53 protein-coding genes (2 of these 53 running past the window's edge) are annotated in these 57,671 nt (G+C 68.5%); 37 read left to right on the forward strand and 16 right to left on the reverse strand.

Annotated features, from left to right (window positions below):
* The 12 genes from thpD to BST17_RS01370 form a co-directional block, all read left to right on the forward strand.
* On the forward strand, positions 1 to 736 hold the 3' portion of the coding sequence (thpD, locus tag BST17_RS01315) for an ectoine hydroxylase (RefSeq protein WP_083054790.1). The gene continues 170 nt to the left of window position 1, outside the view; only the last 736 of its 906 coding nucleotides appear in the window; the start codon falls outside the window, past its left edge; its stop codon occupies positions 734 to 736.
* Between the two features lie 43 nt (positions 737 to 779).
* A complete protein-coding gene (gene dop, locus BST17_RS01320) occupies positions 780 to 2,288 on the forward strand; it encodes a depupylase/deamidase Dop (RefSeq protein WP_083054792.1) in 1,509 nt (502 codons plus the stop codon).
* Between the two features lie 74 nt (positions 2,289 to 2,362).
* Positions 2,363 to 2,557 (forward strand): ubiquitin-like protein Pup, encoded by a 195-nt coding sequence (locus BST17_RS01325; RefSeq protein ID WP_083054794.1) that lies wholly within the window; start codon positions 2,363 to 2,365, stop codon positions 2,555 to 2,557.
* Entirely contained in the window at positions 2,554 to 3,399 is an 846-nt protein-coding gene (prcB, locus tag BST17_RS01330; protein ID WP_083054796.1) for a proteasome subunit beta, read from the forward strand. The genes BST17_RS01325 and prcB overlap by 4 nt, the downstream gene beginning before the upstream one ends.
* Positions 3,399 to 4,139: a proteasome subunit alpha gene (gene prcA, locus BST17_RS01335; protein WP_083054798.1), complete on the forward strand. Its 741-nt coding sequence runs from the start codon at positions 3,399 to 3,401 to the stop codon at positions 4,137 to 4,139. The genes prcB and prcA overlap by 1 nt, the downstream gene beginning before the upstream one ends.
* Positions 4,140 to 4,293: 154 nt before the next feature.
* The gene (pafA, locus tag BST17_RS01340; RefSeq protein ID WP_109749944.1) at positions 4,294 to 5,652 is read left to right on the forward strand and encodes a Pup--protein ligase; all 1,359 of its coding nucleotides are present in this window, start codon (positions 4,294 to 4,296) and stop codon (positions 5,650 to 5,652) included.
* Positions 5,653 to 5,703: 51 nt separating this feature from the next.
* Complete coding sequence (locus BST17_RS01345; RefSeq protein WP_083054799.1) at positions 5,704 to 6,717, forward strand: helix-turn-helix transcriptional regulator; 1,014 nt, start codon at positions 5,704 to 5,706, stop codon at positions 6,715 to 6,717.
* Positions 6,714 to 7,667, forward strand: coding sequence for a helix-turn-helix transcriptional regulator (locus BST17_RS01350; RefSeq protein WP_083054801.1), 954 nt, complete (start codon positions 6,714 to 6,716; stop codon positions 7,665 to 7,667). The genes BST17_RS01345 and BST17_RS01350 overlap by 4 nt, the downstream gene beginning before the upstream one ends.
* Before the next feature lie 30 nt (positions 7,668 to 7,697).
* Positions 7,698 to 7,952, forward strand: coding sequence for a Sec-independent protein translocase subunit TatA (gene tatA / locus BST17_RS01355; RefSeq protein WP_083054803.1), 255 nt, complete (start codon positions 7,698 to 7,700; stop codon positions 7,950 to 7,952).
* Between the two features lie 89 nt (positions 7,953 to 8,041).
* The gene (tatC, locus tag BST17_RS01360; RefSeq protein ID WP_083054806.1) at positions 8,042 to 8,977 is read left to right on the forward strand and encodes a twin-arginine translocase subunit TatC; all 936 of its coding nucleotides are present in this window, start codon (positions 8,042 to 8,044) and stop codon (positions 8,975 to 8,977) included.
* Positions 8,961 to 11,711 carry a DEAD/DEAH box helicase gene (locus BST17_RS01365; protein ID WP_083054808.1) on the forward strand — a complete coding sequence of 917 codons (2,751 nt, stop codon included), beginning with the start codon at positions 8,961 to 8,963 and terminating at the stop codon, positions 11,709 to 11,711. The genes tatC and BST17_RS01365 overlap by 17 nt, the downstream gene beginning before the upstream one ends.
* 66 nt (positions 11,712 to 11,777) lie before the next feature.
* Positions 11,778 to 12,521 (forward strand): DUF4333 domain-containing protein, encoded by a 744-nt coding sequence (locus tag BST17_RS01370; RefSeq protein ID WP_083054810.1) that lies wholly within the window; start codon positions 11,778 to 11,780, stop codon positions 12,519 to 12,521.
* A gap of 77 nt (positions 12,522 to 12,598) precedes the next feature.
* On the opposite strand, the gene BST17_RS01375 is transcribed toward BST17_RS01370, so the two are convergent.
* Positions 12,599 to 13,594, reverse strand: a complete 996-nt coding sequence (locus tag BST17_RS01375; protein WP_083054812.1) for a 5'-3' exonuclease — start codon at positions 13,592 to 13,594, stop codon at positions 12,599 to 12,601.
* An 11-nt stretch (positions 13,595 to 13,605) separates the two neighbouring features.
* On the opposite strand from BST17_RS01375, the gene BST17_RS01380 reads away from it, so the two are divergent.
* Positions 13,606 to 14,760: a M24 family metallopeptidase gene (locus tag BST17_RS01380; RefSeq protein WP_207573545.1), complete on the forward strand. Its 1,155-nt coding sequence runs from the start codon at positions 13,606 to 13,608 to the stop codon at positions 14,758 to 14,760.
* A gap of 3 nt (positions 14,761 to 14,763) precedes the next feature.
* Here the strand turns inward: BST17_RS01380 and BST17_RS01385 are convergent, their stop codons facing one another.
* Complete coding sequence (locus tag BST17_RS01385; RefSeq protein WP_083054814.1) at positions 14,764 to 15,177, reverse strand: F420-dependent biliverdin reductase; 414 nt, start codon at positions 15,175 to 15,177, stop codon at positions 14,764 to 14,766.
* 35 nt (positions 15,178 to 15,212) lie between these two features.
* Here BST17_RS01385 and BST17_RS01390 point away from each other — a divergent pair, with 35 nt between their 5' ends.
* From BST17_RS01390 to BST17_RS01405, 4 genes are all read left to right on the forward strand, one after another.
* Positions 15,213 to 15,956 (forward strand): SDR family NAD(P)-dependent oxidoreductase, encoded by a 744-nt coding sequence (locus BST17_RS01390; protein ID WP_083054816.1) that lies wholly within the window; start codon positions 15,213 to 15,215, stop codon positions 15,954 to 15,956.
* 61 nt (positions 15,957 to 16,017) lie between these two features.
* Positions 16,018 to 17,181, forward strand: coding sequence for a precorrin-6y C5,15-methyltransferase (decarboxylating) subunit CbiE (gene cbiE, locus BST17_RS01395; RefSeq protein WP_083054818.1), 1,164 nt, complete (start codon positions 16,018 to 16,020; stop codon positions 17,179 to 17,181).
* Complete coding sequence (gene cobM, locus BST17_RS01400) at positions 17,178 to 17,939, forward strand: precorrin-4 C(11)-methyltransferase (RefSeq protein ID WP_083054820.1); 762 nt, start codon at positions 17,178 to 17,180, stop codon at positions 17,937 to 17,939. Before cbiE ends, cobM begins: the two co-directional genes overlap by 4 nt.
* Positions 17,939 to 18,664: a cobalt-precorrin-6A reductase gene (locus BST17_RS01405; RefSeq protein ID WP_083054822.1), complete on the forward strand. Its 726-nt coding sequence runs from the start codon at positions 17,939 to 17,941 to the stop codon at positions 18,662 to 18,664. Before cobM ends, BST17_RS01405 begins: the two co-directional genes overlap by 1 nt.
* On the opposite strand, the gene BST17_RS01410 is transcribed toward BST17_RS01405, so the two are convergent.
* From BST17_RS01410 to BST17_RS01430, 5 genes are all read right to left on the reverse strand, one after another.
* On the reverse strand, positions 18,661 to 19,701 hold the full coding sequence (locus tag BST17_RS01410; RefSeq protein WP_234807491.1) for a phosphotransferase family protein: 1,041 nt from the start codon (positions 19,699 to 19,701) through the stop codon (positions 18,661 to 18,663). The genes BST17_RS01405 and BST17_RS01410 overlap by 4 nt on opposite strands.
* 51 nt (positions 19,702 to 19,752) lie before the next feature.
* Positions 19,753 to 21,237, reverse strand: coding sequence for a precorrin-2 C(20)-methyltransferase (locus BST17_RS01415; protein ID WP_234807492.1), 1,485 nt, complete (start codon positions 21,235 to 21,237; stop codon positions 19,753 to 19,755).
* A complete protein-coding gene (locus tag BST17_RS01420; RefSeq protein WP_083055269.1) occupies positions 21,234 to 21,860 on the reverse strand; it encodes a precorrin-8X methylmutase in 627 nt (208 codons plus the stop codon). Before BST17_RS01420 ends, BST17_RS01415 begins: the two co-directional genes overlap by 4 nt.
* Before the next feature lie 9 nt (positions 21,861 to 21,869).
* Positions 21,870 to 23,012 carry a precorrin-3B synthase gene (gene cobG / locus BST17_RS01425; RefSeq protein ID WP_083054826.1) on the reverse strand — a complete coding sequence of 381 codons (1,143 nt, stop codon included), beginning with the start codon at positions 23,010 to 23,012 and terminating at the stop codon, positions 21,870 to 21,872.
* Positions 23,013 to 23,209: 197 nt separating this feature from the next.
* Positions 23,210 to 24,151, reverse strand: coding sequence for a TauD/TfdA dioxygenase family protein (locus tag BST17_RS01430; protein ID WP_083054828.1), 942 nt, complete (start codon positions 24,149 to 24,151; stop codon positions 23,210 to 23,212).
* Positions 24,152 to 24,531: 380 nt separating this feature from the next.
* On the opposite strand from BST17_RS01430, the gene cobN reads away from it, so the two are divergent.
* The 3 genes from cobN to BST17_RS01445 all read left to right on the forward strand — a co-directional run bounded on the left by cobN (position 24,532) and on the right by BST17_RS01445 (position 28,983).
* On the forward strand, positions 24,532 to 28,125 hold the full coding sequence (gene cobN / locus BST17_RS01435; RefSeq protein WP_083054830.1) for a cobaltochelatase subunit CobN: 3,594 nt from the start codon (positions 24,532 to 24,534) through the stop codon (positions 28,123 to 28,125).
* Between the two features lie 16 nt (positions 28,126 to 28,141).
* Complete coding sequence (locus BST17_RS01440; RefSeq protein WP_083054832.1) at positions 28,142 to 28,525, forward strand: PPOX class F420-dependent oxidoreductase; 384 nt, start codon at positions 28,142 to 28,144, stop codon at positions 28,523 to 28,525.
* Positions 28,526 to 28,596: 71 nt separating this feature from the next.
* A complete protein-coding gene (locus BST17_RS01445) occupies positions 28,597 to 28,983 on the forward strand; it encodes a PPOX class F420-dependent oxidoreductase (protein WP_083054834.1) in 387 nt (128 codons plus the stop codon).
* 22 nt (positions 28,984 to 29,005) lie between these two features.
* Here the strand turns inward: BST17_RS01445 and BST17_RS01450 are convergent, their stop codons facing one another.
* The gene (locus BST17_RS01450) at positions 29,006 to 29,620 is read right to left on the reverse strand and encodes a TetR/AcrR family transcriptional regulator (RefSeq protein WP_083055272.1); all 615 of its coding nucleotides are present in this window, start codon (positions 29,618 to 29,620) and stop codon (positions 29,006 to 29,008) included.
* A gap of 89 nt (positions 29,621 to 29,709) precedes the next feature.
* Here BST17_RS01450 and BST17_RS01455 point away from each other — a divergent pair, with 89 nt between their 5' ends.
* Genes BST17_RS01455 through BST17_RS01475 form a run of 5 tightly spaced genes read left to right on the forward strand, consistent with a single transcriptional unit; the run spans position 29,710 to position 35,616 of the window.
* Positions 29,710 to 30,882: an aromatic ring-hydroxylating oxygenase subunit alpha gene (locus BST17_RS01455; RefSeq protein ID WP_083054836.1), complete on the forward strand. Its 1,173-nt coding sequence runs from the start codon at positions 29,710 to 29,712 to the stop codon at positions 30,880 to 30,882.
* Between the two features lie 57 nt (positions 30,883 to 30,939).
* Positions 30,940 to 31,458 (forward strand): FxsA family protein, encoded by a 519-nt coding sequence (locus BST17_RS01460; RefSeq protein ID WP_083054838.1) that lies wholly within the window; start codon positions 30,940 to 30,942, stop codon positions 31,456 to 31,458.
* Positions 31,459 to 31,470: 12 nt separating this feature from the next.
* Positions 31,471 to 33,069, forward strand: a complete 1,599-nt coding sequence (locus tag BST17_RS01465) for an amidohydrolase (RefSeq protein ID WP_083054840.1) — start codon at positions 31,471 to 31,473, stop codon at positions 33,067 to 33,069.
* Positions 33,062 to 34,816: an apolipoprotein N-acyltransferase gene (gene lnt / locus BST17_RS01470; protein ID WP_083055275.1), complete on the forward strand. Its 1,755-nt coding sequence runs from the start codon at positions 33,062 to 33,064 to the stop codon at positions 34,814 to 34,816. Before BST17_RS01465 ends, lnt begins: the two co-directional genes overlap by 8 nt.
* On the forward strand, positions 34,813 to 35,616 hold the full coding sequence (locus tag BST17_RS01475) for a polyprenol monophosphomannose synthase (protein WP_083054842.1): 804 nt from the start codon (positions 34,813 to 34,815) through the stop codon (positions 35,614 to 35,616). The genes lnt and BST17_RS01475 overlap by 4 nt, the downstream gene beginning before the upstream one ends.
* Before the next feature lie 27 nt (positions 35,617 to 35,643).
* Here the strand turns inward: BST17_RS01475 and rbpA are convergent, their stop codons facing one another.
* Positions 35,644 to 35,979 (reverse strand): RNA polymerase-binding protein RbpA, encoded by a 336-nt coding sequence (rbpA, locus tag BST17_RS01480; protein ID WP_019512961.1) that lies wholly within the window; start codon positions 35,977 to 35,979, stop codon positions 35,644 to 35,646.
* A 145-nt stretch (positions 35,980 to 36,124) separates the two neighbouring features.
* Here rbpA and BST17_RS01485 point away from each other — a divergent pair, with 145 nt between their 5' ends.
* The 5 genes from BST17_RS01485 (at position 36,125) to BST17_RS01505 (ending at position 42,862) form a co-directional block, all read left to right on the forward strand.
* Positions 36,125 to 36,484 carry a hypothetical protein gene (locus BST17_RS01485; RefSeq protein WP_083054844.1) on the forward strand — a complete coding sequence of 120 codons (360 nt, stop codon included), beginning with the start codon at positions 36,125 to 36,127 and terminating at the stop codon, positions 36,482 to 36,484.
* Between the two features lie 432 nt (positions 36,485 to 36,916).
* On the forward strand, positions 36,917 to 38,428 hold the full coding sequence (locus BST17_RS01490) for a carboxylesterase/lipase family protein (RefSeq protein WP_083054846.1): 1,512 nt from the start codon (positions 36,917 to 36,919) through the stop codon (positions 38,426 to 38,428).
* A gap of 52 nt (positions 38,429 to 38,480) precedes the next feature.
* On the forward strand, positions 38,481 to 40,394 hold the full coding sequence (locus BST17_RS01495; RefSeq protein WP_083054848.1) for a primary-amine oxidase: 1,914 nt from the start codon (positions 38,481 to 38,483) through the stop codon (positions 40,392 to 40,394).
* A gap of 42 nt (positions 40,395 to 40,436) precedes the next feature.
* Positions 40,437 to 42,428 carry a DUF7064 domain-containing protein gene (locus BST17_RS01500; RefSeq protein WP_083054850.1) on the forward strand — a complete coding sequence of 664 codons (1,992 nt, stop codon included), beginning with the start codon at positions 40,437 to 40,439 and terminating at the stop codon, positions 42,426 to 42,428.
* A 107-nt stretch (positions 42,429 to 42,535) separates the two neighbouring features.
* The gene (locus BST17_RS01505) at positions 42,536 to 42,862 is read left to right on the forward strand and encodes a YnfA family protein (protein ID WP_083055278.1); all 327 of its coding nucleotides are present in this window, start codon (positions 42,536 to 42,538) and stop codon (positions 42,860 to 42,862) included.
* A 1-nt stretch (position 42,863) separates the two neighbouring features.
* On the opposite strand, the gene BST17_RS01510 is transcribed toward BST17_RS01505, so the two are convergent.
* Positions 42,864 to 43,736, reverse strand: a complete 873-nt coding sequence (locus tag BST17_RS01510) for an SCO6745 family protein (protein WP_083054852.1) — start codon at positions 43,734 to 43,736, stop codon at positions 42,864 to 42,866.
* A gap of 8 nt (positions 43,737 to 43,744) precedes the next feature.
* Positions 43,745 to 44,458 carry a FadR/GntR family transcriptional regulator gene (locus BST17_RS01515; protein WP_083054854.1) on the reverse strand — a complete coding sequence of 238 codons (714 nt, stop codon included), beginning with the start codon at positions 44,456 to 44,458 and terminating at the stop codon, positions 43,745 to 43,747.
* Positions 44,459 to 44,581: 123 nt separating this feature from the next.
* Here BST17_RS01515 and BST17_RS01520 point away from each other — a divergent pair, with 123 nt between their 5' ends.
* On the forward strand, positions 44,582 to 45,085 hold the full coding sequence (locus BST17_RS01520) for a gluconokinase (protein WP_083054856.1): 504 nt from the start codon (positions 44,582 to 44,584) through the stop codon (positions 45,083 to 45,085).
* The gene (locus BST17_RS01525; protein WP_083054858.1) at positions 45,082 to 46,494 is read left to right on the forward strand and encodes a GntP family permease; all 1,413 of its coding nucleotides are present in this window, start codon (positions 45,082 to 45,084) and stop codon (positions 46,492 to 46,494) included. The genes BST17_RS01520 and BST17_RS01525 overlap by 4 nt, the downstream gene beginning before the upstream one ends.
* 56 nt (positions 46,495 to 46,550) lie before the next feature.
* Here the strand turns inward: BST17_RS01525 and BST17_RS01530 are convergent, their stop codons facing one another.
* The 5 genes from BST17_RS01530 to BST17_RS01550 form a co-directional block, all read right to left on the reverse strand.
* Positions 46,551 to 47,021, reverse strand: a complete 471-nt coding sequence (locus BST17_RS01530; RefSeq protein WP_083054860.1) for an RDD family protein — start codon at positions 47,019 to 47,021, stop codon at positions 46,551 to 46,553.
* A 55-nt stretch (positions 47,022 to 47,076) separates the two neighbouring features.
* On the reverse strand, positions 47,077 to 48,333 hold the full coding sequence (locus BST17_RS01535) for a TetR/AcrR family transcriptional regulator (RefSeq protein ID WP_083054862.1): 1,257 nt from the start codon (positions 48,331 to 48,333) through the stop codon (positions 47,077 to 47,079).
* 70 nt (positions 48,334 to 48,403) lie between these two features.
* The gene (locus BST17_RS01540) at positions 48,404 to 49,684 is read right to left on the reverse strand and encodes an amidohydrolase family protein (protein ID WP_083054864.1); all 1,281 of its coding nucleotides are present in this window, start codon (positions 49,682 to 49,684) and stop codon (positions 48,404 to 48,406) included.
* A 270-nt stretch (positions 49,685 to 49,954) separates the two neighbouring features.
* The gene (locus BST17_RS01545; RefSeq protein WP_407937721.1) at positions 49,955 to 51,016 is read right to left on the reverse strand and encodes an NAD(P)H-dependent amine dehydrogenase family protein; all 1,062 of its coding nucleotides are present in this window, start codon (positions 51,014 to 51,016) and stop codon (positions 49,955 to 49,957) included.
* A 23-nt stretch (positions 51,017 to 51,039) separates the two neighbouring features.
* Positions 51,040 to 51,999 (reverse strand): LLM class flavin-dependent oxidoreductase, encoded by a 960-nt coding sequence (locus BST17_RS01550; protein WP_234807493.1) that lies wholly within the window; start codon positions 51,997 to 51,999, stop codon positions 51,040 to 51,042.
* 264 nt (positions 52,000 to 52,263) lie between these two features.
* Here BST17_RS01550 and BST17_RS01555 point away from each other — a divergent pair, with 264 nt between their 5' ends.
* The 5 genes in view from BST17_RS01555 to BST17_RS01575 are tightly spaced (each overlapping or abutting the next) and all read left to right on the forward strand, a layout consistent with a single transcriptional unit that may run on beyond the window.
* Positions 52,264 to 53,475 carry an MCE family protein gene (locus BST17_RS01555; RefSeq protein WP_407937716.1) on the forward strand — a complete coding sequence of 404 codons (1,212 nt, stop codon included), beginning with the start codon at positions 52,264 to 52,266 and terminating at the stop codon, positions 53,473 to 53,475.
* Positions 53,472 to 54,488: an MCE family protein gene (locus BST17_RS01560; protein WP_083054872.1), complete on the forward strand. Its 1,017-nt coding sequence runs from the start codon at positions 53,472 to 53,474 to the stop codon at positions 54,486 to 54,488. Before BST17_RS01555 ends, BST17_RS01560 begins: the two co-directional genes overlap by 4 nt.
* Positions 54,488 to 55,570 (forward strand): MCE family protein, encoded by a 1,083-nt coding sequence (locus BST17_RS01565; RefSeq protein ID WP_083055281.1) that lies wholly within the window; start codon positions 54,488 to 54,490, stop codon positions 55,568 to 55,570. The genes BST17_RS01560 and BST17_RS01565 overlap by 1 nt, the downstream gene beginning before the upstream one ends.
* Positions 55,567 to 56,847: an MCE family protein gene (locus BST17_RS01570; RefSeq protein WP_083054874.1), complete on the forward strand. Its 1,281-nt coding sequence runs from the start codon at positions 55,567 to 55,569 to the stop codon at positions 56,845 to 56,847. Before BST17_RS01565 ends, BST17_RS01570 begins: the two co-directional genes overlap by 4 nt.
* Positions 56,844 to 57,671: the 5' portion of an MCE family protein gene (locus BST17_RS01575; protein ID WP_083054876.1), read on the forward strand. It continues 318 nt past the right edge of the window; only the first 828 of its 1,146 coding nucleotides appear in the window; the start codon lies at positions 56,844 to 56,846; its stop codon lies beyond the right edge, outside the window. The genes BST17_RS01570 and BST17_RS01575 overlap by 4 nt, the downstream gene beginning before the upstream one ends.

The following is a 57,671-nucleotide window of genomic DNA, read 5'->3' on the forward strand; positions in this document are numbered from 1 at the left end:
GCCCGGTACCGTCGGCGACGACACGCTGCCATCGCTGCGCACCGAGATCGACCGGCTCGCAGCCGAACTGGCTACCGATGACCCACGTGTCATCCGCGAGCCGCGCGGCACCATCCGGTCGATCTTCCAGCCGCACCTGCTCAGCGGATTGGTCGCCGATGTGGTGCGGATGGACACCGTGCTGCCGGTGGCCCAGCAGCTGCTCGGCGGTGACGTCTACATCCACCAGGCGCGGATTAATCTGATGCCGGGCTTCACCGGGTCCGGTTTCTACTGGCACTCCGATTTCGAGACCTGGCATGCCGAGGACGGCATGCCGCGGATGCGTGCGGTCTCCTGCTCGATCGCACTGACCCACAACTACCCCTACAACGGGTCGCTGATGGTCATCCCCGGATCGCACCGGACGTTCTATCCGTGCGTCGGCGCCACCCCCGATGATCACCACCGGGAATCACTGGTGGCCCAGCAGTTCGGGGTGCCCGACGAGGACACCCTCACCAAGGCCGTCGACCGGCACGGGATCGACCAGTTCACCGGCGCCGCCGGCAGCGCGCTGTGGTTCGACTGCAACCTGCTGCACGGCTCGGGGTCCAACATCACCCCACTGCCGCGCTCGAACATCTTCCTGGTATTCAACTCGGTGGACAACCAGCTCACCGCGCCGTACGCCGCCAAGGCCATCCGACCCGAGCACCTGGCGGCGCGCACGGCCACCGACCCGGTGCGGCGATAGACGTGCCGCCTCGGCGTCCCGGCACGTCGCCTAGGCTTCACTCATGCAACGGATCATCGGGACCGAGGTCGAGTACGGCATCTCCTCGCCGTCGGACCCCACGGCCAATCCGATCCTGACCTCCACGCAGGCCGTGCTGGCCTACGCGGCGGCCGCCGGACTGCAGCGGGCCAAGCGCACCCGGTGGGATTACGAGGTGGAGTCGCCACTGCGCGACGCGCGCGGATTCGACCTGTCCCGCGGGACCGGCCCGGCTCCCATCGTCGACGCCGACGAGGTCGGCGCGGCCAACATGATCCTGACCAACGGCGCCCGGCTCTATGTCGACCACGCCCACCCGGAGTACTCCGCTCCGGAGGTCACCGATCCGATGGACGCGGTTATCTGGGACAAGGCCGGCGAACGGGTCATGGAGGCCGCGGCGCGGCACGTGGCCAGCGTGCCCGGTGCGGTGAAACTGCAGCTCTACAAGAACAACGTCGACGGCAAGGGTGCGTCCTATGGCACCCACGAGAACTACCTGATGTCGCGGCAGACCCCGTTCTCGTCGGTGATCGCCGGGTTCACCCCGTTCCTGGTGTCCCGGCAGGTGGTCACCGGCTCGGGTCGCGTCGGTATCGGACCGTCCGGGGACGAGCCCGGTTTCCAGCTCTCGCAGCGCGCCGACTACATCGAGGTCGAGGTCGGCCTGGAGACCACCCTCAAGCGCGGCATCATCAACACCCGCGACGAGCCGCATGCCGATGCCGACAAGTACCGCAGGCTGCACGTCATCATCGGCGATGCCAATCTGGCCGAGACCTCGACCTATCTGAAGGTCGGTGCCAGCTCGCTGGTCCTCGACCTCATCGAGGAGGGGCCCGCGCACGGTATCGACCTCTCGGATCTGGCGCTGGCCCGCCCGGTACACGCGGTGCACGTCATCAGCCGGGATCCATCGCTGCGGGCCACCGTCGCACTGGCCGACGGCCGTGAGCTGACCGCGCTTGCGCTGCAACGGATCTACCTGGACCGGGTGGCCAAGCTCGTCGACGCCCGCGATCCGGACCCGCGGGCCGCCCACGTCATCGAGACCTGGGCGCACGTGCTGGACCTGCTGGAGCGCGATCCGATGGAGTGCGCCGAGATCCTGGACTGGCCGGCCAAGCTGCGGCTGCTGGAGGGTTTCCGCAACCGCGAGAATCTGTCCTGGTCGGCGCCGCGGCTGCACCTGGTGGATCTGCAGTACTCGGATGTGCGGCTGGACAAGGGCCTCTACAACCGGCTGGTCGCGCGCGGCTCGATGCAGCGCCTGGTCACCGAACAGCAGGTGCTCGACGCCGTCGACAACCCGCCGACCGACACCAGGGCGTACTTCCGCGGCGAGTGTCTGCGTCGGTTCGGCGCCGATATCGCCGCGGCGAGCTGGGACTCGGTGATCTTCGATCTGGGCGGGGATTCGCTCGTCCGGATTCCGACGTTGGAGCCACTGCGGGGTAGCAAGGCACACGTCGGTGCGCTGCTGGATTCGGTGGACAGTGCCGTCGAACTGGTCGAGCAGCTCACCACCTAAGTCTGGCTATGCCCAGCTTTACCGGCGTCGACCGGTAATGTGAAAGAACCGGACAGAGCAATCAGGAGGCAGCGATGGCTCAGGAGCAGACCAAGCGTGGCGGAGGCGGCGGTGAGGACGACGACGTCCCCGGCGCTTCGGCAGCCGGCCAGGAGCGCCGCGAGAAGCTGGCCGAGGAGACCGACGATCTGCTCGACGAGATTGACGATGTCCTGGAGGAGAACGCCGAGGACTTCGTGCGCGCCTACGTCCAAAAGGGTGGCCAGTGACGGCTTGGTCGAATAAGCCGGTCCCCACCAGTCTCGACATCACCTCACCGCACCTGAATCTGTCGTCCTTCTCGGATTTCCTGAGTCGGCAGGCGCCCCAGCTGCTTCCGAACGGCCGCGACGTGGCCGGCCCGGGCGCAGATCTGCCGCATGGCACGACGATCGTGGCCCTGAAATTCCCGGGCGGTGTGCTGATCGCCGGCGACCGACGGGCCACCCAGGGGCACATGATCGCCAGTCGCGATGTCCAGAAGGTGCACATCGCCGACGATTACGCAGCCACCGGCATCGCCGGGACGGCGGCGATCGCCGTCGAGTTCGCCCGCCTGTACGCCGTCGAGCTGGAGCACTACGAGAAGGTCGAGGGCGTACCGCTGACGTTCCGCGGCAAGGTGAACCGGCTGGCCACCATGGTGCGCGGCAATCTCGGTGCGGCACTGCAGGGTTTCGTGGCGTTGCCGCTGTTGGTCGCGTTCGACATCGATGACGCCGACCAGCGCAACGCCGGTCGCATCGTGTCCTTCGACGCCGCCGGCGGCTGGAACATCGAGGAGGAGGGCTACCAGGCGGTGGGCTCGGGCTCACTGTTCGCGAAGTCCTCGATCAAGAAGCTCTATCCCCAGGTCACCGACGCCGACACGGCGCTGAGCGCCGGTATCGAGGCGCTCTATGACGCCGCCGACGACGACTCGGCGACCGGTGGTCCGGATCTGGTGCGCGGTATCTACCCGACCGCGGTGCTGATCGGCCCGGAGGGAGCGGAGGAAGTGACCGAGGCCCGGATCGCCGATCTGGCCAGACAGGTCATCGAGAAACGGACGCGTGCGGACGGTAACGGCTGATGAGTTTTCCCTATTTCATCTCGCCCGAACAGGCGATGCGTGAGCGCTCCGAGCTTGCGCGTAAGGGTATTTCGCGCGGACGCAGCGTCGTCGTGCTGACCTATGACAGCGGCGTGTTGTTCGTCGCCGAGAATCCGTCGCGATCGCTGCAGAAGGTCAGCGAGCTCTACGACCGCGTGGGTTTCGCCGCGGTGGGCCGGTTCAACGAGTTCGACAAGCTGAGGGTGGCCGGCATCCAGTTCGCCGACACCCGGGGCTACGCCTATGACCGCCGGGATGTGACCGGCCGGCAGCTGGCCAACGTGTACGCCCAGGCGCTGGGCACCATCTTCACCGAGCAGGCCAAACCGTTCGAGGTGGAGCTCTGCGTGGCCGAGGTGGCGCATCACGGTGAGACGAAAGCCCCTGAGCTGTACCGCATCACCTATGACGGTTCGATCGCCGACGAGCCGCATTTCGTGGTGATGGGCGGCACCACCGAACCCATCGCCACGGCGCTGGGGGAGTCCTATACCGAGAACGCCACCCTGGCCGACGCGGTGAAGATCGCGGTGAACGCGCTGCGGGCCGGCGGCAACGGCAGCGAGCCGCGCGTGCTGGAACCGTCGACCATGGAGGTCGCGATCCTGGACGCCAACCGGCCACGCCGGGCGTTCCGCCGGATCACCGGCGCCGCACTGGAAGCGCTGGTCCCGGCGGCCGACGTGCAGACGGCCACCGAACAGCCCACCGCCGAGTAGGCGCCCCACCCGCCTGCGTCGGTGCGCGGGGCGCCTGTGCCGGCAAACCGACCCCGTGGGAAGCTGGGCGCCGGTCGGTGATCACCGACCCGAAAAGCGAACCGCTGGCGGGCTTGCCCACCGATACCGAGACCCACCCCGTAAGCTCGACTGTGTGCAGCGACGGATCATGGGAATCGAAACCGAATTCGGCGTGACCTGCACGTTCCATGGTCACCGCCGGCTCAGTCCCGACGAGGTTGCCCGCTATCTGTTCCGGCGGGTCGTGTCCTGGGGCCGCAGCTCCAACGTCTTCCTCCGCAACGGTGCCCGGTTGTACCTCGATGTGGGGTCGCACCCGGAGTACGCCACCGCCGAGTGCGACAACCTGCATCAGCTGGTCACCCACGACCGCGCCGGTGAGCGGGTCCTGGAGGATCTGCTGATCGACGCCGAGCAGCGACTGGCCGACGAGGGCATCGGCGGTGACATCTACCTGTTCAAGAACAACACCGACTCGGCCGGCAACTCCTACGGTTGCCACGAGAACTACCTCATCGTGCGGGCCGGCGAATTCTCCCGCATCTCCGATGTGCTGCTGCCCTTCCTGGTCACCCGGCAGTTGATCTGCGGTGCCGGCAAGGTGCTGCAGACCCCCAAGTCGGCGACGTTCTGCCTGTCCCAGCGCGCCGAGCACATCTGGGAGGGCGTCTCCAGCGCCACCACCCGATCACGTCCGATCATCAACACCCGCGACGAACCGCACGCCGATGCCGAGAAGTACCGCCGGCTGCACGTCATCGTCGGTGACTCGAACATGAGCGAAGCCACCACCATGCTCAAGGTCGGTACCGCGTCGCTGGTGCTGGAGATGATCGAGGCCGGCGTGGCGTTCCGGGACTTCTCCCTGGACAATCCGATCCGGGCCATCCGGGAGGTCAGCCACGACCTGACCGGACGCCGGCCGGTACGGCTGGCCGGCGGTCGCCAGGCCAGCGCGCTGGACATCCAGCGGGAGTACTACGGGCGCGCGGTGGAGTACCTGCAGACCCGCGAACCGAACACCCAGATCGAGCAGGTCGTCGATCTGTGGGGGCGCCAGCTCGACGCCGTGGAGAGTCAGGACTTCGCCAAGGTGGACACCGAGATCGACTGGGTGATCAAGCGCAAGCTGTTCCAGCGGTATCAGGACCGCTACGACATGGAGCTGTCCGATCCCAAGATCGCCCAGCTCGACCTGGCCTACCACGACATCAAGCGCGGCCGCGGCGTGTTCGACCTGCTGCAGCGCAAGGGTCTGGCGGCGCGCATCACCACCGACGAGGAGATCGAGGCGGCGGTCAACACCCCGCCGCAGACCACTCGGGCCAAGCTGCGCGGCGAATTCATCAGCGCCGCACAGGAAGCGGGCCGTGACTTCACGGTCGACTGGGTGCACCTCAAGCTCAACGACCAGGCGCAGCGCACCGTGCTGTGCAAAGACCCGTTCCGGTCGGTCGACGAGCGGGTCAAGCGGCTCATCGCCAGCATGTGATGGGCAGGTCGCGCACGGTCGGCGCGGCCCGCACCCCCTAAGCTGCTTCAGGTGGCGACGTCAAAGGTCGAAAGACTGATGAATCTGGTGATCGCGCTGCTGGCCACCAGTTCGTATCTGACGGCGGAGAAGATCCGCAAGAACGTGGCCGGGTACTCCGACAGCCCGTCCGACGAGGCGTTCTCCCGGATGTTCGAGCGCGACAAGAACGAACTCCGCGACCTGGGCATCCCGCTGGAGACCGGGAAGGTCTCCTCCTTCGACGCCACCGAGGGCTATCGGATCAACCGGGCCGCCTACGCTCTGCCGCCGGTCGAGCTGAACCCCGAGGAATCCGCGGCGGTGGCCGTGGCGACCCAGCTGTGGCAGTCACCCGAGCTGGTCACTGCCACCCAGAGCGCGCTGCTGAAGTTGCGCGCCGCCGGGGTGGACGTGGACTCCGAGGACGTCGGGGTGGCGATCAGTTCGACCGCGACGCTGCCCGGGCTGCGTGGCTCCGAGGAGGCGCTCGGAGTGCTGCTGGCGGCGACGAACTCGGGCCGGGTGGTGCAGTTCGAGCACCGCCAGACCCGCAACGACCCGTACCGGACCCGCACCCTGGAACCGTGGGGTGTGGTGACGCACCGCGGCCGCTGGTACGTCGTGGGCCACGACCGGGACCGCGACGACACCCGCACCTTCCGGTTGTCCCGGATCGGGCCCGGCGCCAAGGCGATCGGACCGGCCGGGGCGGTGACTGTCCCGGACGGGGTGAACCTGCGGGCGATCGTCGCGCAGGTGGTCGCCGACGTGCCGACCGGCGAGAAGGCCAGGGTGTGGATCGCCCAGGGCCGGGCGACCGCGCTGCGCAGGCAGGCCGCCTCGGCCCGGCCGCTGACCTGGCAGGGACGGGCAGGAGAGGAGATCACCGTCGACATCGGCATGTACGACCGACTGGCGCGCGAGGTCGCGAGCTACGGCCCCGATGCCGTGGCGCTGGACCCGCCGCAATTGCGCGAGGACGTGCTGGCCCGGTTGCGCGCCCACGCCGGTGCCGCCGAGCAGCCGAAGGCGGACCGCCGATGAGCACCACCCAGGTGTCGACCCGACTGGTGCGGTTGCTGAACATGGTCCCGTACTTCAAGGCCAACCCGCGGGTGACCCGTGACGAGGCCGCCGCCGCCCTCGGGGTGACCCGCAAGCAACTCGACGCCGATCTGGAGCAGCTCTGGCTGTGCGGTTTGCCCGGCTACGGCCCCGGCGACCTGATCGACTTCGACTTCACCGGTGACACGATCGAGGTCACCTTCGCAGCCGGCGTCGACCACCCATTGCGGCTGACCTCCCCGGAGGCGACCGGGGTGCTGGTGGCCTTGCGTGCCCTGCTCGACGTGCCGGGCATGGTCGACCCACAGGCCGCGCGCAGCGCCATCGCGAAGATCGAATCCGCGGCGGGCACGGCAGGCGCGCGGACCCCCATCGTCGTCGACGAACCCGAGAGCGCCACCGCATCGGCGGTTCGCGACGCCACCCGCACCGGTCGGGCATTGGCACTGGAGTACCACTCGGCCTCCCATGACACCGTGTCCAGCCGGGTGGTCGACCCGATCCGCGTGGTGCTCATCAGCGATCGCAGCTATCTAGAAGCCTGGTGCCGCAGCGCCGAGGGTGTGCGATTGTTCCGGTTCGACCGCATCGTCTCCGCGCAGGTACTCGACGAACCGTCGGCCCCGCCGGCGCCGGCGGTTCAGGCCGAGCCCGACACCGCGCTCTTCGACGCCGATCCCGCGCTGCCGTCGGCCACCCTGCTCATCGATCGGACCGCGAGCTGGATGTTCGACTATTACCCGCTGCGGGTGCTCACCGAGCTTCCCGACGGTGCGTGCGAAGCGGCCATGACCTACGCTTCTGACGAGTGGATGGCACGCTTCGTGCTGGGTTTCGGGTCGGCCGTGCGGGTGTTGGAACCGCAGCAGTTGGCCGACAAGGTGCGCCACACGGCCGCAGCGGCGGTCCGTGCTTATGAAGACGAGTAGACTCGGTGACAATCTCTGGAGGTGTTTGAATTGGGTGGTCTTCAACCCTGGCACTGGCTGATCGTCATCGCGGCGTTCATCCTGCTCTTCGGTGCCAAGAAGCTCCCGGACGCGGCGCGTTCGCTGGGCAAGTCGATGCGCATCTTCAAGTCCGAGATCAAGGAGATGCAGGCCGACGGCAACGACAAGCCGAGCACGCCGCTGACCGAGGGCACCGCACCGGCCACGCCGGTCAGCTCGGAGCGGGTCGATACGCCCGAACAGTCGGACAAGCGAACGGCCTAGACAGCCGCAAAGTCCGTCCCATCCTCGCGGCGTGACGCCGCGTCGGTGGGACGCATTCGCCATCGCCTGCAACGACGTTAAGGCTGCCCGTGCAGACCCCCGGAATCTTCAAGAAGCTGCGACGCCGCGCGCAGGCCAACCCCGACGGCACGATGTCGCTTGTCGACCATCTGGCCGAACTGCGCAACCGGTTGCTCATCGCGGTGGCCGCCGTGCTGCTGACCACCATCCTCGGGTTCATCTGGTACACCCACGGGATTCTGGGCTTCCACAGCCTGGGCGAATGGCTGCGCGGGCCGTACTGCTCGTTACCCGAGTCGGCGCGCGCCACCATCGCCCCGGACGGGCAGTGCCGGCTGCTCGCCACGGGTCCCTTCGACCAGTTCATGTTGCGGTTGAAGGTCGCGCTGACCGCCGGCATCGTGCTGGCCTGCCCGGTGTGGCTCTATCAGCTGTGGGCGTTCATCACCCCGGGCCTGTACGCCAAGGAACGCCGCTTCGGTATCGCTTTCGTGGCGGTCGGCGCGGTGCTGTTCATCGGTGGCGCAGTGCTGGCCTACGTGGTGCTCTCGACAGCGCTGAGCTTCCTGTTGACCGTGGGCAGCGACGTCCAGGTCACCGCGCTGTCCGGCGATCAGTACTTCGGCTTCCTGATCAACCTGCTGCTGGTGTTCGGGATCAGCTTCGAGTTCCCGCTGCTGATCATCATGCTCAACGTCATCGGCGTGCTGCCCTACGCGAAGCTCAAGGAGTGGCGGCGTGGGCTGATCTTCGCGCTGTTCGTGTTCGCCGCCTTCGCCACGCCCGGCTCGGACCCGTTCTCCATGCTGGCGCTGGCGTTGGCGCTCACCCTGCTGCTGGAGTTCGCCATCCAGATCGCCAGGATCCACGACAAGCGCAAGGCCAAGCGCGAAGCCCTGGCCGAGGTGCCGGAGGACCAGGCCGCGCCCATCCCGGCGGCCGAGCCCATCGCCCCGCCCACCCCGGTGACCTCGCAGACGTTGATCGATGACGACGCCACCTGACCTCGGACCGCAGCTGCGCGACTTCGCCGCCCAACTGCAGTTCGGTCTCGACGGTTTCCAGGTGCGGGCGTGCGCCGCGCTGGAGAACGGACACGGGGTGTTGGTGTGCGCCCCCACCGGCGCGGGCAAGACCGTCGTCGGCGAGTTCGCCGTCCACCTCGCCCTGGCCGCCGGTCGCAAGTGCTTCTACACCACCCCGATCAAGGCGCTGAGCAATCAGAAGCACACCGACCTGGTGCGCCGGTACGGCCCGGAGAAGATCGGTCTGCTCACCGGCGATCAGTCCGTCAACGGTGATGCGCCCGTCGTGGTGATGACCACCGAGGTGCTGCGCAACATGCTCTACGCCAACTCCGCTGCACTGCAGGGCCTTTCGCATGTGGTGATGGACGAGGTGCACTTCCTGGCCGACCGGATGCGCGGCGCGGTGTGGGAGGAGGTGATCCTGCACCTGCCAGAGGAGGTCCGGCTGGTCAGCCTGTCTGCGACCGTGAGCAACGCCGAGGAGTTCGGTGGCTGGATCCAGACCGTGCGCGGGGACACCACGGTGGTCGTCGACGAGCACCGACCGGTACCGCTGTCGCAGCACATGATGGTGGGCAAGCGGTTGTTCGACCTGTTCGGCGGCGGCGACCGAACGCTGGTCGATCAGGATCTGATCCGCCATATCGCCCATCGCCGCGAAGCCGACCGGCTCGTGGACTTCGCACCGCGCGGCCGCGGCCGCGGCCGCCAGCACGGCAGGCCGACGTTGAACCGGCCGCCGTCGCGACCCGATGTGATCGCGACCCTGGACGCCGAAGGGCTGCTACCGGCGATCACCTTCGTGTTCTCCCGGGCCGGTTGCGACGCCGCGGTCAAGCAGTGCCTGCGCTCACCGCTGCGGTTGACCACCGATGAGGACCGCATCCGGATCGCCGAGATCATCGACCGCCGGTGCGCCGATCTGCCCGATTCCGATCTGGCGGTGCTCGGCTACTACGAATGGCGGGAAGGCCTGCTGCGGGGGCTGGCCGCGCACCACGCGGGCATGCTGCCCGTGTTCCGGCACACCGTGGAGGAGTTGTTCACCGCCGGCCTGACCAAGGCGGTCTTCGCCACCGAGACACTGGCCCTGGGCATCAACATGCCGGCCCGCACCGTGGTGCTGGAACGCCTGGTCAAGTACAACGGCGAGCAGCACGCGCCACTGACGCCGGGGGAGTACACCCAGCTGACCGGCCGGGCCGGCCGGCGTGGGATCGACGTCGAGGGCCACGCCGTGGTGTTGTGGCACCCCGATGACGCCGCCGCCGAGCCCGCGGAGGTGGCCGGGTTGGCGTCCACCCGCACGTTCCCGTTGAAGAGTTCGTTCGCGCCGTCCTACAACATGACCATCAACCTGATCGGGCAGATGGGCCCGGAGCAGGCGCGCCGGCTGCTGGAACGCTCGTTCGCCCAATATCAGGCCAACCGTTCGGTGGTCGGGTTGGTCCGCGGGCTGTCCCGGGGCGAGAAGATGCTGACCGAACTGGCCGCCGAGATGGGGGCACAGCCGGGCCGCAAGACCGAACCTGCGGTGCTGGAGTACGCCCGCCTGCGTGCGGCGATCTCCGCTCGCGAACGCGCCCAGTCGCGGGCATCCCGGCTGCAGCGGCGTCGCGCCGCCGACGACGCGCTGACCGCGCTGCGCCGCGGCGACATCATCAACATCACCAACGGGCGGCGCGGCGGGCTGGCCGTCGTGCTGGAACCCGCGCGCGACAGCGAGGACCCGCGCCCGCTGGTGCTCACCGAACACCGCTGGGCGGGCCGCATCTCGTCGGCGGACTACCCCGGCGGGTCCGCGCCGCTGGGCTCGATGCACCTGCCCAAGCGCGTCGAACATCGTCAGCCGCGGGTGCGCCGTGACCTGGCGTCAGCACTGCTGTCGGCGGCGGCCGGGCTGGATGTGCCGAGCCGGCACCGGGCCGGTCGCGGCGAACCCGATGTCGATCCCGAGTTGGTGACGCTGCGCGACCAACTGCGCCGGCACCCCGTGCACGCGGCGAGCGACCGTGAGGACAAGGTCCGGCTGGCCGAGCGCTATCTACGCATCGAGCGCGACAACGAGCAGATCCGGCAGAAGGTCGCCGCCGCCACCAACTCACTGGCCCGCACCTTCGACCGAATTCTGGTGCTGCTGTGCGAACGTGGTTTCGTCGACCGCTCGGGCGACACGCCCAAGGTGACCGAGGACGGTCGGCTGCTGGCCCGGATCTACAGCGAGAGCGACCTTTTGGTCGCCGAATGCCTGCGCCGCGGGGTGTGGGACGGTCTCGGGCCCGCCGAACTGGCCGGTGTGCTGTCGGCGGTGCAGTTCGAATCCCGCGGTGACAGTTCGGCCCCGCAGGGCCTGCACATCCCCACCGGCAACGTGCGCAAGGCGCTCGCGGCGACCCGCCGGTTGTGGGCCGACATCCGTAGTGACGAACAGCGCCAGCGCATCACGCACAGCCGCGAACCCGACGACGGTTTCGTCGCCGCCATCCACCAGTGGGCCACCACCGGGGATCTGGCGTCCTCGCTGGCCGCCTCCGATGTGAACGGGAACGGATCCCCGCTGTCCGCGGGCGATTTCGTGCGGTGGTGCCGTCAGGTGCTCGATCTGGCCGACCAGGTTCGCAATGCGGCCCCGGCACCGGCGTTGCGGACGACGGCGAAACGCACCATCAACGACATTCGACGGGGCGTCGTTGCAGTTGATGCAGGGTAGTGTGGCGGCGTAGATCCGCGGCGGCGGGTCTAGTTGACCAGTACGAACCCGGATCAAGGAGACACGATGAGCGGACCGCAGGGATCTGACCCCACGCAGGCGTGGTCGGGTCAGCCGCCGCAGTCCGGCGGCACCCCGCCGCCCGGTGAGCAGCCCGCCTGGCAACCGCCTCCCACCCCCGAGCAACCCGCGCAGGAGACCCCGGCCTGGGGTCAGCCGCCGGCCTACCAGGCGCCGCAGTACCCGCAGTATCAGCAGCCCGGTCAGCCCGCCTACGGTCAGCCGCAGCAGTACCCGCAGCACGACCAGTACGGCCAGCAGCCGACCGGCTATGCGCCGCAGGGTTACCCGCAGTACGGCCAGCAACCCGGCCAGCCCTACGGTCAGCAGCCACAGTACGGTCAGCCCGGACAGTACGACCCGTCCCAGCAGTACTCGCCGTACGGTCAGCCCGGTGCCGAGGAGGGCTCCAAGAAGTCGCTGGCCGTCATCGGCAGCGTCATCGGCGGGCTGGCGCTGGTGATCGTCATCGCGGTGCTGGTGCTCGGTTTCTGGAAGCCCGGATTCTTCGTGACCACCACGCTGGACGTGGACGCCGCGCAGACCGGTGTGCAGCAGATCCTGACCGACGAGGCCAACGGCTACGGTGCCAAGAACGTCAAGGATGTCAACTGCAACGGCGGGGTGAGCCCCGAGGTGCGTAAGGGCGACACCTTCACCTGCCAGGTCAGCATCGATGGCACCAAGCGTCAGGTCACCGTGACCTTCCAGGACGACAACGGCACCTACGAGGTCGGCCGACCCAAGTAGCAATATCTGCGCCGCGAGCGACCGCGGACTGCGCGATGCGACCGCGTGTCGCCGTGCAGACGCGGTCGCTCGCGGTGTCAGGGCAGTTTGTCGAGCGCCTTCTGCAACCGACCGATCGAGGACATCACGCCGTACTCCTCGGCCAGCGCCGCGACGCGGGCCGGATCGGCCGCCGACAGCGGCAACGTGTCGGCGGGCCGCGACAACGTGACCGGTGCATCGAGTGCCACCCGGACCACGGGCTCGGCGGCGACGATGTAGTCCTGTGCGGCCAGCAGCTTCTTCCGTTGTGCGGTCGGCACACTCGATGACGGATCGGCTGCCGCGGCGACGATCGCGTCCAGCGAACCGTGCTGGGCCAGCAGCGTCGCCGCGGTCTTCTCGCCGATCCCGGCGACCCCGGGCAGCCCGTCGGAGGGATCCCCGCGCAGCAGTGCCAGCTCGGCGTAGGCGGCGCCGGCGCGCTCGACCGGGACGGCGTAGGTCTCGGCGACCTCGGCCGGGCCGAAGAGCACCGCCTTGGCCAGCCCGCGGCCGATGTAGAACACCCGCACCGGTACCGGATCGTCCCCGACCAGTTGCAGCAGGTCCCGGTCACCGCTGACCACCACCACCGGGTCCTGTCGCTCGGCGGCGGCCAGGGTGCCCAGCACATCGTCGGCCTCGTAACCGGGCGCGCCGGCGGTGGCGATCCCGAAGGCGTCCAGCATCGCCATGATCATCTCGACCTGCGGGGTGAGGTCATCGGGGACCTCCTCGACGTCGGGGGTGCCGTCGGGCAGCGCCTCTTCGACGCGGTGCGCCTTGTAGGAGGGGATGCGCTCCACCCGCCACTGCGGGCGCCAGTCCAGGTCCAGGCACACCACCAGCCGGCCCGGCCGGTGCGTGGTCACCAGCGCGGCGATGTTGTCGATGAATCCGCGCAGCGCATTGACGGGTCGGCCGTCGGGGGCGGTGATCGAGGACGGCACCCCGAAGAACGAGCGGAACCACATGCTGGCGCCGTCGAGCAGCAGGACGGGGCGATCCCCGGGAGCGAGCGAGGCGGAGCGGTGCGGTCCGGAATCGGGCATCGCACTAGCCTATGGGTATGGCCACCGCCGGGGACACCGCCCGTTTCAGCACCGATGTCTACGCCCACCGCCTACGTGAAGCCGCCGCCGGGGCGGCCGCCGCCGGGCTGGCCGGGCTCATCATCACGCCCGGCTACGACCTGCGCTATCTCGTCGGGTCCCGGGCGCAGACCTTCGAACGGCTGACCGCGCTGGTCCTACCCGCCGACGGGTCGGCGCCGACGGTCGTGGTGCCGCGCCTGGAACTGGCCGCGTTGCGCGAGTCCGCGGTCCCCGAACTCGGTGTGACGGTGCGGGATTGGGTCGACGGAGAAGATCCCTACGCGCTGGTGGCCGCGGCGATCGGCGGGCCGGGGACCCGCTCGCCGGCGACGGCGGTCACCGATTCGATGCCCGCGCTGCACTTACTGCCCCTGGCCGACGTGTTGGGGACGGTGCCGGTGCTGGCCACCGATGTGTTGCGGCGGTTGCGGATGATCAAGGATCCCGCCGAGGTGGACGCGCTGCGCAAGGCCGGCGCGGCGATCGACCGGGTGCACGCCCGGGTCCCCGAGTTCCTGGTGCCCGGCCGCACCGAGGCCGACGTCGCTGCCGATATCGCCGAAGCAATTGTCGCCGAGGGACATTCGGAGGTGGCGTTCATCATCGTGGGATCCGGTCCCAACGGCGCCGACCCGCACCACGAATGCTCGGACCGCACCTTGGCCGCCGGCGATATCGTCGTCGTCGACATCGGCGGACCCTATGCACCCGGCTACAACTCCGACTCCACCCGCACCTACAGCCTGGGCGAACCCGATGCCGAGGTGGCCCGCCGCTACGCAGTGCTGCAGCGGGCGCAGGCCGACGCGGTGGCCGCGGTGCGTCCCGGGGTCAGCGCCGAGTCGGTCGACGCCGCCGCCCGCGACGTGTTGGCCGCGGCGGGATTGGCAGAGGCGTTCGTGCACCGCACCGGGCACGGCATCGGGTTGTCGGTGCACGAGGAGCCCTACATCGTGGCGGGCAACGACATCATGCTGGAGCCCGGTATGGCGTTCTCGGTGGAGCCCGGAATCTATTTCGCCGGCCAGTGGGGCGCCCGGATCGAGGACATCGTCATCGTCACCGAGGATGGCGCCGAGTCGGTGAACAACCGCCCGCACGATCTGGTCGTGGTGCCGGTATAGGCCTCAGGTCTCGCTGCGGTCCAGCAGGGACGAGGAGCCCAGCACCCGCTCGATCCGCACCGTGATGACGACACGGCGCGGATTGACCCGCGGCGTGCGATACCGCTGCGCGTACCGCAATTCGGCATCGCGCACATCGTCGGGATCGCCGCTGACGGTGGCCGTTCCCTCCAGCGACAGCCACCGCGCACCGTCGACCTGGCTGAGCACGGCCACACCGCGCTCCTTGGCGTTGACGGCCTTCTGCGAACCGCCGGTGGTGATTACCCGGGCCAGGTGGGTCGTCGGGTCGAAGGTGAATCCGACCGCGACCACATGCGGGGAGTTGTCACCGCGCAGGGTGGTCAGCATGGCCAGATGACGCTCGGTCAGGAATGCCAGCGCGTCATTGGTCAGTCGGGTGGTTGCCTTGCCCATCGGGGTCCACGCTAGCGCAGGACATAATCACTGCCATGGAGGACACGGGCTACGTCGTCATATTCGGCGGTCGCAGCGAGATCGGCGTGGAGGTGGCGAAGCGGTTGGCGCCCGGGCGGAAGGTGGTGCTGGCCGCCCGCCGGGCCGACGAGCTGGTGGACGAGATTGCCGCGGTGCGGGCAGCCGGCGCGTCGGAGGTGCATGTCCAAGAGTTCGATGCCGACGACATCGCCTCACACCGCGAAGTTCTCATGTCGATTGTTCGCGCACACGGCACGCTCTGGGGCACGGCTGTGTTGGCATTCGGCGTGCTCGGCGACCAGGAGCGCGCTGCAATGGATGCGGCGCATGCCGTGGCGATCGTGCACACCGACTTCGTGGCCCAGGTCAGTTTGCTCACCGAGCTGCTCGCCCTGTTGAGCTTGGGGCCCATGAGAATGGTTACGTTCTCGTCGATCGCCGGGGTGCGGGTACGCCGAGCGAACTATGTCTACGGTTCAGCCAAAGCAGGCCTCGACGGCTTCTGCAGCGGCTTTGCCCAACTGGCTCCGGGATTTGGGCGGCACCTGCTGGTCGTCCGGCCGGGGTTCGTGATCGGGCGGATGACCGAGGGCATGGAACCGGCACCGTTCTCCAGCACCCCGGCGCAGGTGGCCGATGCGACGGTGCGTGCGCTCCACGGCCGCCGCCGCAGCGTGTGGGTGCCCTGGCAGGTGGGGGTGATCGCCGCGGTGTTCCGGATCTTGCCCGGCCCGATTTGGCGGAGGCTGCCGCGGTGATGAGCGCCTGCGCGAAGAACCAAGGACACCGATGAGCGCCTGCGCGAAGAACAGAAGACAAATGATCATCGTCGTCGGTATCGGCGCGGACGGCATGGCCGGGCTGTCACCCGCGTCGGCCACTGAACTGCGAGGCGCCACCGTGATTTACGGTGCGCCCCGGCAACTCGACATGCTCGACGCGACGATCACGGCGCAGCGTCGGCCCTGGCCGTCGCCGCTGCTGGACGCGCTACCGACGCTGTTCGACGGACTGGATACCGTCCACGTCGTGGCGTCGGGAGATCCGATGCTGCACGGTATCGGCGCCACGTTGATCCGGGTGTTCGGCGCCGATGCCGTGCGGGTGTTACCGCACGTGTCGTCGGTGACGCTGGCCTGCGCCCGGCTGGGTTGGCCGGTACACGACACCGAGGTGATCAGCCTGGTCACCGCGGATCCGTCCACCGCGGTGCGGCGCGGCGGTCGGGCGGTGGTGCTCAGCCGTGACGGCACCACCGCGGCCTCCCTGGCCCGGTCGCTGACCGACGCCGGCCGCGGTGCGTCCGAGTTCACCGTGCTCGAGCATCTCGGTGGTCCCGACGAGCGGATCACGACGGCGGTCGCCCGCGAATTCGATTCGACCGTGCGCGATCTCAACGTCATCGCCGTGCGGTACCTGCCTGATGACCGCCGCGCGCACGCCCTGCCCGACGAGGCGTTCGCCCATGACGGGCAGATCACCAAACAGACCGTGCGGGCGGTCACCCTGGCCGCGTTGGGACCGCGCCCCGGCGAGGTGTTGTGGGATGTCGGTTCCGGCTCGGGCAGTGTCGCGGTGGAATGGTGCCGCAGCGCGCCGGGCTGCCGGGCGGTGGCCTTTGAGCGCGATGCGCAGCGACGTGACCGGATCGCGGCCAACGCCAAAGCGTTCGGGGTCCGGGTCGACGTACAGCCGGGTGCGCCGGCGGCGTTCGGCGACCTGGCTGCGCCTGCGGTGGTGTTCATCGGCGGCGGGGTGACCCAGCCCGGGTTGTTGCAGGCCTGTGTCGACCGACTGCCCGAAGGTGGCAGGCTGGTGGCCAACGCCGTCACGGTGGAATCGGAAGCCTTCTTGGCACAGTGGTATTCGGAGAGAGGTGGCGAATTGCGACGCTTCCAGCACTACCAGGGCGGGGCGGTCGGTGGCTTCACCGCGTGGCGTCCGACGCTGCCGGTGACCCAGTGGGTGTGGGTGAAACAGTGACCGTCTACTTCATCGGGGCCGGGCCCGGCGCGGCGGACCTGATCACCGTCCGGGGCCAGCGGGTGCTCAGCCAGAGCCCGGTCTGCCTGTACGCCGGGTCGATCATGCCCCAGGATCTGCTGGCGTTGTGCCCCGCCGGTGCGCGGGTGATCGACACCGGGCCGCTGACCCTGGATCAGATCATCGATGAGATCGCCGCAGCCGATGCCGCCGGGCACGACGTGGCGCGGCTGCATTCGGGCGATCCGTCGCTGTATTCCGCACTCGCCGAACAGTGTCGCCGCCTCGATGCGCTGGGGATCGGTTACGAGGTGGTCCCCGGCGTCCCGGCGTTCGCCGCCGCGGCGGCGGCGCTGGGTCGCGAGCTGACCGTGCCCGGTGTGGCGCAGACCGTGACGCTGAGCCGGGTCGCGACGCTGTCGACCGCGATGCCCGAGCGGGAATCATTGGCCGCCTTGTCGGCGCCGGGGGCGACCCTGGTGCTGCACCTGGCCGCCGCCCAGGCCGACACCATCGTCGCCGATCTCACCGGGCCGGGCGCCGGCTATACCGCCGAAACACCCTGCGCGGTGGTGGCGTACGCCAGCTGGCCGGCCGAGCAGGTGGTGCGCTGCGCGCTCGGTGAGCTGGCCGACCAGCTACGCGCCGCCGGCATCACCAAGACCGCGGTGATCATCGTCGGCGATGTCCTGGCCGCCGAGGGATTCACCGACAGCTACCTGTATTCGACGGGCCGCCGGCGCGGGAGCCGGCACTAGTGCGCATCCTGTTGCTGGGCGGTACCGGCGAGGCGCGGGCATTGGCCGCGCGGTTGCACCCCGGGGTCGCGGTGATCAGCTCGCTGGCCGGCCGGGTGCCCGATCCGGCGCTGCCGGTCGGCGAGGTGCGCATCGGCGGATTCGGTGGCGTCGATGGGTTGGCCGACTGGTTGACCGGCAACGACATCACCGCCGTCGTCGATGCGACCCATCCCTTCGCGGCCACCATCACTGCGAACGCGGCACGCGCCGCCGCACGGGTGGGCCTGCCTCACGTGGTGCTGGCGCGCCCGGCCTGGCCGCCCGGTGACGCCATCGTGGTACCGACCGACACCGCGGCCGCGGACACCGTCACCCGCAACGGATATCGGCGGGTGTTCCTCACCACCGGACGGTCGGGGACCGCGGCCTTCCGCGAGGTCGACGCCTGGTTCCTGATCCGCGCCGTGACCGCACCCGAACCCGAGCTGCTGCCCGCCCGGTACCGGATGGTGCTCTCGCGTGGCCCATATCACGTCGACGGCGAGCTGGAGCTGTTGCGCGACAACGACATCGACGCACTGGTCACCAAGAACAGTGGCGGGTCGATGACCCGCGCGAAACTCGACGCCGCCGCGCGGGCGGGTGTCGCGGTGATCATGGTCGACCGTCCGCCGTTACCGGCCGGGGTGGCGTGCGTGGATACCGTCGACGCGGCGGTCGACTGGGTGCGCGCCCGCGGTTAGATCAGTTCCAGGGTGCCCAGCTCGCGGATCGCCCGGCAGGATCGCTCGGCCATGGCCAGCATCATCTCGTCGCCGCGGTCGGTGGACGTCGCGAAGGCGACGCCGAAGGCGATGATCAGCGGCGCCTGCACCATGCCGAGACAGTAGTCACGCCAACAGGTCTCGACGTCATAGTCGGCGACGCCGAGCTGCACCAGGCCCGCGTGGTATTCGGCCACCAGATCGCGCTCGGCGGCCGCGCGGGCGGCGGGTTCCAGGCTGGTGCCGGTGAAATAGGCGAGATCGCGCGCGGGCAGACCGACCCCGAGGGTCTGCCAGTCGACGATCGTCACCGTGGTGCGTTGCGGATCGAAGAGCATGTTGTCGAGCCGATAGTCGCCGTGCAGCAGGGCGAACCGGTTCGGTTCGGTGAGCAGCCACGGGGTCACCAGCGCCATGGATGCCGCCAGGGTGGCGCGGTCGTCGGCGGTCATCCGGTCGCCGAGGCGTTCCAGGGTGGTCTCGGTCGCGATCTTGGCGACCTCACCCATACCGGCGGCCATCGCGGCGTCCGGCTTGGGCATGGCGATACCGGGGAAGTCGGTCAGCGCGGTGTCGCACCAGCTGGGTGCGTGCAGTCCGGCCAGCGCGCGGGCGCCCAGCGCGGCCTCCTCGGCGGAGCAGCCCGCAATCTGATCGCCCTGCTGCGCAGGTGCCATATCGGCCAGCAGCAGCACGAATTCGGCTCCATCCCCGTCGATTTCGCAGTGATAGCTGCGTGGGACGGGCACCTGCACCAGGTCGGCCACGTGGCGGTAGAAGGCGTGTTCGGAGCGGTAGCCGATGGCGACCCGATCGCGCACGGTGTCGTCCTGCGACGGCAGCTTGATCGCGAAGGTACCGGGCAGGTCTGTCGGGCCGGCGTAGTCGACGGTCAGCCGATAGGTCGCGCCGGTCTGTCCGGTACCGATCGGCATGATGTCGACACCGTCGACCTGCGTGCCCAGCACGCCCGTCAGCCAGTGCGCCGTCACGTCATCAGGTGTGCGCGGGATCACGTGCGGACAGTAAACCTCACACTGACGCGTGTCAACGATTCTCGACAGGCGTCAGTGTGGGTAGGTGCGCGGGGTGAACACCACGTCACCGTGCACCTGGGTCTGCGACGACCCGATGATCAGCAGGCAGCGCATGTCGACATCGCCGGGGTCGAGCGCGCCGAGGGTCACCACCCGGACGCTCTCGTTCGGCCCGGCCACATCCCGCCCGATCACCACCGGGGTCTCCGGTGACCGGTGCTCGAGCAGCAACTCGCGCATGGCGCCGACCTGCCAGGTCCTGGTCTTCGAGGCCGGGTTGTAGATCGCGATCGCCAGATCCGCCGCGGCCGCGGCGCTGATCCGCTTGGCGATGATGTCCCATGGTTTGAGCCGGTCCGACAGCGAGATCACCGCATAGTCGTGGCCCAGCGGCGCACCGACCCGGCTGGCCACGGCGTTGGCGGCCGTCATGGCCGGGATCACCCGCACCGGCACATCCGGCCAGTGCACGGCCTCCTCGAGCACCGCGGTCGCCATCGCGAAGACGCCGGGGTCACCGGAGGACACCACCACGACCGAGCGGCCCTGCCGGGCGAGCTCGCACGCGAGCCGCGCCCGGGCCGGCTCGTCGGTGTTGTCGCTGGCGTGCCGGGTCTGCCCGGTGCGGGCGCCGACCCGGTCCAGGTAGGGGAAGTAGCCGATGAGGTCGGTCGCGGCGGCCAGCTCGCGACGCGCCTGCGGGGTGATCCAGTCCAGATCACCGGGTCCCAGACCCACCACCGCCACGCTGCCGCCCGGCCGTGGGGCGGCCGCCGCACCGGGCAGCATGACGATGGAGAAGTACGGTACCGAGTCCTCGTCGACGTCCGCGGCGGCCATTACCCGCTGCTGGTCGGTGCTGGCCCGTTCCACATAGAACGCTCGGTCCAATCGGTGCGTCTCCGAAAGCGCCTCTCGCACTTCGGAAAAGGACTTTCCCAGCTTCATGACGACCGCGGCGTCGGTGTCGGCGAGGCGGCGGGTGAGCTCGGCGGCGGGCAGCGTCCCGGGCAGGATGGTGAGCACCTCGTCGCCCTGCACCAACGGGGTGCTGGTCGCCGCGGCGGCCGCGCTCACCGAGGTCACGCCGGGGACGATGACGGCGCGGAACTGCTGCGTCAGCCGGGTGTGCATGTGCATATAGGAGCTGTAGAACAGCGGATCGCCCTCGGCGAGCAGGGCGACGTTGCGGCCGGCGCGCAGATGTACGGCGATGCGTTCGGCCGACGCGGCGTAGAAATCCTCCATCGCGCCGTCGTACCCGCCGGGATGCTCGGTGGTCTCGGTGGTCACCGGGTAGACCAGGTGCTCCTCGATCTGGCCCTCGCGCAGATAGGGTTCGGCGATCCGGCGCGCGATACTGCGACCGTGGCGGGCGCTGTGATACGCCACCACATCGGCCTCGCCGATCACCCGGGCGGCCTTGACCGTCACCAGTTCCGGGTCGCCGGGGCCGAGCCCGACCCCGAACAGCGTCCCTCCGGTGGTCCCGGGCGTCATTTTTGCCTCACTCATTCGCGTTCGCTCGCAATCGCATTCACCGCTGCTGCGGCCATCGCGCTGCCGCCACGGCGACCGGTCACGACCAGGTAGGCGATGCCGCGGGGGCGGGCGATCAGTTCGTCCTTGGACTGCGCGGAGCCGACGAAGCCCACCGGTCCGCCGAGCACCGCGGCCGGGACGGGCGCACCCTCGTCGATCAGCTCGAGCAGCCGGAACAGCGCGGTCGGGGCGTTGCCGATCGCCAACACCGCGCCCTCGAGACGGTCGGCCCAGATGTCGACGCCGGCCGCCGATCGGGTGCTGCCGAGCCGGGCGGCGACCTCGGGGGCGCGCGGGTCGGCAACCAGTGAGATCACCTCGTTGTCGGCAGGCAGCCGCGAGCGGGTGATACCGGCGGCCACCATCGACGAGTCACACAGCACCGGGGCGCCGGCTGCCAGTGCCGCGGCGGCGCGGGTCACCACGTCGGGGGTGAAGGCGACGTGTTCGGTGACATCGGTCTGACCGCAGGTGTGGATCAGGCGGACGACGACGCGGGCGACATCGGTGGGGAACCGGTCCAGGTCGGCCTCGGCGCGGATGGTCGCGAACGATTCACGGTAGATCTCCGCGGCGTCGCGGATGTATTCGAGCACCCGCATACCCTACGTGTGGCGCGGTCGGTATCCGTCCGCGGAGGCCACCAGCACCTGGGCGCCCCGGGGTGCACCGCAGCCACGCTCGCAGCCGACGAAATGGCGGTGCCCGGCGGCCTCGGCGGCGGTCCCACCCCCCGCCTCGGTGGCCGCGGCCGTCGCGTCGGCACGTACATCGGTGATCGACCGCTCACAGCCCGGGCTGCCCGCGCAGGCGCTGATCGTCAGCCACGGTGAGTGTTCGTCGAACACCAGGCCCAGCGGGGCCAGCACCCGCAGCGCGGTGTCGGCGACCCCCTCCTCGAGGTCACATACCAGGATCGAGCGCCAGGGGGTGATCACCAACGGGGCCTCGACAGCGGCCAGGAACTCCGCGGTGCGGGCCGGCAGCACACCGAGGGGTACCACCGCGGCCAGGGTGATGCGCTGCTCATCCCCGGTCTGCTCGATCCAGCCGACCGGCCCGCGGGCGGTGTCGGTGACCGTCAACCGCCGCGGTGCGGGCACGTCGACGGGATAGCCGGCCACCAGGATCGCCGGGTCGTCGAGTTCCTCGACCCGCCAGCGCTTTCCGCGATACAGCTGGAAGCGCGACGCGATCTCCACCAGGGTGGGTACCGCCTGCTCGGGGGCCAGGCGCACACCGGTGTCGGCCCCGGCCAGCAGCAGTGCGACACCGGCGTCGGTCACCTGCAGGCCCACGTCGGTGCGCAGCCCGGCGACATCGCCACGGCCGTCGTCGATGGAGAACCAGAACCGGCCGGGCAACCGGGCCAGCCCGGGGTCGCGTTGCAGTGCGGTGTCGAGGTCGTGGACCCACCCGCGCACATCCCGGAGCCCACCACTGCGGCCCGAGAGCGGGGACGAGACGATGTTGCGCACCCGCTCGTGCTCGGGGGAGGGCAGCAGGCCCGCGGCCGCCACTGCATCGGCCACCCGCCCGGTGTCGGTGATACCGCGGATCTGCACGCTGCCGCGCGAGGTGAGCTCCAACGAGCCGTTGCCGCAGTCGGCGGCCAGATGCGCCAGCGTCGCGAGCGCCTCGGCACCGAGGAACCCTCCGGGCAGGCGCACCCGCGCCAGTGCGCCGTCGGCGGCCTGGTGGACCTGCAGGGCACCGGGGCAGGCGTCCTGGTCGCGGGATCGGCTCACGTCTTCACCGTACTGCTCCGCCGTCGGTTCGGCGGCTCCGCCGGGACCGATTCGCGCCGCCGTGCCGCGCCGTCACGAAAGCCGCAGTGCGCTCGGCGTTCCCACCGTTCAGGTCCCCTGTGCCGTGGATGTGTCGGTGCCGCCCCCGCTGCCCCGCCGGCGAGCTCAGTGCGGGCGTCCCGGTGCGCCGGGCGCGGTCAGCTCGCCTTCGCGTGCCGGCCGGGCAGCGGGTCCACGACCGCGGAGTACCGCGTCGCGTCGCCGGCGACGACACGGCTGGGCCGGCCCTGCACGTCGACGGGGATGTCACCGGCCAGTGTCACCCGGCTGAGACGGCGGAACTGGTCGTCGTAATCGGACACCGCGTAGTGCTGGGTCGCCCGGTTGTCCCAGATGGCCAGGTCGCCGAGCTGCCAGTTCCACCGAACCGTGTTCTCCAGCTTGGTGATCCGTGTCTGCAGCAGGTCGAACAGCGCGGCCGACTCGGTGGCGCCCAGTCCGACGAACCGCTTGACGAAGTGCCCGAGCAGCAACACCCGCTCACCGCTCTCCGGGTGCACGCGCACCACCGGGTGCTCGGTCTCGAAGTACTCGGACTCGAATTCGGCGCGGTGCTCACGCACCGTGTCGGCGAGCTGTTCGTGCCGGCCGTCGTAGTCGGCGGCGTAGTCGTACTTGTTGGTGTGCACCGCCCACAGGTTCTCCGCCAGCAGGCGCAGCGGCTCGGGCAGCTGGGTGTAGGCCGTCGCGGTGTTCGCCCACACCGTCGTGCCGCCGTACTCGGGCAGCGCGACGGCGCGCAGCAACGAGGCCTTCGGAACACGGTCGACGAAGGTCACGTCGGTGTGCCAACTGTTGGCCTTGTCGTAGCGCGAGTCGATGGGCAGCACCCGCGTCCCCCGGGACAGCACCGTGGGGTGTGCGGCGGTGGTGGTGCCCAGACGCTGCGCGAAGGCGAGCTGACCGTCGTCGTCGAGATGGTCCTGGTTGCGGAAGAAGATCACCTTGTGGGTGAGCAGGGCGGAGTTGATCGCCGCCACCGTCGCCTCGTCGAGGTCACCGGAGAGTCGGACACCGTCGATCCGGGCACCGATGTGCGCGCCGAGTTTCACCACATCCAGGGAGGTACGAGTGCTCATGGCTCCATTGCGCCAGCCGTCGCCGAGCCTGTAAACGGTTTCGCCAACCCCGATCTAAAGTCCGGAAACCGCAGCTCACGGTGCCGCACGGCGGGGATTTGTGAGGTGTGGCACACCAAGATCAGAGCTGTCTGCTCACGCACAGAACACCGTTTCTGCAGGCCATGGGCGCTAGCTTCGATGCAGCAACACGGTACCGCCGGTACCCCATACGAAAGGAGGCGATCGTCATGGCCTCACTGATCGCCATCGGACTCGGCGTGGCCCTCGTGGTCGCCGCCATCACCACCCCATACCGGGACTCCTGGTACGGGCGTTGGAGCCGATCCGAACACTGACCGGCAGACCACGCGCCGCGCGTGGTGAGGCAGGATTGAGCGGTGCCGACCGTGCTGCTGCTCTCGACGTCCGATACCGATCTCATCACCGCGCGTGCCAGTGGCGCCGACTTCCGCTGGGCCAATCCGTCCCGGCTGCTGCAGGACGAGCTTGCGCGTGAGTTGAGCGAGCTGCTCGACGGCGTCGACATTGCGGTGGTGCGCATCCTCGGTGGTTACCGTTCGTGGCAGGACGGAATCGACGCCGTGGTCGCCAGCGGCGTGCCGACCGTGGTGCTCTCCGGCGAACAGTCTCCCGACGCCGAACTGATGCGGCACTCGACCGTGCCGGCCGGCGTCGCGCTGGAGGCACACGTTTATCTGGCCCAGGGCGGCACCGAGAATCTGCGCGGTCTACATGCGTTCCTGTCCGACACCGTGCTGATGACCGGCGAGGGCTTCGATCCGCCGGTGGCCATCCCGACCTGGGGTCAGCTCGAGCGCACCGCGGCACCCAACCCGGACGGGCCGACGGTGGCGGTGCTGTACTACCGCGCCCAGCATCTGGCCGGGAACACCGGCTACATCGAATCGCTCTGCGAGGCCATCGAATCCGCGGGCGGCCGGGCGCTGCCGGTGTACTGCGCCTCGCTGCGCACCGCCGAATCCGAACTCCTCGAGCTGCTCGGCACCGCCGACACGCTGATCACCACGGTGCTGGCGGCCGGCGGTGCGACGCCGGCCGCGGTCGCGGCCGGCGGCAACGACGACGGGTGGAACGTCGCGCATCTGGCCGCCCTGGACGTGCCGATCCTGCAGGGGCTGTGCCTGACCAGTTCGCGGGCGAAATGGTCGGAGAACGACGACGGCCTGTCCCCGCTCGATGTCGCCACCCAGGTCGCCGTGCCCGAGTTCGACGGCCGCATCATCACGGTGCCGTTCTCGTTCAAGGAGATCGACGACGAGGGCCTGATCACCTACACCGCCGACCCCGAGCGCTGCGCCCGGGTGGCCGGTCTGGCCGTGCGGCACGCGCGGCTGCGGCACGTGCCGGCCGCCGAGAAGCGGATCGCCCTGGTCTTCTCGGCCTACCCGACCAAACACGCCCGCATCGGCAATGCCGTCGGCTTGGACACCCCGGCCAGCGCGGTGGCACTGCTGCGCGCCCTGCGCGAACACGGCGTCGACATCGGTGAGGTACCCGGGGTGGACGCCGGCGATGGTGACGCCCTGGTACACGCCCTCATCGAACGCGGGGGACAGGACCCCGACTGGCTCACCGAGGAGTCGTTGGCCGGCAACCCGATCCGGGTGTCGGCCGCGGACTACCGGGCGTGGTTCGCGACCCTGCCGGACGATTTCGCCGCGGCCGTGGTTCAGCACTGGGGCCCGCCGCCGGGCGAACTGTTCGTCGACCGCAGCCAGGATCCGGACGGCGAGATCGTGGTCGCGGCAATGCAGTCCGGCAACACCGTCATCCTGGTGCAGCCGCCGCGCGGGTTCGGTGAGAACCCGGTGGCCATATACCACGATCCGGACCTGCCGCCCAGCCACCACTATCTGGCCGCCTACCGCTGGCTCGACGACAGCTTCTCCAACAGCTTCGGCGCCGATGTCGTCGTGCATCTGGGCAAGCACGGCAACCTGGAGTGGCTGCCCGGCAAGACGTTGGGGATGAGCGCCGAATGCGGCACCGACGCCGCCCTGGGCGACCTGCCGCTGGTGTATCCGTTCCTGGTCAACGATCCCGGCGAGGGCACCCAGGCCAAGCGCCGCGCACACGCCACCCTGGTCGACCATCTGATCCCGCCGATGGCCCGCGCCGAGACCTACGGCGACATCGCGCGACTGGAGCAGTTGCTCGACGAGCACTCCAATGTCTCCACACTCGACCCCGCCAAGCTGCCCGCCATCCGTCAGCAGATCTGGACGCTGATGCGCGCGGCGAAGATGGATCACGATCTGGGCCTGGAGGATCGGCCCGACGAGGATTCGTTCGACGACATGCTGCTGCACGTCGACGGCTGGTTGTGCGAGATCAAGGATGTCCAGATCCGCGACGGTCTGCACATCCTGGGCCTGGCCCCGGCCGAGGAGTCCGAACTGGACCTGGTGTTGGCGATCCTGCGCGCCCGCCAGCTGTTCGGCGGCGAGCAGACCGTCCCCGGCCTGCGCCAGGCCCTCGGACTGACCGAGGACGGCACCGACGATCGGGGGAGCGTCGATGATGCCGAAGAGGCGGCCCGCGCGCTGGTCGCCGGTCTGCAGGCCGCCGACTGGGACGCCGGGGCGGTGGACGGGCTGACCGACGACCCGGTGGTCGCCGAGATCCTGCGCTTCGCGGCCACCGAGGTGGTGCCCCGGCTGCGCGCCACCGCCGGCGAGATCGATGCGGTGCTCAAGGCGATCGACGGGCACTACATCGCCGCGGGGCCGTCGGGATCCCCGTTGCGCGGGCTGGTCAATGTGCTGCCCACCGGCCGCAACTTCTACTCGGTGGACCCCAAGGCCGTGCCGTCCCGGCTGGCCTGGGAAACCGGTGGTGCGCTTGCCGATTCGCTGTTGCAGCGGTACCGCGCCGATCACGGCCGCTGGCCCGAGTCGGTGGGTCTGTCGGTGTGGGGGACCTCGGCGATGCGCACCTCGGGCGACGATATCGCCGAGGTGCTCGCCCTGCTCGGGGTACGCCCCATCTGGGATGACGCCTCCCGGCGCGTCGTCGACCTGGAGGCCATCTCACCGGCCGAACTCGGCAGACCCCGCATCGATGTGACGGTGCGCATCTCCGGGTTCTTCCGCGATGCGTTCCCGCACGTGGTGACGATGCTCGACGACGCGGTCGCGCTGGTGGCCGGGCTGGACGAGCCCGCCGAAGACAACTACGTCCGTGCGCACGCGCTGGCCGACCTCGCCGAGCACGGTGATCAACGCCGCAGCACCACAAGGATCTTCGGCTCCAAGCCGGGCACCTACGGCGCCGGTCTGCTGCAACTGATCGACAGCCGCAATTGGCGTGACGACGCCGACCTCGCCGAGGTGTACACCGCGTGGGGCGGCTTCGCCTACGGCCGCGGGCTGGACGGCGCCGCGGCATCGGAGGACATGAATCGGGCGTACCGCCGGATCGCAGTGGCCGCCAAGAACACCGACACCCGCGAACACGACATCGCCGACTCCGACGACTACTTCCAGTACCACGGCGGCATGATCGCCACCGTCCGCGCGCTCACCGGCAAGGATCCGGCCGCCTACATCGGTGACAACACCCGTCCCGACGCGGTGCGCACCCGCACCCTGAGCGAGGAGACCACCCGGGTGTTCCGCGCCCGGGTGGTCAATCCGCGCTGGATCAACGCGATGCGTAGACACGGCTACAAGGGCGCGTTCGAGATGGCGGCGACGGTGGACTATCTGTTCGGTTACGACGCCACCGCCCACGTCATGTCGGACTGGATGTACGAACAGCTCAGCCAGACCTATGTGCTCGATGCCGAGAATCGCAAGTTCATGAACGAGTCCAATCCGTGGGCGCTGCACGGGATGGCGGAGCGACTGCTGGAGGCGGCCGGCCGCGGTATGTGGGCGCAGCCCGAGGCCGCCACCCTGGACGGGCTCAAGCAGGTGCTGCTGGAGACCGAGGGCGAGCTCGAGGGCTGACACTAGGATTCATCGCATGGCTCTCACCTTCGCCGATGTCGCCAAGGCCGACTATGTGCTGCTGACCACCTTCACCAAAGACGGCCGCCCCAAACCCACCGCGGTGTGGGCGGTCCCGGAGGGGGACCGGTTGCTGGTGCTCACCCAGGCGAGCGCGTGGAAGGTCAAGCGGATCCGCAACACCCCGCGGGTGACGGTGGCGGTCTGTGACCGCCGGGGTAACCCCAAGAGCGAGGCGGTGGACGCCGTGGCCGCCATCCTGGACCAGGACGCGCTGCGCCGAACCTACGAAGGGATCGGCAGGCGGTACGGGCTGTTCGGCAAGGTCTTCAATCTGTTCTCGAAGCTGCGCGGCGGGATGAAGAACAACCTGGCGCTGGAGTTGCGCGCGGCGGGCTGACCGATTCCCGCCGGCCGACGGCTCCGGCGCAACGTCGAGACCACGGTGGCCGGACATGGTGAACTGATGCCATGGCTCCGACCTTCGAAGATGTCTACCGCGAGAAGTACCTGCTGCTGACCACGTTCACCAAGGATGGGCGGCCCAAGCCGACGCCGGTGTGGGGCGTCCCGCACGAAGGCAAGCTGCTGATCAGCACCGATGACGGGTCGTGGAAGACCAAGCGAATCAACAACACGCCGCGGGTGACCATCCAGAAATGTGGCGTGCTCGGCAAGGTCAAGGGCGATCCCGTCGAGGCGGTGGCCCGTAATCTGCCGAAATCCGAGACCCGCCGGGTGTTCGACATGGTGACCCGCCGGTACTGGTGGCACGCCTGGTGGTGGATTCCGCAGGCCCTGATCCGGGGCGGGGTGGACAAGGTGCATGCCGCCATCGAGGTCAGTCCCGCCGACTGAGGTTCGGGTGCCGGGTGGCCCTCTACGGTGCGAGTTCGGTGATCGAGGCCGCGGTCACCGCCGGCGCCACCCAGCGGTGCAAGAACTCCCGCAGATCCGCGCCGCGGCGGCTGGGGCCGTCGGGGTCGAGGATGAAGGACTGCAGCACGCGCAGCATGAACTCGACGAGTTCGTCGAAGCGCGAGTCGGTGAATCCCGCTGCCGCCCAGTCGACATCGAAACGCTCCAGGATCGAGCGCCCGAACGCGATGGCCGTGTCGGCGGTCACGCCGACCGCGAATGCGCTGGCCCGCCCGGGCTGCATGACCAGGCCGAGATAGCGGTCGTGCGGTAGTTGTTCGAGGGTGTAGGCGATGCCTTCCACGACGGCGGTGGTGGGCTCGTCGATCGAATGCAGATCCGCGGCGAGGTGATCGAGGAAACCGCCGACCGAGGCCAGGGCGGTCGCCTGCAGTAATGCCTCCTGGGTGGCGAAATACCGGTAGACCGTCTGCCGGGTGATGCCGAGCGCGCTCGCGACATCGGAGATACTCACCGCCGCGCGCTCGTCGATCGACGCGCGGGCGGCGTCGATGATCCGCCGCGCCGCCTCGTCGTCATCGGCCGGTATGTCACCACCCCACCCGTGTCTACGCATGGACGCATCGTGCCATCCCGGCCCGCGGCGCGGATCGTCGTCCGCCATTTCTGAACATACAATCAGTGTCTGATGTATGTTCAGACTTCATGACCGCAATGACCGGATCGCCGGTGAGCAACCGCGATGAGGAACTGACCCGACGCGCACTGGCTCATGCCACCGCCAAGACCACCGACATGGCCGAGCGTGAACTGCGGGTCCCCCTGCACTACTACCGCGACCCCAAGATTACCGAGATCGAGGAAACCCAGATCCTGCGGCGGGTGCCGTTGGCCATCGTGCCGAGCGCACAGGTGGCCGGCATCAACGACTATGTCGTCCGGTCGGTGCTGGGGGATTCCCTGCTGGTCACCCGTGACCGGCACGGCCACAGCCACGTGTTCCTCAACTACTGCCGGCATCGTGGCGCCATGCCCGCCTGCGGATCGGGCAACGCCGCACGCTTCGTCTGCCCGTACCACGCCTGGAGCTACCGCAACACCGGTGAGTTGTTCGTGGTGCCGGGTCAGGCCGGCTTCGATTCGATGAACAAGGCCGACTACGGCCTGGTCGAACTGCCCAGTCAAGAACGCCACGGCTTCATCTGGGCGGTGCTGAGCGCGGACGCCGACATCGATGTCGACACCCACCTCGGACCGCTGGGGCCCGAACTCGCCCTGCTGGACTACGCGTCCTACGGCTATCACGGGGAGAAGGAGTTCACATCCCAGGTGTCCTGGAAGGGCGCGCTGGAAGCATTCGCGGAGGGGTACCACTTCCCGTTCGTGCACGGTGAGAGCGTCATCGGGCAGAACACCCTGCCCAACACCGGCGTCTACGACGAGTTCGGTAGGCACCACCGAATCGGGTTCCCATTCAACTGGATTCAGAATCTCGCCGACGACCCGTGCGGGTCGTGGGACCCGCACATGAACATGGGCGTCATCTACTGGGTCTATCCGAACCTCATCCTGGCCAACAGCCCGGTCGGCGTCGAGATCATCGACATGCTCCCGGCCGGCGAACCGACCCGGTGCACCGTGCGACACAGCTGGATGAGCCGGGTGCCCGCCGAGAACGACGAGATGCGGGCCAACTACGACCTAATCTTCGACGGTGTGCACGCCGCGGTGCGGGATGAGGACTTCGCCATGCTGCCACAGTGTGGCGAGGGTGTGCGCCACGGTCAGCACGACCACATGATCATCGGCCGTAACGAGATCGGCGTGCAGCACATGATCAGGGTGTTCGCCGCCGAACTGGGTGTCGCCCTGCACTGAGCGCCGGGCGCCGGGCCCGTCGTGGAACCCGCACGGACCGCCGTGCGTTGTCCGGACATGGCAATGCGGATGTTCCTGATCTACTTCCTCGTCGAACTGGCGGTGGTGGTCGGGCTGGTCTCCACCATCGGCTTCGGCTGGACAGTGCTGGCGATCATGGTGACCTTCGTGGTGGGGGTGGCGCTGGCCGGCTCGCAGGTCGCGCGGCACATCGCCCGGCTGCAGTCCGCGCTGAACACCCGCTCCGCATCGGGCGCGCTGGCCACCGACAGCGCGCTGGTCGCGCTCGGCGCCGTGCTGGTGGTGATCCCCGGCCTGGCCAGCTCGGCGCTCGGAGCGTTGTTGCTGCTGCCGCCGACCCGCCGCGTCGCCCGGCCGGTCGCCACCGCACTGGTCGGGCGCAAGCTGGCCGCGACCCCGCTGGTGATGACCTATCCGGCCGGCTTCCCGCGTCGGCAGGGGCCGGCCGGCGATTACGTCGACGGCGAGGTCATCGACGTCGTCGACGTGCAGGAACGCGGGGCCGCGCCGACCGATCCGACCGCACTGGAGCACCGCGTCATCCGACCCGATTAACGTGTCACCTTCGTGACGACTCTGTTGATCAACGGGCGGGTACACAGCCCGGCCGCCCCCGACGCCACCGCGATCGCCTTCAGCGACGGACCCGAAGGCGCGGTGGTGTGGCTCGGCGCCGACGACACCGCCCGATCGGAGTTCCCCGACGCCGAGACCGTGGATCTGGCCGGCGCCTTCGTGGCCCCGGCGTTCGTGGACAGTCACGTCCACCTGACCGCAACCGGCCTCAGCCTGACCGGACTGGACCTGCGGCAGGCGACCTCCCGTGCGCACTGTCTGAGGCTGATCGCCGAGTACGCCGCCGCCCACCCCGACGGCATCGTCTGGGGTTCAGGTTGGGATGAGTCGTCCTGGCCCGAACGCGCTGCGCCCAATACCGCCGACCTCGACGGTGTGCTCGGCAACCGGCCCGCCTATCTGAGTCGCATCGACGTGCACTCGGCCGTCGCCTCCACCGGGCTGCGCGCGGCGACCGCCGGACTGGACGCGGCCACCGGTTTCGATCCGCAGCGCCCACTCACCGCCGCCGCACACCACCTCGTCCGCGGTGCCGCCCGTGACCCGCTGACCGCCGAACAGCGCCACACCGCGCAGGTTGCGGCGCTGGATGCCGCCGCGGCACACGGGATCGTCGCCGTCCACGAGTGCGCGGGACCCGACATCGGCGGGCTCGACGACTGGCACGACGTACGGGCGCTGCAGCACGGTGTCGAGGTCACCGGCTACTGGGGCGAAGCCGTCGACAGCGCGGACGCCGCCCGCGCACTGCTGGAGTCCACCGGGGCGGCCGGTCTGGCCGGTGACCTGTTCGTCGACGGCGCGCTCGGCTCCCGCACCGCCTGGCTGCACCAGCCCTACGCTGACGCCGAACACAGCTGTGGCAACAGCTATCTCGACACCGGCCAGATCGCCGCGCATCTGCACGCCTGTACCGAGGCGGGTATCCCGGCCGGGTTCCACGTCATCGGCGACGCCGCCGTGGCCGCTGTCACCGACGCGGTGCGCAGCGTCGTCGACCGGTTCGGCGGGCCGGCCGTCGCACGCTGCGGGCACCGGCTCGAGCATCTGGAGATGGTCACCGCCGAACAGGCGGCCGACCTCGGACGCTGGGGCATCATCGGCAGCCTGCAGCCCAATTTCGACGCGCTGTGGGGCGGCCCCGAGGGCATGTACGCCCAGCGTCTGGGCACCGACCGGGCGGCGTTGCTGAATCCGTTCGCGCTGTTAGCATCCCAAGGCGTGCCCCTCGCCTTCGGCTCCGACAGCCCGGTGACCGGACTGCACCCCTGGGCCACGGTCCGCGCGGCGGTCCATCACCGCACGCCCGGTAGCGGGATCTCGGCCCGCGCGGCATTCGCGGCCGCGACCCGCGGCGGCTGGCGGGCCGGCGGCGTTCGCGACGGCATCACCGGCACGCTGGTGCCCGGCGCCCCTGCCTCGTACGCCATCTGGGAGACCGGACCGCTGGCGGTCAGCACACCGGCCGACGACGCCGCCGCCCGCTGGTCCACCGACCCGCGGTCACGGGTTCCGGCGCTGCCGAACCTGGACACCGCGCTACCGCGCTGTGTTCGGGCGGTGCATCGCGGCGCGGTGGTGCATGGCTGACGGTGCGCCGGGCCGGGCTGCCCGTTTTGTCGGCAGCGCCCGGCGCGCGCTGACCGCACGATGGGCCCGCCTGCTCGCCGCGACAGCCGGGGGCGCACTGCTCTACCTGAGCTTTCCGCCGGTGGGTTGGTGGTGGGCGGCCTTCCCGGCGCTGGCACTGTTCGGCTGGGTGCTCACCCGGGCCCAGACCACCCGCGCCGGCGGCTTCGGCTATGGACTGCTGTTCGGACTGGCGTTCACCCTGCCCCTGCTGCCATGGATCGGGCTGTTCGTGGGGACCGGGCCATGGCTCGCGCTGGCCCTGCTGGAAGCGCTGTTCCCGGCGCTGTTCGGTCTGCTGGCCGTGCTGGTTCGCGGCCTGCCGGGATGGCCGGTGTGGTTTGCCGCGGAATGGGCAGTGCAGGAATGGCTCAAGTCGACGATCCCGTTCGGCGGATTCCCGTGGGGTGTGGTCGGCTTCGGGCAGACCGAAGGCCCGTTGCTGCCGCTGGCGCAGATCGGCGGCGCGCCGCTGGTCTCGGTCGCCACCGCGCTGGTCGGATTCAGCCTCACCGCGTTGACGTTGGAGATCGCGCTGTGGTGGCGACACAGCCATCCGGGTCGCTCGCGGCGCCCCGGCGGCTCCGATGCCGCCCGACCGGAGGCGGTGCTGCCCGGTATGTGCATCTGCCTGGTGCTGCTGGCCACCGCACTGGTGTGGCCGGGCGTCCGCCAGTCCGGGATGGGCGCCGGTGAGCACCCCGCGGTGACGGTGGCCGCCGTGCAAGGCAACGTCCCCCGCCTGGGTCTCGACTTCAATGCCCAGCGCCGCGCGGTGCTCGACAATCACGTCGCCCAGACGATGCAGCTCGCCGAGGACGTCCGGGCCGGCCGGGCCCCGCAGCCCATGGTGGTGATCTGGCCGGAGAACTCCTCGGACATCGATCCGCTGCGCAACACCGATGCCGCCGAGCAGATCTCGGCGCCCGCCCGCGCGGTGCGCGCACCCATCCTGGTGGGCACCGTGCTGGCCGCGCCGGACTACACCCCGACCACACCGGTGACGACCAACTCGGTGCTGGTGTGGGATCCCGAGAACGGACCACAGGACCGCCACGACAAGCGCATCGTGCAGCCCTTCGGGGAGTACCTGCCGTGGCGTGACTTCTTCCGCACGTTCTCCTCCTACGCCGACCGTGCGGGCTATTTCGTCCCCGGCCATGACGACGGCGTGGTGCAGGCGGCCGGCATCCCGATCGGCGTGGCGACCTGCTGGGAGGTCATCTTCGACCGCGCGGTCCGCGAGTCGGTGCTCGGCGGTGCCCAGCTGCTCGCGGTGCCGAGCAACAACGCCACCTTCGACGAGACGATGAGCCGCCAACAATTGGCGTTCGCGCGACTGCGCGCCGTCGAGCACGACCGCTACGTCGTGGTCGCCGGTACCACCGGGATCAGTGCCGTGATCGCGCCGGACGGACACGAGCTGGCCCGCACCGAATGGTTCGAACCGGCCTACCTGGACACCGCCGTGAAGCTCCGGTCCAACATCACCTTCGCCACCGAGTGGGGGCCGGTGGTACAGGCGGTACTGGTGGGTATCGGCCTTGCCGCTGTGATCGCCGCCATGCTGCACAATGGGAAGTTCGTGCGCAGACGGCAGCCCGCCGCCGCGCGCACCGGACATGGCAGCTCCGACAGCGACGCGGCCGGCTCCGAGAACGACGTGGAACGGCCCGCCCAGGGCAGTGAGGACGAGAAGACAGCATGAGCACCATCGATGGCCCGGAGCAGACCTCCGGCTATCCCGCTTCTCCCAGTCAACGCACACTGGTCATCATTCCCACCTACAACGAGCGGGAGAACCTGCCGTTGATCGTGGGGCGGGTGCACGCTGCCGTACCGCACGTGCACATCCTGATCGTCGACGACGGCAGCCCGGACGGCACCGGCCAACTGGCCGACGAACTGTCGCTGGCCGACCCGGATCGTGTGCACGTCATGCACCGGATCAGCAAGGACGGCCTGGGCGCGGCCTATCTGGCCGGTTTCGCCTGGGGTTTGAGCCGGGAGTACTCCGTGCTGGTCGAGATGGATGCCGACGGCAGCCACGCACCCGAGGAGCTGGGCAGACTGCTGTCCGCCGTCGACGGGGGCGCCGATCTGGTGATCGGGTCGCGGTACGTGCCGGGCGGGGCGATCCGCAACTGGCCGCGGCGCCGGTTCGCGCTGTCCAAGACCGCCAACACCTACGCCCGGGTACTGCTCGGGGTGGGGATCAACGACATCACCGCCGGATACCGGGCCTACCGGCGCGAGGTGCTGGAGAAGATCGACCTGTCGGCGGTCGACTCGAAGGGTTACTGCTTCCAGATCGACCTGACCTGGCGGGCCATCAACGCCGGCTTCTCCGTGGTCGAGGTGCCGATCACCTTCTCCGAGCGCGAACTCGGGGTCTCGAAGATGAGCGGGTCGAACATCCGGGAGGCCATGTTCAAGGTGGCCGAGTGGGGTTTGCGCGGGCGCATCGACCGCGCCCGCGGCGTCACCAGCAAGCCCGCGCAGCTCTGAGGAGCTGCGCCGGGCCTACCGTCGGCGCTAGCCGCGCCGCTTGGTCTTGATGATGTCGAGGCGCTCCTTGAGCAGCTCCTCGAGTTCCTCCACCGACCGGCGCTCCAACAGCATGTCCCAGTGGGTACGGGGCGGCTTGACCTTCTTCGGCTCGGGGACATCACCCTCGATGAGGGTGCCCTCCAGACCGTTGCGGCACAGCCAGGTACCGGGGATCTCCGCGTCGTCGGCGAACGGCACGTCGAATTCCTCGCCGTTGTCGGTGCGGTAGCGCGCGACCTGACGCGGCGCCAGGTCGTGGTTGCGATCGGTTTCGTAGCTCACGGCACCGAGGCGACTGCCTCGCAGGACTCGATCAGCCATCGTCAACTCTCCTTCAACACGCGCAATTTCGTCCGGAGAATCAACGCAGCAGACCCTGGAATGGTTCCCATGGCGTTCTCCGACTCAACTGACCAGGATACGGCAGGTACTGGGATACCCCGGTCCGGCCGTCTACAGTCGGCCCGTGACATCCGCTACGCCGGGCAATTCCGCCACACGGCGGCGCACCCGCGCCCAGCCGTGCCGCTGGTGTGGCCGCGAGGTGCCCGACGCCGGGATGGGCCGACGCCGTCAGTACTGCAGACAGTCCTGCCGTCAGCGCGCCTACGAGCAACGGGCGCAGGTCAAGGGCACGTCGGTGGCGCCCGATGCGGTGGTGTTGTCCGCCGAGGAGGCCGCTGATCTGTCCGACCGGCTCTTCCAGCTGCGGTGCGCGGCCGAGGACGTCACCACGGCGGTGCAGGAGGGCGCGACCGGGGCCGAATTGCTCGCGCTGTGTCAGGACCTGCTCGATGCGGCCAAGGCCGCGGACGGCTGGCGCTGAGAGCAGTCGGTCGCTTTCGTTCGAAAAGCTGAGCAGGACAATCGGATCCCGATTCCCGGCGGGGCCTGCGCTACGGCGAGACAGCCGAACCCGTCGACGCCGGCGGCGCCCATGCGCACCGCCGAGCGGTGCGCATAGTCGACGCACCACACCGCGGCGAGGTCGGCCCCGGCGTCGGGAGCCGCTGCGACGGGGGGTCTGGTGGTCGGTGTCGTCGTCGGCCGAGCCGCAGTGGACCGAGCGGACTCGGTGGTCTTGGCGGGTACCGACAGCGGCGTGCGGCCGGTATCGGTTCCATTTCCCGCCGAACACGCCGCGACCAGCGCCGATGCCGCGAATACCAGCGCCCACCGCATCCGGTCAGGGTAGCGGGCGGCGTGGCGGCATCGCACAAGGCGCGACGGACACCGGGTTTTCGCTAACGTCGGCGGCATGCACCAACACACCATCCGGGCCCGGATCAGCACGGGAACCGTCGAGGGGTTCACCAGGGACGGCGTGCACCGGTGGCGTTCGATCCCGTATGCGAAACCACCGGTAGGTCCGTTGCGCTATCGGGCGCCGGTCCCGGCCGAGCCGTGGCCGGGCGTGCGCTACTGCCACGGATTCACCTACTGCGCTCCGCAGCAGAAGATGTACACCCTGCTCGGCGTCGGCAAATATCAACCGATGAGCGAGGACTGCCTGACGCTCAACGTAGTGACACCGGAACATCCCGACACCGACGGACCGCTGCCGGTGATGTTCTTCATCCACGGTGGCGGCTACATCCTGGGCAGTTCGGCGACACCGATCTATGACGGCGTCGCGCTGGCCAAACGGGGCTGCGTCTACGTGTCGGTGAACTACCGACTGGGTCCACTGGGCTGTCTGGATCTCGCGTCGCTGTCCACACCCGACCATCCGATCGACGACAACCTCTTCCTGCGTGACCTGGTGCTGGCCCTGCAGTGGGTGCGCGACAACGCCGCGGTGTTCGGCGGCGACCCCGACAACGTGACGATATTCGGGGAGAGCGCCGGAGCCCACGCCGTCGCGACGCTGCTGGCCACGCCGTCGGCAGCCGGACTGTTCCGCCAGGCCATCGCCGAGAGCCCGGCCAGCGGGATGGCGGGCAGTGCCGAGGTCGCGGCGGCCTTCGCCGAGGACTACGCCGCGCTGCTCGGCGTCCGGCCCGCCGACGGCGCCGCCGCCGTGATGGCGGCCAAACCGGCGCAACTCGTCGAGGCGCTGGAGCAGTTGATGGTCGACGGCATGAAGGCCATGCGGGGCGCCTTCCCGGTCGGGCCCACCTATGGCACCGAGATGCTGCCCAGGGACCCGGTGCTGGCGATGCGTGACGGCGATGCGCATCAGGTGCCGCTCATCGTCGGCACCAATGCCGACGAGGGCAAGCTGTTCACCCGGTTCCTGCAACTTCTCCCGACCACCGAACCGGCGATCGAGATGCTGCTGGCCGACAGCGATGTCGAGGTACGAGAGCGGATCACCAAGGCCTATCCCGGATATCCGAGTCCCGCGGCTTGTGTCCGCCTGGGCGGGGATTTTGCGTTCGGTACCGCGGCATGGCAGATCGCCCAGGCGCACGGTGCGCACAGCCCGACCTACGTCTACCGATATGACTACGCGCCCCGCACCTTCCGCTGGTCCGGCCTGGGCGCGACGCACGCGACCGAGCTGTTTGCCGTATTCGGCATCTACCGAACGCGTTTCGGGTCGCTGCTGACCGCAGCCGGAGATCGTGCGTCGGCCCACCGGGTCAGCCGCGACGTACAGCGCCGGTGGGGCGAGTTCAGCCGCACCGGCAGGCCCGGCGAGGGTTGGCCGCGTTATGACGAGGGCATGCGGGCGGTCCTGGTGTTCGACCGGCAGACCCGGCTGGAGTACGACCCCCATGCCGACCGTCGCCAGGCCTGGGAGGGCTTCACCCTGGCCTCCTCTTGACGAAAGACGGCAAGTGCGTGCGCGGCGGCCCCCGGTGTGATTGCGTGTGGCGATGAGACACCCGCTGGACCCGCTGGGCCACGACGAAATCCGCACTGTCGCCACGATCCTGGGCCGGGAACACGGCGTCGGCGAAGGCTGGCGGTTCGCCTCGATCGAGCTCATCGAGCCCGCCAAGGCGGACCTGAGGACCTTCGAGAACGGTGGGCCCCGGCCGGCGCGCCAGGCGTCGGCGGTCTGCCTGGACCGCGCCACCAACACCACCCACAAGGCCGTGGTCTCACTCGACGACGACCGGGTGGACTCCTTCGACCACATCCCCGGCGTCCAGCCGAACTTCACCGTCGACGAATTCAACGAGTGCGACCAGTTGCTGCGGACCAACCCCGAGTTGCTCGCCGCGCTGGCTCGACGCGGCATCCACGATATCGATCTGGTGTTCTTCGACACCTGGACCTACGGTGCGGCCGTCGCCCCACCCGAGTTCGCCGACCGCAGGCTCGGCTGGTCCGACACGTGGCTCAAGGACGGCCCGGGGATGAACCCCTACGCCCATCTGATCAGCGGCCTGCACTGCGTCATCGACGTCAATGCCATGGAGGTGCTGCGGGTCGAGGACGACGAGCACATCGAGATCGCGCCGGTGATGGGCGAATACACGCCACGGCACATCCCCGAACACATCCGCGCCGCGCAACGCCGCGATCCACTCACCCCGCTGCACATCACCCAGCCCGACGGGCCGTCGTTCACCCTCGACGGCAACCTGCTGCGCTGGCAGAACTGGTCGCTGCGGGTCGGGTTCAACTATCGCGAGGGCATGGTCCTGCACACCGTGCGCTATCGCGACGGGGAACGCGACCGGTCGGTGGCACACCGGTTGTCCTTCGCCGAGATGGTGGTCCCGTACCGCGATCCCTCGGCGGATCACTACCGGCGCACCGCCTTCGACATCGGGGAGTGGGGCCTTGGCTTCATGACCACCTCGCTGACGCTGGGGTGTGACTGCCTGGGCGAGATCCGCTATCTGGATGCGGTCCTGCATGACAGCTCGGGCGAGCCCTACACCATCGCCAACGCGATCTGCATCCACGAGGAAGACAACGCCGTGCTGTGGAAACACGTCGACCACCACGCCGGGGCCGAGGTGCGCCGGATGCGCAGGTTGACCATCTCGTTCCACGTCACCGTCGCCAACTACGAGTACCTGGTCTACTGGCGGCTCTACCAGGACGGCAACATCGAGTGTGAGGTCCGCGCCACCGGCATCATGGTCACCACCCCGTTGGCCGCCGGGGCGCCCAATCCCAACGGCACGCTGGTCGACGAACGCACGTATGCCCCGTATCACCAACACTTCCTGGTCGCCCGCCTGGACCTCGACGTCGACGGCCCGGAGAACACCGTCTACATGTCGGAGTCCTACGCCGAGCCGATCGGGCCGGACAATCCACACGGGCTGTCCCTGGTGACCCGCAACGTCGCGCTGCGCACCGAGGACGAGGGCAAGCAGGACGTCGACTTCGGCACCCAGCGCGGATGGAAGGTGGTCAACACCAACGTGCGTTCTCGGCTGGGCACCCACCCCGCCTACAAGCTGGTGCCGACCGGGGCGATCCCGGCCATGTTCGATCCGGACTCACCGGTGCTGCAGCGCGCCAACGTCATCGGCCACGCGCTGTGGGTCACCCCGAACAGCCCCGACGAACGTTGGCCGGCAGGTGAATTCGTCAACCAGTCGGAGGTCGACAGCGGCCTGGGGGAGTGGACGAAGGCCAATCGGCCGATTGCGAACACCGACGTGGTGCTCTGGTACGTCTTCGGCATCCATCACATCACCCGTCCCGAGGACTGGCCGGTGATGCCGGTGGATGTGGTGTCGTTCTGGCTGAAACCGTTCGGCTTCTTCGACCGCAACCCGGCCTTGGACGTCGCCCCTTCACCGGCGGAATGTCACAACAGTTGACACCCGTCATGTGTGACCGGCGCCACTGCTAGGTTCACCTCTGTGCATCCTCGACTCATCGAACGTCCGACCGACCTGACCGATGAATGGCTCACCGACACCCTCGGCGCCGGCACGGTCACCGGGCACGAGTTCCAGCGGATCGGCACCGGGCAGATGAGCGAGTGCTACCGCGTCACGCTGCGCTATTCCGACGGCCAGGCCGGCCCGGCCAGCGTGGTGCTCAAGGTGGCCGCGGCCGATCCCAACAGCAGGCAGACCGGATTGGCGCTCGGCCTCTACGAGCGCGAGGTGCGTTTCTACGCCGAGATCGCATCGCGCCTGACCGGCGCGCAGACGGGCCCTTTCGCGCCCTGCTACCACCACGCCTACGACGCCGAGACCGGGGCCTTCGACCTGCTGTTGGGTGATGCGGCGCCCGCGATCGTCGGTGACGAGATCCGCGGCGCCACAGTAGAACAAGCCACCCTGGCGCTGTCCCAGCTGGGCCGGGTCCACGGTCCGTTGCTGGGTGCCGAGGGCCTCGCCGACGCGGATTGGCTCAACCGGGATGCGCCGGTGAATCAGGCGTTGCTGGCGGGCCTGTGGGCCGGATTCACCGAGCGGTTCGGCGACCGGATCGACGCCGAACACCGCCGGGTGTGCAAACGCCTGGTCGAGGCGTTCGACGGCTATCTGGCCGGCGAGCAGGCCGTGCCGCAGGGCCTGGTACACGGCGACTACCGGTTGGACAACATGCTCTTCGGTGCCGACGGCGCGGACCGGCCGCTGACCGTGGTCGACTGGCAGACCGTCACCCGTGGACCGGCACTGACCGATGTCGCCTATTTCCTGGGCTGCGCGCTGCCCAACGATCTGCGCCGGGCGCATTACGACGAGCTGCTGCGCGCCTACCACGAATCACTCGGGGAGGATCCGTCGTTGTCGCTCGACGATGTCCGCGCCGGCGTACGGCGAGCGGCCTTCTTCGGGGTGATGATGGCCATCGTGTCCTCGATGCTGGTCGAGCGCACCGAACGCGGTGACGAGATGTTCATGACGATGCTCGACCGGCACTGCACCCACGTCCTGGACACCGGTGCGCTGGAGCTGTTGCCCGCCGCCGATGCGCCCGAACCGCTGGCCCCGGAGCCCGCCGACGAGGGGCCGCATCCGCCCACCGGCGAGGAACTCTGGAACGAGAGCTGGTACTTCGATTTCGTCGATCCGACACAGGGTTTGGGCGGCTGGGTGCGTCTGGGCCTGGTACCCAACCAGCAGACCGCCTGGATCCAGGTCCTGCTGTGCGGGCCCGGCATGCCGACGATCGCGATCAACGACATGTCCGCCGCGCTGCCCGCCGATCCCCACACGGTCCGTACCGACGGGGTGAGCCTGGAACTGGCGCCCACCACACCGCTGCAGACCTATCGGGTGACAGTGCGCGGGCGCGCACGGGCCCATGACGATCCCGCGGAGCTGCTGCGTCCCGGCGGAGGCGACGGCCGCGAGGTGGACATCGCGCTGGACCTGGAGTTCACCTCGGTCACCACGCCCTACCTCTATCGGGTCACCCCGCGCTACGAGATCGCCTGCGCGGTATCGGGTTCGGTGTCCGCCGACGGCCGCCGCCACCAGCTCACCGGGGTCGCCGGCCAGCGTGACCATTCCTGGGGTGTCCGGGACTGGTGGAGCATGGACTGGGTGTGGAGCGCGCTGCACCTCGACGACGGCACCCACCTGCACGGGGTGGATCTGCGCATCCCGGGCATGGGCCCGCTCGGTATCGGCTATGTGCAGCGCGAGGGGGAGGACCTGGTCGAGCTCAGCGGTATCACCGCCGCCGAGACGTTCGGCGACGATGACCTGCCCGTCGCGACCACCCTGTCGCTGAGTCCGGTGGGAATCGAGGCGGTCGCCGACGTCGCCGGTCATGCACCGGTGCTGCTGACCGCCGCCGACGGCCGGACCGCCCAATTCCCGCGGGCCTGGGCCACGGTGCGGACCGCCGACGGGCGCACCGGCGTGGGCTGGCTGGAATGGAACCGCAACTGACCTGATTCCTCGCACAACTCGCCTTCCCGGCGACCGTGCGTGTCTGAGGAGGACACGCCGCGCGGTTATCTGATTTTGCGCACGCTCACGGCAGGGTGGTAGCCGTGCTGGTACTCAAATCGATGGTGCTCTTCGCCCTCGCCGCGGTCCTGGAGATCGGCGGCGCCTGGCTGGTGTGGCAGGGCGTGCGGGAACACCGCGGCTGGCTGTTCGTCGGAGCCGGTGTGATTGCGCTCGGCGCATACGGTTTCGTGGCCGCCTTCCAGCCGGATGCCAACTTCGGCCGGGTGCTGGCCGCCTACGGCGGGGTGTTCGTCGCCGGATCGCTGCTGTGGGGCATGGTCGCCGACGGATTCCGGCCCGATCGCTGGGATGTCTCGGGGGCGCTGGTGTGCCTGCTCGGTGTCGGGCTGATCATGTACGCGCCCCGCTGACTCAGTAGGTGTCGTTGTCCAGGTCGGCGCGGTCCAACCCCATCGGCGTCGCCGAGGGGACGTCGCCGGCGGCGACCACCAGCCTGGTCAACGGTGTCAGAGTTGCGAACAACATTTTCAGTTCGGCCTCGCTGAGGATGTCGAAGGCCGAGAGCGCGAGTCGGTCGGTGGCGTCCTCGATCTCCGCCTTGAGATCCCGTCCGGCTGCGGTGAGCTCACCCGCTGTGTCCAGCAGTCCGCGCCCGGCGAGTCGGTCGACCTGCTCCCGCCACAGATCGTCGTCGTAGTCGCGGCTGCGCATGATCATCTCGGCAGGTACCCGGCCCGCGGCCGCGTGCAGCACATTCGACTCCCGACCGCTGATGCCGAACACGTTGAGCACTGCGATGTGGCCGTCGCCGCGGTGCTCCCGCAGCAACGTGCTGGCGTGCCACAGCCGGGCCAGCGGATCCTCGGGCCAGGGCAGCGCCAGGTTGGCCGCGAACAGCGGCCGTCCATCGACCGGGGCGTTACGGGCGGCCGTGCCGAGTAGATCCGCCGCGGACTCGACGCCCGCGGCGAGGCCGTAGCGACGCAGCGCCGCCACCGCCGCCCGTAGGCGTGCCTGCAGAACGGTTGCCGGCGGCGCGATCTGCCAGGCGGCCGGCAACGCCTTGGCAACCCGGTGGGCGGCGAAGTTGTAGAAGACGGCGGTGACGACCTCCGGGGACACCTGTCCCAGTGGGGCCGAACGGGCCGCGAAGTATCCGCTCCAGAAGCCGCGGTAGCCCAGATCGTCGAGGGCGGCGCGGGCCTCCGGGGCGAAGTAGGTGACGGCGTGCACGGGCTCGAGCCGGTCGAACAGTCTGCGGGCGACGGCGGTGGGTCTGCTCACTCGAACAGTCAATCACCCGCCGGGTCGTCGGCCACGGCCGCGCTGGCCTCGTCGATGATGGCGCGCATGGCACGCTCGGCGCCCGCCTCGTCACGCAACCGGATCGCGCGGGCCACCTCGTCGTGCAGGGCGATCGCCTCGGGGTTGGGGGCGGCGGGCATCATGCCGTGGTGGGTGCGCCCGGTGAGGACCTCGGCCACCACGGCGTTGAGCGCTCTGAACATCTCGTTGCCACTGGCTTCCAACAGGGTGCGGTGAAACACCTTGTCGGCCTGCAGGTATGAGTCCAGATCACCGGAACGGCCGTGCATCACCATGTCCGACACCGCGGCCGCCATGATGCGGCACTGGTGCGGGTCGGCGCGACGGGCCGCCAGCGCTGCGGCGGCGGGTTCGAATCCGCGTCGCAGTTCCGAGAGCGACAGCAGCTGCGCGGCGCGGTCGCCGGACTCCAGACGCCAGCGGATCAGCCTGGGGTCGAAGACATTCCAGTGTTCCTGGGACTGGATGGTGATCCCCACCCGGCGCCGCGCGGCGACCATCCCCATCGACTCCAGCACGCGGACCGCCTCGCGCGCGACGCTGCGCGATACTTCGTGTTCGGCGCTGACCCGTTCGAGGTTTATCACCTGACCGGCCGGGTATGCGCCCGAAACCACGGCGGTGCCGAGCGCGGTGAGCACATTCTCGTGCAATGCGCTGACATTCGGCGTGCTGGCCACCGTTACATCCTGTCATAGGCCGGCGACTCGGCATAAGAACAGATCTTTTCGTGATCTGCTTGCAATAATCTGATGATTGATGCACGCTATGTGAGGCCAGACACATCGAGATCGGTAGGGGACATGACGGCACCAATCGTGGTGATGGGGGTTTCAGGATCCGGTAAGTCGACCGTCGGCGCCGCCCTGGCGCAGCGCCTGCGCGTACCGTTCGCCGACGCCGACGATTTCCACCCGCCGGCGAACATCGCGAAGATGACCGCCGGCGAAGCGCTCGACGATGACGACCGTCATCCCTGGCTGGAGGCGATCGGCGAGTGGCTGGGGGAGCGCTGCAGCAGTGGCGGGGTGATGAGCTGCTCGGCGCTCAAGCATCGCTACCGGGATCAGTTGCGCAGCCACTGCCCATCCGTGCGGTTCCTGCATCTGAGCGGAACCCCCGAGGTCATCGGTGCGCGGCAGGCCAGCCGGCCGGGACACTTCATGCCCGCCTCGCTGCTGGCCTCGCAGTTCGACACCCTTGAGCCACTCGCTGCCGACGAGGTCGGGGAGACCATCGACGTCAGCCAGAGCATCGATTCCATTGTCGACGAATACGTTTCCCGCACCGGACTGGAGGCCCGATGAACACCGGCTTGTCCCATCACGCCGCGACGCTGTTGGCGGAACCGCCCAAGCTGGTCGAGCCGGTCGCCTCGACCCCGCACCTGATGCTGGCCTTCCTGGCCGGCATCGCCGTGATCGTCGTGCTGATCACCGTGGTGAAGCTCAACCCGTTCCTGGGCCTGATCTTCGGTGCGGTCACCGTCGGCGTGGTGGCCGGCGAGGACTTCGCGACGGTGTTGGCCTCGTTCTCGAACGGCTTCGGCAAGACCGCGGCCAGTGTCGGCATCCTGATCGCGCTCGGCGCCATGTTCGCCAAACTGCTGGCCGATTCCGGGGGAGCCGATCAGATCGTCGACACGATCATCGGGCGGGCATCGCCACGCATGTTGCCATGGGCGATGGCGCTGGTCGGCGCGATCATCGGTCTGCCGATGTTCTTCGAGATCGGCCTGGTGCTGCTGATGCCGGTCATCTATCTGGTGGCGCGCCGCTCCGGGCTGTCGCTGATCACGATCGGCATCCCGGCACTGGCCGGACTCTCGGCCATGCACGGCTTCGTACCTCCGCACCCCGGTCCGCTCGCGGCCATCGGTTACCTGGGAGCCGACCTGGGTCTCACCCTCGCTCTCGGTGTCGCGGTTGCGATCCCGACGATCGTCATCGCGGGACCGCTGTTCGGCAAGCTGGCCGGTAAGTGGGTCGTCGTCGGTGCACCGGACACCTTCTCCGCCGACGAGTCGGCCGAGCGCGAACAGCGCCTGCGCCCGTCGTTCGGCATCACGTTGTTCAGCGTCCTGCTGCCGGTGGTGCTCATGCTCGGCAAGGCGCTCGTCGACATCTTCATCGACGACGAAGGCCAGTGGTTCCGGCAGATCTTCGACACCCTCGGCACGCCGCTCATCGCGCTGCTGATCGCCGTCATCGTCGGCATGGTGACCCTGGGCCGCGGCGGCGGGATGAACCGGGCCGAGATCACCAAGTGCGTCGAATCCGGGCTACCGCCGGTCGCGGGGATCATCCTGATCGTGGCCGCCGGCGGCGGGTTCAAGGAGGTGCTGGTGGACACCGGCATCGGGACCGCGCTGAAGAACCTCGCCGAGGGCGCCAACATCTCGGTGCTGTTGCTGGCCTGGGGGCTCGCGGTGGCGATCAGGTTGGCCACCGGTTCGGCCACCGTCGCGACCATCACCGCGTCGTCGCTGATGATCGGCCTCATCGAGGGTATGAGCTCCGGGGAGGTGTCGCTGGTCGTGCTCGCGGTCGGTGCGGGCTCGCTGTTCTTCTCGCACGTCAACGACGCCGGCTTCTGGCTGGTGAAGGAGTACTTCAAGCTCAGCGTGGGGCAGACCATCAAGTCCTGGTCGATCATGGAGACCGTGCTGTCGGTCTCGGGCCTGATCGTGGTGCTGATCCTCGATCTGTTCATCTGATCCGATACGTCGAAGGCGCCCGATCCGTGCGGATTCGGGCGCCTTCGGCGTAGAACTCAGCGCTTGAGGACCTGGGTTCCGCCGGCCAGTTCGTCATGCTTGCCCTGCTTGGTCGGGCTGCTGTTGATCGTCACCGCGATGACCAGGATGGCGACGACGCCCAGCAGACCGCCGACGAGCGGGATGATGGGCAAGAGCGTGAACGCGTTGCGGATGGCCGACTGCTGCAGCGTCGGCTTGGCGGTGCCGCCCGCGCCGTGCACGCTCAGACCGAGCACCTTCTTGCCGGGCGTCCAGCCCTGGGTGACCTCGAAGGCGACGTAGTAGACGAAGGTCAGCAGCCCGGTGAACAGTCCGGTCACCCAGATGCTGGACAACGAGTCGGTGGCGAAGGCCGCCAGGAAGGCGACGACGGCGATGAGGATGCCGTCGACGACGCGGGCCAGCCACCGGTGGAACAGTCCACCGGGATGCCCGCCGGGCGCGGAGTAATTGATCGGTTGCTGGTCGAATCCACCTGTGGTCATGCTGCGAACCTACTCGTCCGCGCGCCGGCGGCAAGGGATCGGATCCGCGCGAATGTCATTCCGGGCGCGCGACTCCGCGCAGCACGGTGTCGCGTGCCAGCGTGCGTGCGGCGGCCGGGCCGATCCAGGCGATGATGTTGCCCGGGACCCACAGCACATCCATCACGCAACGGGACAGCACGTCCAGCGGTGCCCGACCGAGGCGCAGTTGTCCCGCCCGGGCGCCCGCGGCGAGCAGGCCCTCCAGGTGCTCCATCCGGCTGGCGAACGCGAAACCCGGGTTCGGGCTGTCGGGCGGGGCCTGCCGCATCCATGCCAGCTGGATCCGCCATTCGGCGGGAAACCGGTCGACGGCATTGACGAAGATCCAGCTGAGGGCGTCCAACCGCTCGGCCGCAGAGGCCTGCGACTGCATCACCGCGACGGAGGCCTTCACCGTCTTCTGCCCGAAGTCTTGCATGATGGCGGCCAGCAACACGTCTTTCGAGCCGATCAGCCGGTGTACGGTGGCCGGGTTGAGGTCGGCCTCGGCAGCGATATCACGGATGGTGCTGGTTTCGAAACCCTTGCGGCCGAATACTGTTCGCGCCGCACGGCGAACATGGTCGGCCTTGGTGCCGCCGGTGTCGTCGGCCTCGCGGCCCCAGGTGGCGATGGCGTCGTCCGCTGCGGCCAGTGCCGCGGAACCATCGAGATCAGCGTCGGCCGGGGCGTCGGCGGCAATCCCGCCCAACATGATGTGCGACAGCACGGTGGCCACCTGTGCCGGATCGGCATCCCGGCGGATGACGTCGAGTCCGACATGCAGCATGGACTGGCACATCCGGTCCGCCACCGGGGCGAGTTCCAACTCGGGCCGGATGTAGCCGCTCCAGCGGCCGGCGCGCAGCGTCTGGACCATGGCATCCTGCACCGCGCTGGGCGGGTGGCGCAGCATGTCGGTCAACTCGGTGCTCGAGGTGGGCGCCTCATAGAACGACATCTGCAGCGCAGCCCGGTTTCGCACCGCGCACTCGGCGATACCCACCCCGAGCTCGATCACCTTCTGCTCCAAGCCGACATCGTCATGGGCATCGAGCCGGTGCAACGCCTGCTCACCGATGCGGTCGAGGTCGGCGTGGTAGCGGCGCACCAATTCGAGTAGCAGGTCATCACGGGACGCGAAGTGGTGGTACAGACTGCCGGTGAGAATGCCCGCCGCACCGGCGATTTCCTGTAATGAGACACGTAGTCCCGAGGTGGCGATCAGCCTCTCGGCCGTCTGCAGTATCTCCGCGCGGCGTGAGCTCTCGGAGGTCTGCTCGATAGCCACGCCACCTCCACAGCTGTCATCCCGTCGTCGCTGACGGGTGAATCTCAGCGAATGGCAAGGCTATCAGACCTCATGTCGGGATCTTCTGCGCCAGATCGAGCACGGTGACGGTGTCGGTTCCGGTTTTGCGCAAACGCTCCGACGAACGGAATCCGAGGTCGACGTCGGCCGCCTGATCCCGCAGCGCCCCGACGGTGAGACGGTCCTTCGGGAAGTGGGAGAACATATCGAACGAATAGAGTCGCAATGCGTTCTCATGCGTGATCTTGTCGATGTCGCGATCCGACACTCCGTTCAGGTAGGCGGTCAATGTTTCGGGCGCCACCGGCCAGGTCGAATCGGAATGCGGGTAATCACACTCCCACGTGATCATGTCCAGGTTGAGTTTGTCGCGGCTCTCGATTCCGAAGCCGTCGTCGATGAAGCACAGCGCAATCCGGTCGAGGAACACCTCGCTGGGCAACCTGTCGCCGAAGTCCTGGTGGGTCCAGGCGCGGTGCATCTTGTACACCCGGTCGACCCGTTCCAGGAAGTAGGGCACCCAGCCGATTCCGCCTTCGGACAGCGCGAAGGTGAGATCGGGGAACTTGCGCAGGGTCGGCGACCAGATGAGGTCGGCGGCGGCCTGGACGATACTCATCGGTTGCAGGGTCATCATGGTGTCGACCGGGGCATCGATGGACGTGATCACCACCGAGGAGGAGGAACCGATGTGCAGGTTGACGATGACATTCTCGTCACTACAGGCCTGCCAGAACGGATCCCAGTGCGGGTCGTGCAGCGAGGGGTAGTTCAGCTTCGTCGGGTTCTCCGAGAAGGTGACGGCGTGACAACCCTTCTTGGCCACCCGGCGCACCTCGTCCGCCATCAGTTCGGGATCCCAGATGGGCGGCAGCGCCTGGGGGATCATCCTGCCGGGGTAGGTGCCACACCATTCGTCGATGTGCCAGTCGTTGTATGCACGTAGGACAGCCAGGCCCAGATCCTTATCGGCGGCGCGGGCGAAATACTGACCGCAAAATTGCGGATACGACGGGAAGTTGAGTGCGGCGGCAACGCCGTTGGCATTCATGTCCCGAATGCGTTCGTGGATGTCGTAGCACCCCTCGCGGATCTCGGACAGCTTGGTCGGCTCGGCGCCGTACTCATCCGGTGGCCGACCGGCCACCGCATTGAGACCGACGTTGGTCGCCTCCTGCCCCTCGAAGACCCAGGCGTCGGTGCCGTCGGGCCGCTGGATCAACTTCGGCACATCGTCTCGGTACTTGGCGGGGATGTGGTTGTCGAACATGTCCGGCGGTTCGACGAGGTGGTCGTCGACCGAGACCAGGACGAGGTCGTTCATCTGCATCTGGTGGCTCCTTCGCTGTGTGGTGCGCGCTGTGTTCGACAGTAGAGTGGAACAGATATTTGGTCAACAGCTTCCAGAGTGGATCCGCCTCGCCCGCGCTGATCGATGTCTCTGAACTTGGATATGTACGCTGCACAACAACGTGACTGCGTGCCGGAGCCGGCTCTCGACCGGCCGCCCCGGCGCCGTGTGCGATACGCAGGTGGAACACGATTTAGGTAGCACTTCGGAGGTTGCGGTGACGCAGGCCGAGGCCGTGCGAGTACCACCTCAGTCGAATACGTTGCGTGGCAGAGTGTTCGGCAAATCCAATGAGGTCAACAGACCCGCTTTCGCGTCCACGACATAGGGGATCGCGTTCACCACCCGCATGGCGGTGGCGGCCATCGCAGCGGCACCGGCGCCGTGTCCCTGATCATCCCCGAGTGTCATCTCACAGTGGACGTCGGGCTCGCCGTCGATATCGACCCGGTAGGTGGCATCGGTAGGCGCGCTGGGCCAATCGGGCGCGACGTCACGCGACATCCGGATGATGTGCACCAGGACGATCGCCTCCCGCCCCTTGATGACACCGACCGCACGGGTACGGACCGCACCGCAGGTGCCGGCCGGGATCGTCCCGAAGGCGACCTCGATGTCGCGGTCGGTCAACCGGCGGTCCAGCGTGCCGCGGATCTCCTCGATGTCGGCACCCAGCCCCGCGGCGATCAGCCGGATCGGGGCGTTCCAGACCATCTCGATGAAGCCCGGCGTCTTGAGCAGCGGTTCGAACTCCAGTGGGCGACCGAAACCCATACCGTCCATCATGACGTCGGCCACCGGATAGTGGTCGTTGAGCGAGATCTCGGTCGCCGTGATGGTGCGGATCGTCTTGGACTGCGTCGACAGCACCAGGGCCAGCTGGTCGGATCCGAAACCGGGGAAGACGCCGGATACGTACAACGACGAATCACCCTGCTGTGCAGCCGCGGTCAATCGGTCACGCCATTCCGGGAGGAAGTACGAGGGCGGATGGAGCAGGCTGGTCGAGGTCGTGGACACCACGTTGATACCGGCGGCAAGGAATCGCTCGTAATCCGGCAGTGCGCCTGCGTCGCGTTCGGGGCCGCTGGCGGCATAGACCACGCAATCCGGCCGCAACGCCATCAGAGCGTCGCCGTCGCGCGTGGCGGCCAACCCGATCGGTGGCCCGCCGGCCAAAACGCCGGCATCCCGGCCGTCCTTGTCCGGGTTGTGCACCCAGACCCCGACCAGTTCCATGTCCGCCCGGCGGTGTACCGCGTCCACTGCGATCCCGCCCACACCACCGGTCGACCACACCACGACTCGTATCGGTGCCACGTCCACGTTCCTCCTCATACGTTCCGACGGGCGGTCTGCACCGCGTCGACGGCGAACTCCAGATAGGGCCAGGCGCGCTCCGGCGGCAGGCCGGCACACAGCGGTAGCAACGGCAGCGGTCGACCGGCCCTAATCATGTCGGCTGCCTGCTCGACGGTCAGCACCCGGTACGGGCTGCCTGCGGCACGCAACTGGGTGACGTTCTCGGCGCGGGAGATGCTGGCCACCGAGTCGTCCGCGGGGCGGTAGGACGCCGCCATCCGCGCGTCGTGCAGCAGATGCGGTCCGAGGTCGTGCCAGGCCGCATCGACGTCCTCGGCCACGAACACCACGGTCGGGACACCGGCCGCCGGCAACTGGACATGACCGGGACGCTGCCCGTACATCCGACACGCCTGCTCGTACCGGTCCAGCAGTCCGGGAGCGTCGGTCTGCGCGATCAAACCGAGACCGTGCCGCGCAGCGCGGTCAGCGGCCGCGGCGCTGCCACCGGCGATCAGGATCGTCGGACCGCCGGGGCTGCCGGCGGCGGGGGAGACCCGTATCCGACGCCCATGGTGCACCATGTCATCGCCGCGCAAAAGTGTCAGCAGCAGCGCGAGATTCTCGTCCGCGATCCGGCCGCGGCGGCGCATGTCCACGCCCAGCTGTTCGTACTCCTCGGCACGGTGCCCGACGCCGACGGCATAGCTGACGCGTCCGGCGCTGATCAGATCGAGCACGCAGATCTCCTCGGCCAGCCGGACCGGGTCCCACAGCGGCAGGACCAGCGCGGCGAGCAGGATGCCCAGCCGCTCGGTGCGGGCGGCGATCGCCGAGGCGAGTACCAGGGGTGCGGGCAGATGATTGTCCGTCGTCGCGTGATGTTCGGACAGGATGGTGAGTATCGCGCCGCGGGACTCCGCCCAGGCGCACATGTCGAGCGCGGCCGGATACAGCGTGCGGCCGGCTGCGCCGAACACAGGCGCGCGCATGTCGAAGCGGAGCGTGAACATTTCTTCCGATCGTCGTCCCCGAGATGATATCCGCAGAGACTAACCTAATTTTTGTTGCAGACTACAAGAACAACCGAGCGCTGGTCGGCTCGGAAAATCGGCTTACACAGTGGTAAATAGCATTTCTCGCACGCCCGCACCCTTGACCGTGCTGGCACGGGTTCTGTAACTTCCGAATCAAACATTAGGTTGCCATCCACGATTCTCGGCCGAGGGGATCTGGCCCGCCGTGGATGGCCCGAGATGTCGCCGGGAGGGACTGCCGTGCCGAGTCTGCTGTCACGATCGGTCGCCGGCATGGCGATGGTCGCTGCGGCGACGGTCGTCACTGCCATGGCCCTGACGGCGTTCCGGGGCGACTTCGACGACTCGGTCACGGTCACCGTGCTCTCACCACGCGCCGGTCTGGTGATGAACCCGGATGCGAAGGTCCAGTTCCACGGCGTCCAGGTCGGCAAGGTGGCAGCCATCGAGGATCGGCCCGGCGGGATGGCCGCCCTGCGCCTGGCAATCGAACCCGCACGGCTGCAGTCAATTCCGGCCAATGCCGTTGCCGATATCGCCGCGACGACGGTGTTCGGCGCCAAATCGGTACAGCTGCAGGTGCCGCCGGATCCCTCGCCACAGCCGCTGCATGCCGGGCAGGTTCTGCAGGCCGGGCAGGTGATGATCGAGATCAACACGGTTTTCGAACAACTGGTGTCGGTGCTCGCCACGATCCAGCCCGAAAAGCTCAACCAGACCCTCGGTGCCATCGCCGCCGCCACCGGCGGCAATGGCGGACAGGTCGGCCGGATGCTCGTCGACCTCAATTCTTTCCTTGCGCAACTGAATTCACGGATGCCGGCCATCAACCGCCACCTGGAATCGTTACCGGAGGTGCTGCGCTCCTACGCGGACGCCGCACCGGCAATGATCGCGCTCGCCGATGACGCCACCACCCTCGGCACCACCATCGTCGACGAGCAACAGAATCTGGACGCCATGCTGCTGGGCGCGATCGGGCTTGCCGACGTGGGAGAACAGGTACTGCAGGACAATCGCCGACCGCTCACCGACGCGCTGACGTTCCTCGCGCCGACCACCGAACTCACCAACCGGTACAACGAGGCGCTGCGCTGTGCGCTCAAGGGCATCACCCTGATGTCGACCAACCCACCGTTGAACGAGCCCGGCGTCGAGGTGCTCGCCGGATTCATGTGGGGTCAGGAACGGTACCGCTATCCGGAGAACATCCCGAAGGTCGCGGCCACCGGTGGGCCGCAGTGCACGGACCTTCCCGACGTGCCCTATCAGAAGGTGCCACCCTTCGTGGTGACCGATGTCGGTGCCAACCCGTGGTCGTACAACAACCCCGGCATCGTCCTCAACGCCGACGGACTCAAACAGATCCTGTTCGGCGGCCCCCGCAACGGCCCGCCGCGCAACAGCGCACAGATCGGGCAACCCGGATGAGCAGGCTGACAGTCAAACTCGGGGTGTTCACGGTCGTGATGGTGCTCCTGACCGCGGCGCTGTTCTTCGTGTTCGGTCAGTTCCGGACCGGCTCGACCCGGTCCTTCTCCGCGGTGTTCCACGACGTATCCCATCTGAGCACGGGAGAGAGCGTGCGCTTCTACGGGGTCAGGGTCGGCACCGTCGAGGACATCAGCATGCGGTCCGACAAGACCGTACTGGTGACCTTCACCGCCGACCGCGACGTGGTGCTGACCGACGGCACACGCGCCGTGGTCCGCTATCTGAACCTGGTCGGTGACCGGTATCTGGAACTGGTGGACGATCCGGGGTCCACCCGACTGCTGCCGCCCGGATCGCAGATCCCACCGGAACGCACCGCGCCGGCACTCGATCTCGACCTGCTGCTCGGCGGCCTGAAACCGGTTGTGCAGGGGCTCAACCCGCAGGACATCAACGCACTGACCGCCTCCCTCATCGAGGTGGTTCAGGGCCAGGGACCCACCATGGCTTCGCTGCTGTCGAATTCGTCGAGCTTCCTACAGACCATGGCCGACCGCAGCGCCACCATCACCGCCCTGATCGACAACCTGCGCGGCACGCTGGGCACGCTGTCGGCGCAAGGCCAGGATTTCAGCACGGCGATCGACCGGCTCGAGACGTTCATCACCGGCCTGGCCGCCGACCGCGAACCGCTCGGTACCGCGATCGAGGCGCTCGATCGCGGTACGGCGTCGCTGGCGGACCTGCTCGGCCGCGCCCGGGGACCGCTGGCGGGGACCGTGGATCAACTCAACCGGTTGGCGCCGGCGCTGGACGGCCAGAAAGACCTCATCGACACCGCACTGCAGAAGGCGCCGGAGAACTACCGCAAGCTCGTCCGCATCGGTTCCTACGGAAGCTTCGTCAACTACTACATCTGCTCGATGGCGGTGCGCGTCACCGATCTGCAGGGCCGCACCGCGGTCTTCCCGGTGTTCAAGCAGGAACAGGGCAGGTGCGTGGAACCCTGATGCTGAAATACCGCGGGACGAAATTGATCCGGGCCGGCATCATCGGTGCGGTCCTGATCGCATTGGTGGTGGCCGTCGGCCTACAACCGCAACAACTGATCAACTGGGCAACCACGGTGCGCTATCAGGCCGTCTTCGCCGACGCCGCGGGGCTGACAGTGGGGAACACGGTCGCCGTCTCCGGGATGGATGTCGGGACGGTATCCGATATCGAACTCGGCCGTGACGGCGCTCTCGTCACGTTCAGCGCCGATGCCGACCTGCAGTTCGGATCGGACACCACCGCACACATTCGCACCGGCACGCTGCTCGGGCAGCGCGAACTGACGCTGGAAACGGCCGGACCGGGCACCCTGCGCCCGATGTCGCTGATCCCGCTCGCGCGCACCTTCACCCCTTACACCCTGACTGATGCGGTCGGCGAATTGAGCGCGAACACAGCCGGAACCGACACCGCGGCGGTCAACAACTCCCTGGATGCCCTCTCGGCGACCCTCGATCAGATCGCCCCGCAACTCGGGCCGACGTTCGACGGGCTCAGCCGCATCTCACAGACCCTCAACCAGCGCGACCAGGCGCTCGGCGACCTCCTGCGCAGTAGCAACGCGGTCACCGAGATCATGGCCGGCCGCAGCCGGCAGGTGAACACGCTCATCCTCAATGCCGACGACCTGGTCGCCGTTCTCGCCGAACGGCGCTGGGCCATCGTCGAACTGCTGTCCCACGTCTCGGCGGTATCCCGCGAGCTGGCCGGATTGATCGCCGACAACGAGGCCGAGTTGGCGCCGTCGCTGGCCAAGCTCAATGCGGTGACCCAGGTGCTGCAGAAGAACCGCGACAACATCGCGACGGCTCTGCCACGGCTCGCGAAGTTCCAGATCACACTGGGGGAGACGGTCGCCAATGGACCGTACTACAGCGCCTACATCCCCAACCTCGATCTGCCGCCACTGCTGCAGCCCTTCCTGGATTACGCCTTCGGCTTCCGGCGCGGTGTGGACGCCGGACAACCGCCCGATGACGCCGGCCCGCGCAGCGAGTTCCCGTTCCCCTACAACGGAATACCGGAGAAGCCGAGATGACACGTCACCGGCGGCCGGTCACCGCCGCCACCGCGGCCGCACTCGTTGCATTACTGGTGGGGGCCGCATATGTGCTGGTGCACCCACACTTCGCCGCCAGAACCATCAGCGCCGTGTTCGAAACGGCCACCGGGATCTACCCCGGCGACCAGGTGCGGGTGGCCGGCGTGCCCGTCGGCACGATCAGCGCGATCCGGCCCGAGGGCACCCAGATCCGCATCGTCATGGATGTCGATGGCGACCTGGCGGTGCCCGCGGAGGCCAGAGCCATCGTGGTCGCCGAGAATCTCGTGTCGGCGCGTTTCGTGCAACTGGCCCCGCTCTACATCTCCGGTCCCACGCTGGCCGACGGTGCGACGATTCCACGCAGCCGCACCGCGGTCCCGGTGGAGTGGGACGAGGTGAAGACCCAGCTGAACCGGCTGGCAACCGACCTCGGCCCGCAGGGACAGGTGTCGACGACCGCAGTGGGTCGATTCATCGACAGCGCCGCCGACGCGCTCGACGGCAACGGAGCCACGTTGCGCCGGACGATCTCCGACCTCTCCGGTGCGGCAAATATATTCGCCGACAGCAGCGGTGATCTGGTGGGCACCGTCAAGAATCTGCAGACCTTCGTCTCGGCGCTGCGCGACAGCAGTGCACAGATCGTGCAGTTCCAGGATCGGCTGTCGACCCTGAGTGCCGCGGTCGACGGCAGCCGTGGTGATCTCGATGCCGCCCTGACCGATCTGTCCGCGGTCATCGACGATGTGCAGCGATTCGTCGCGGAAACCTCCGGCGAAACGACCGAGCAGGTGACCCGACTGGCCGACGTCACCCAGAACCTGGTCGATCACCGGATGGACCTCGAGCAGGTCCTGCACGTCACGCCGACCTCACTGGCCAACGCCTACAACATGTTCGATCCGCGCACCGGCGGCGCCAGCGGGGTCTTCGTCCTGAACAACATGTCGGATCCGAAGAGCTTCATCTGCGGCATGGTGGGCGCCCTGGAGAACGTGACCGCGCCGGAGACCGCCAAACTGTGCGCCCAGACCCTCGGACCCGCGCTGGACCGGGTCAACTTCAACTATCTGCCCTTCCCGTTCAACCCGTTCCTCACCGCCGCTCCGTCACCGGGCAAACTCATCTACAGCGAGCCCGAGCTGGCACCGGGACAGCGCCCGACCCCCGCGGACCCACCGGCGCCATCGGTATCGGCCTACACCGGTGCGCCCGCAGACCCACCGACCACCATCGAAGATCTGCTGTTCCCCGGAGCACCCCGACCATGACGCGACTCGGGGTGCTGGTGGTCACCATGATGCTCACCCTGTCGGGATGTGCGTTCAACGGACTGAACTCCATCCCGTTGCCCGGCACGGTGGGCCGCGGTGCCGACGCACAGCAGTTCCGGGTGGAGCTCGCCAATGTCGGTACGTTGGAGGCCAATTCGCCGGTATTGATCGATGATGTGGTGGTCGGGGCCATCGACAGCATCGGTGTCGCCGGACGCCACGCCGAGGTGGACATCTCGGTACGCGGCGGGGTCACGGTGCCGGCCAATGCCGTGGCCCGCGTCGGCCAAACCAGCCTGCTGGGATCCATGCATCTACAACTGGGCACCCCCGCCGGTCAGGCCCCAGACGGGCAGCTACCCGACGGGTCGCTCATCACCGTGGACCGGTCGATGAGCTATCCGAGTACCGAACAGACCCTGGCCGCGCTGTCGGCCGTCGTCAATCCGGGCGGCCTCGGGCAGATCGGCGCCATCGTCCACGACGCCAATCAGTTGTTCGCCGACCGCCAGGGCGACATCCGGGAGCTGATCGGTCAGATGGACACCTTCATCACCAACCTGAACACCCAGCGCGACAACATCATCGACACCATCACCGAACTCGACCGGTTCGCCGCCACCTTCACCGGCAACGACGACATCGTCACCAGGGCGCTGCGGACCATTCCAGCCGCACTCGAGGTGCTGAACCGGCAGCGGCCCGCTCTCGTCGGCGCACTGACCCGCCTCGGCGTGTTCAGCTCCACCGCCACAACAGTCATCACCGACACCCAGGATTACTTTGTGCGCAACCTGCAGAACCTGGCGCCGACCATGCAG

This window comes from Mycolicibacterium bacteremicum (assembly GCF_002086115.1).
In the GTDB taxonomy this organism is placed as follows: domain Bacteria; phylum Actinomycetota; class Actinomycetes; order Mycobacteriales; family Mycobacteriaceae; genus Mycobacterium; species Mycobacterium bacteremicum.

Excerpts from the sequence above, each read along its gene's own strand:
- BST17_RS01375 (WP_083054812.1), bottom strand. The coding sequence starts at position 13,594 with ATGCCCGATTCCGGACCGCACCGCTCCGCCTCGCTCGCTCCCGGGGAT.
- dop (WP_083054792.1), top strand. The coding sequence starts at position 780 with ATGCAACGGATCATCGGGACCGAGGTCGAGTACGGCATCTCCTCGCCG.
- BST17_RS01530 (WP_083054860.1), bottom strand. The coding sequence starts at position 47,021 with ATGACCACAGGTGGATTCGACCAGCAACCGATCAATTACTCCGCGCCC.
- BST17_RS01560 (WP_083054872.1), top strand. The coding sequence starts at position 53,472 with ATGAGCAGGCTGACAGTCAAACTCGGGGTGTTCACGGTCGTGATGGTG.
- BST17_RS01550 (WP_234807493.1), bottom strand. The coding sequence starts at position 51,999 with ATGCGCGCGCCTGTGTTCGGCGCAGCCGGCCGCACGCTGTATCCGGCC.
- BST17_RS01440 (WP_083054832.1), top strand. The coding sequence starts at position 28,142 with ATGGCTCTCACCTTCGCCGATGTCGCCAAGGCCGACTATGTGCTGCTG.
- BST17_RS01445 (WP_083054834.1), top strand. The coding sequence starts at position 28,597 with ATGGCTCCGACCTTCGAAGATGTCTACCGCGAGAAGTACCTGCTGCTG.
- BST17_RS01430 (WP_083054828.1), bottom strand. The coding sequence starts at position 24,151 with ATGAGCACTCGTACCTCCCTGGATGTGGTGAAACTCGGCGCGCACATC.
- BST17_RS01385 (WP_083054814.1), bottom strand. The coding sequence starts at position 15,177 with ATGGGCAAGGCAACCACCCGACTGACCAATGACGCGCTGGCATTCCTG.
- BST17_RS01490 (WP_083054846.1), top strand. The coding sequence starts at position 36,917 with ATGCACCAACACACCATCCGGGCCCGGATCAGCACGGGAACCGTCGAG.
- BST17_RS01565 (WP_083055281.1), top strand. The coding sequence starts at position 54,488 with ATGCTGAAATACCGCGGGACGAAATTGATCCGGGCCGGCATCATCGGT.
- BST17_RS01460 (WP_083054838.1), top strand. The coding sequence starts at position 30,940 with ATGGCAATGCGGATGTTCCTGATCTACTTCCTCGTCGAACTGGCGGTG.
- BST17_RS01350 (WP_083054801.1), top strand. The coding sequence starts at position 6,714 with ATGAGCACCACCCAGGTGTCGACCCGACTGGTGCGGTTGCTGAACATG.
- BST17_RS01540 (WP_083054864.1), bottom strand. The coding sequence starts at position 49,684 with ATGCAGATGAACGACCTCGTCCTGGTCTCGGTCGACGACCACCTCGTC.
- rbpA (WP_019512961.1), bottom strand. The coding sequence starts at position 35,979 with ATGGCTGATCGAGTCCTGCGAGGCAGTCGCCTCGGTGCCGTGAGCTAC.
- BST17_RS01555 (WP_407937716.1), top strand. The coding sequence starts at position 52,264 with ATGTCGCCGGGAGGGACTGCCGTGCCGAGTCTGCTGTCACGATCGGTC.
- BST17_RS01450 (WP_083055272.1), bottom strand. The coding sequence starts at position 29,620 with ATGCGTAGACACGGGTGGGGTGGTGACATACCGGCCGATGACGACGAG.
- BST17_RS01415 (WP_234807492.1), bottom strand. The coding sequence starts at position 21,237 with ATGAGTGAGGCAAAAATGACGCCCGGGACCACCGGAGGGACGCTGTTC.
- cbiE (WP_083054818.1), top strand. The coding sequence starts at position 16,018 with ATGATCATCGTCGTCGGTATCGGCGCGGACGGCATGGCCGGGCTGTCA.
- BST17_RS01495 (WP_083054848.1), top strand. The coding sequence starts at position 38,481 with ATGAGACACCCGCTGGACCCGCTGGGCCACGACGAAATCCGCACTGTC.
- BST17_RS01390 (WP_083054816.1), top strand. The coding sequence starts at position 15,213 with ATGGAGGACACGGGCTACGTCGTCATATTCGGCGGTCGCAGCGAGATC.
- BST17_RS01455 (WP_083054836.1), top strand. The coding sequence starts at position 29,710 with ATGACCGCAATGACCGGATCGCCGGTGAGCAACCGCGATGAGGAACTG.
- prcA (WP_083054798.1), top strand. The coding sequence starts at position 3,399 with ATGAGTTTTCCCTATTTCATCTCGCCCGAACAGGCGATGCGTGAGCGC.
- BST17_RS01520 (WP_083054856.1), top strand. The coding sequence starts at position 44,582 with ATGACGGCACCAATCGTGGTGATGGGGGTTTCAGGATCCGGTAAGTCG.
- BST17_RS01475 (WP_083054842.1), top strand. The coding sequence starts at position 34,813 with ATGAGCACCATCGATGGCCCGGAGCAGACCTCCGGCTATCCCGCTTCT.
- BST17_RS01325 (WP_083054794.1), top strand. The coding sequence starts at position 2,363 with ATGGCTCAGGAGCAGACCAAGCGTGGCGGAGGCGGCGGTGAGGACGAC.
- lnt (WP_083055275.1), top strand. The coding sequence starts at position 33,062 with ATGGCTGACGGTGCGCCGGGCCGGGCTGCCCGTTTTGTCGGCAGCGCC.
- BST17_RS01365 (WP_083054808.1), top strand. The coding sequence starts at position 8,961 with ATGACGACGCCACCTGACCTCGGACCGCAGCTGCGCGACTTCGCCGCC.
- BST17_RS01380 (WP_207573545.1), top strand. The coding sequence starts at position 13,606 with ATGGGTATGGCCACCGCCGGGGACACCGCCCGTTTCAGCACCGATGTC.
- BST17_RS01570 (WP_083054874.1), top strand. The coding sequence starts at position 55,567 with ATGACACGTCACCGGCGGCCGGTCACCGCCGCCACCGCGGCCGCACTC.
- BST17_RS01525 (WP_083054858.1), top strand. The coding sequence starts at position 45,082 with ATGAACACCGGCTTGTCCCATCACGCCGCGACGCTGTTGGCGGAACCG.
- BST17_RS01370 (WP_083054810.1), top strand. The coding sequence starts at position 11,778 with ATGAGCGGACCGCAGGGATCTGACCCCACGCAGGCGTGGTCGGGTCAG.